46 protein-coding genes, 1 tRNA gene and 1 pseudogene (1 of these 48 running past the window's edge) are annotated in these 57,671 nt (G+C 35.5%); 29 read left to right on the plus strand and 19 right to left on the minus strand.

The features are described from left to right. Window positions 1-12 precede the first annotated feature (12 nt). Together D7004_RS09720 and D7004_RS09725 are read left to right on the plus strand one after the other, a co-directional pair. Window positions 13-156, plus strand: a complete 144-nt coding sequence (locus tag D7004_RS09720) for an ATP-binding protein (protein ID WP_244214286.1) — start codon at window positions 13-15, stop codon at window positions 154-156. 250 nt (window positions 157-406) lie between these two features. Next, window positions 407-1,405, plus strand: coding sequence for a DUF4238 domain-containing protein (locus D7004_RS09725; RefSeq protein WP_123205675.1), 999 nt, complete (start codon window positions 407-409; stop codon window positions 1,403-1,405). Window positions 1,406-1,539: 134 nt separating this feature from the next. On the opposite strand, the gene D7004_RS09730 is transcribed toward D7004_RS09725, so the two are convergent. Continuing rightward, the gene (locus D7004_RS09730; RefSeq protein ID WP_123205676.1) at window positions 1,540-2,259 is read right to left on the minus strand and encodes a hypothetical protein; all 720 of its coding nucleotides are present in this window, start codon (window positions 2,257-2,259) and stop codon (window positions 1,540-1,542) included. Next, on the minus strand, window positions 2,252-3,439 hold the full coding sequence (locus D7004_RS09735) for a DUF262 domain-containing protein (RefSeq protein ID WP_123205677.1): 1,188 nt from the start codon (window positions 3,437-3,439) through the stop codon (window positions 2,252-2,254). The genes D7004_RS09730 and D7004_RS09735 overlap by 8 nt, the downstream gene beginning before the upstream one ends. Window positions 3,440-3,778: 339 nt before the next feature. Between D7004_RS09735 and D7004_RS20665 the strand changes: the two genes are divergently transcribed. Both D7004_RS20665 and D7004_RS20995 read left to right on the plus strand, forming a co-directional pair. Continuing rightward, window positions 3,779-3,940: a hypothetical protein gene (locus D7004_RS20665; protein WP_167459465.1), complete on the plus strand. Its 162-nt coding sequence runs from the start codon at window positions 3,779-3,781 to the stop codon at window positions 3,938-3,940. After that, window positions 3,937-4,716, plus strand: a pseudogene (locus D7004_RS20995) (recombinase family protein); the annotation flags it as partial. The gene D7004_RS20665 and the pseudogene D7004_RS20995, both read left to right, overlap by 4 nt. 742 nt (window positions 4,717-5,458) lie before the next feature. Here D7004_RS20995 and D7004_RS09745 read toward each other — a convergent pair. Then, window positions 5,459-5,532, minus strand: a tRNA-His gene (locus D7004_RS09745). 176 nt (window positions 5,533-5,708) lie between these two features. On the opposite strand from D7004_RS09745, the gene rnhA reads away from it, so the two are divergent. Beyond that, window positions 5,709-6,182 (plus strand): ribonuclease HI, encoded by a 474-nt coding sequence (rnhA, locus tag D7004_RS09750; RefSeq protein WP_123205678.1) that lies wholly within the window; start codon window positions 5,709-5,711, stop codon window positions 6,180-6,182. Between the two features lies 1 nt (window position 6,183). Here the strand turns inward: rnhA and fbp are convergent, their stop codons facing one another. The 4 genes from fbp to gloA2 form a co-directional block, all read right to left on the minus strand. Then, window positions 6,184-7,263, minus strand: a complete 1,080-nt coding sequence (fbp, locus tag D7004_RS09755) for a class 1 fructose-bisphosphatase (RefSeq protein WP_123205679.1) — start codon at window positions 7,261-7,263, stop codon at window positions 6,184-6,186. Between the two features lie 19 nt (window positions 7,264-7,282). Next, window positions 7,283-7,774 carry a metallophosphoesterase family protein gene (locus D7004_RS09760; protein ID WP_123205680.1) on the minus strand — a complete coding sequence of 164 codons (492 nt, stop codon included), beginning with the start codon at window positions 7,772-7,774 and terminating at the stop codon, window positions 7,283-7,285. Window positions 7,775-7,846: 72 nt separating this feature from the next. Then, window positions 7,847-8,497, minus strand: a complete 651-nt coding sequence (locus D7004_RS09765) for a tRNA1(Val) (adenine(37)-N6)-methyltransferase (RefSeq protein ID WP_123205681.1) — start codon at window positions 8,495-8,497, stop codon at window positions 7,847-7,849. A gap of 347 nt (window positions 8,498-8,844) precedes the next feature. Then, window positions 8,845-9,228: an SMU1112c/YaeR family gloxylase I-like metalloprotein gene (gene gloA2, locus D7004_RS09770; RefSeq protein ID WP_123205682.1), complete on the minus strand. Its 384-nt coding sequence runs from the start codon at window positions 9,226-9,228 to the stop codon at window positions 8,845-8,847. 243 nt (window positions 9,229-9,471) lie between these two features. On the opposite strand from gloA2, the gene purL reads away from it, so the two are divergent. Beyond that, window positions 9,472-13,149, plus strand: a complete 3,678-nt coding sequence (gene purL, locus D7004_RS09775) for a phosphoribosylformylglycinamidine synthase (protein ID WP_244214283.1) — start codon at window positions 9,472-9,474, stop codon at window positions 13,147-13,149. Window positions 13,150-13,275: 126 nt separating this feature from the next. Here purL and D7004_RS09780 read toward each other — a convergent pair whose 3' ends face one another. After that, window positions 13,276-14,115, minus strand: a complete 840-nt coding sequence (locus D7004_RS09780) for an energy transducer TonB (protein ID WP_123205684.1) — start codon at window positions 14,113-14,115, stop codon at window positions 13,276-13,278. 203 nt (window positions 14,116-14,318) lie between these two features. Here D7004_RS09780 and D7004_RS09785 point away from each other — a divergent pair, with 203 nt between their 5' ends. Further along, window positions 14,319-16,493, plus strand: a complete 2,175-nt coding sequence (locus tag D7004_RS09785; protein WP_123205685.1) for a glutamine synthetase III family protein — start codon at window positions 14,319-14,321, stop codon at window positions 16,491-16,493. 342 nt (window positions 16,494-16,835) lie between these two features. Continuing rightward, window positions 16,836-18,017 carry an AIR synthase related protein gene (locus D7004_RS09790; RefSeq protein WP_123205686.1) on the plus strand — a complete coding sequence of 394 codons (1,182 nt, stop codon included), beginning with the start codon at window positions 16,836-16,838 and terminating at the stop codon, window positions 18,015-18,017. Between the two features lie 162 nt (window positions 18,018-18,179). Here D7004_RS09790 and D7004_RS09795 read toward each other — a convergent pair whose 3' ends face one another. Next, on the minus strand, window positions 18,180-21,536 hold the full coding sequence (locus D7004_RS09795) for a TonB-dependent receptor (RefSeq protein WP_123205687.1): 3,357 nt from the start codon (window positions 21,534-21,536) through the stop codon (window positions 18,180-18,182). 588 nt (window positions 21,537-22,124) lie between these two features. On the opposite strand from D7004_RS09795, the gene lpdA reads away from it, so the two are divergent. The 9 genes from lpdA to asnS all read left to right on the plus strand — a co-directional run bounded on the left by lpdA (window position 22,125) and on the right by asnS (window position 31,939). Beyond that, window positions 22,125-23,513, plus strand: coding sequence for a dihydrolipoyl dehydrogenase (lpdA, locus tag D7004_RS09800; protein WP_123205688.1), 1,389 nt, complete (start codon window positions 22,125-22,127; stop codon window positions 23,511-23,513). A gap of 207 nt (window positions 23,514-23,720) precedes the next feature. Next, complete coding sequence (locus tag D7004_RS09805) at window positions 23,721-24,560, plus strand: MBL fold metallo-hydrolase (RefSeq protein ID WP_123205689.1); 840 nt, start codon at window positions 23,721-23,723, stop codon at window positions 24,558-24,560. A 2-nt stretch (window positions 24,561-24,562) separates the two neighbouring features. Further along, on the plus strand, window positions 24,563-25,129 hold the full coding sequence (locus D7004_RS09810) for a GNAT family N-acetyltransferase (RefSeq protein ID WP_123205690.1): 567 nt from the start codon (window positions 24,563-24,565) through the stop codon (window positions 25,127-25,129). Between the two features lie 78 nt (window positions 25,130-25,207). Next, on the plus strand, window positions 25,208-25,567 hold the full coding sequence (locus D7004_RS09815) for a hypothetical protein (RefSeq protein ID WP_123205691.1): 360 nt from the start codon (window positions 25,208-25,210) through the stop codon (window positions 25,565-25,567). A 216-nt stretch (window positions 25,568-25,783) separates the two neighbouring features. After that, window positions 25,784-26,311 carry a ferritin gene (locus D7004_RS09820; RefSeq protein WP_123205692.1) on the plus strand — a complete coding sequence of 176 codons (528 nt, stop codon included), beginning with the start codon at window positions 25,784-25,786 and terminating at the stop codon, window positions 26,309-26,311. Between the two features lie 541 nt (window positions 26,312-26,852). Then, window positions 26,853-28,301, plus strand: coding sequence for a circularly permuted type 2 ATP-grasp protein (locus tag D7004_RS09825; RefSeq protein WP_123205693.1), 1,449 nt, complete (start codon window positions 26,853-26,855; stop codon window positions 28,299-28,301). A 9-nt stretch (window positions 28,302-28,310) separates the two neighbouring features. Further along, complete coding sequence (locus D7004_RS09830; protein ID WP_123205694.1) at window positions 28,311-29,246, plus strand: alpha-E domain-containing protein; 936 nt, start codon at window positions 28,311-28,313, stop codon at window positions 29,244-29,246. Between the two features lie 45 nt (window positions 29,247-29,291). Beyond that, window positions 29,292-30,281: a transglutaminase family protein gene (locus D7004_RS09835; RefSeq protein WP_123205695.1), complete on the plus strand. Its 990-nt coding sequence runs from the start codon at window positions 29,292-29,294 to the stop codon at window positions 30,279-30,281. A gap of 209 nt (window positions 30,282-30,490) precedes the next feature. Then, complete coding sequence (gene asnS, locus D7004_RS09840; RefSeq protein WP_123205696.1) at window positions 30,491-31,939, plus strand: asparagine--tRNA ligase; 1,449 nt, start codon at window positions 30,491-30,493, stop codon at window positions 31,937-31,939. A gap of 91 nt (window positions 31,940-32,030) precedes the next feature. On the opposite strand, the gene D7004_RS09845 is transcribed toward asnS, so the two are convergent. The 5 genes from D7004_RS09845 to rhaT form a co-directional block, all read right to left on the minus strand. Further along, window positions 32,031-33,185 (minus strand): alpha-hydroxy acid oxidase, encoded by a 1,155-nt coding sequence (locus D7004_RS09845; protein WP_123205697.1) that lies wholly within the window; start codon window positions 33,183-33,185, stop codon window positions 32,031-32,033. Between the two features lie 12 nt (window positions 33,186-33,197). Beyond that, entirely contained in the window at window positions 33,198-34,583 is a 1,386-nt protein-coding gene (locus tag D7004_RS09850) for an FGGY-family carbohydrate kinase (RefSeq protein ID WP_123205698.1), read from the minus strand. A gap of 14 nt (window positions 34,584-34,597) precedes the next feature. After that, complete coding sequence (locus D7004_RS09855; RefSeq protein ID WP_123205699.1) at window positions 34,598-35,881, minus strand: sugar isomerase; 1,284 nt, start codon at window positions 35,879-35,881, stop codon at window positions 34,598-34,600. Between the two features lie 102 nt (window positions 35,882-35,983). After that, window positions 35,984-38,104, minus strand: a complete 2,121-nt coding sequence (locus tag D7004_RS09860; RefSeq protein ID WP_123205700.1) for a bifunctional aldolase/short-chain dehydrogenase — start codon at window positions 38,102-38,104, stop codon at window positions 35,984-35,986. Between the two features lie 28 nt (window positions 38,105-38,132). After that, window positions 38,133-39,224, minus strand: coding sequence for an L-rhamnose/proton symporter RhaT (gene rhaT / locus D7004_RS09865; protein WP_123205701.1), 1,092 nt, complete (start codon window positions 39,222-39,224; stop codon window positions 38,133-38,135). A 118-nt stretch (window positions 39,225-39,342) separates the two neighbouring features. On the opposite strand from rhaT, the gene D7004_RS09870 reads away from it, so the two are divergent. The 5 genes from D7004_RS09870 to D7004_RS09890 all read left to right on the plus strand — a co-directional run bounded on the left by D7004_RS09870 (window position 39,343) and on the right by D7004_RS09890 (window position 46,554). After that, window positions 39,343-40,374, plus strand: a complete 1,032-nt coding sequence (locus tag D7004_RS09870) for a GntR family transcriptional regulator (RefSeq protein WP_123205702.1) — start codon at window positions 39,343-39,345, stop codon at window positions 40,372-40,374. 249 nt (window positions 40,375-40,623) lie between these two features. Continuing rightward, window positions 40,624-42,324 (plus strand): ribulokinase, encoded by a 1,701-nt coding sequence (locus D7004_RS09875; protein WP_123205703.1) that lies wholly within the window; start codon window positions 40,624-40,626, stop codon window positions 42,322-42,324. After that, window positions 42,321-43,019 (plus strand): L-ribulose-5-phosphate 4-epimerase, encoded by a 699-nt coding sequence (locus tag D7004_RS09880; RefSeq protein WP_123205704.1) that lies wholly within the window; start codon window positions 42,321-42,323, stop codon window positions 43,017-43,019. The genes D7004_RS09875 and D7004_RS09880 overlap by 4 nt, the downstream gene beginning before the upstream one ends. Window positions 43,020-43,341: 322 nt before the next feature. Further along, window positions 43,342-44,832 carry an L-arabinose isomerase gene (gene araA, locus D7004_RS09885; RefSeq protein ID WP_123205705.1) on the plus strand — a complete coding sequence of 497 codons (1,491 nt, stop codon included), beginning with the start codon at window positions 43,342-43,344 and terminating at the stop codon, window positions 44,830-44,832. A 21-nt stretch (window positions 44,833-44,853) separates the two neighbouring features. Further along, on the plus strand, window positions 44,854-46,554 hold the full coding sequence (locus D7004_RS09890) for a sodium:solute symporter family transporter (RefSeq protein ID WP_123205706.1): 1,701 nt from the start codon (window positions 44,854-44,856) through the stop codon (window positions 46,552-46,554). A gap of 376 nt (window positions 46,555-46,930) precedes the next feature. On the opposite strand, the gene D7004_RS09895 is transcribed toward D7004_RS09890, so the two are convergent. The 3 genes from D7004_RS09895 to fucP form a co-directional block, all read right to left on the minus strand. Next, on the minus strand, window positions 46,931-47,950 hold the full coding sequence (locus D7004_RS09895) for a zinc-binding alcohol dehydrogenase family protein (RefSeq protein WP_123205707.1): 1,020 nt from the start codon (window positions 47,948-47,950) through the stop codon (window positions 46,931-46,933). Between the two features lie 432 nt (window positions 47,951-48,382). Further along, entirely contained in the window at window positions 48,383-49,171 is a 789-nt protein-coding gene (locus D7004_RS09900; protein WP_123205708.1) for an L-fucose dehydrogenase, read from the minus strand. 32 nt (window positions 49,172-49,203) lie between these two features. Beyond that, on the minus strand, window positions 49,204-50,532 hold the full coding sequence (gene fucP / locus D7004_RS09905; RefSeq protein ID WP_123205709.1) for an L-fucose:H+ symporter permease: 1,329 nt from the start codon (window positions 50,530-50,532) through the stop codon (window positions 49,204-49,206). A 495-nt stretch (window positions 50,533-51,027) separates the two neighbouring features. Between fucP and D7004_RS09910 the strand changes: the two genes are divergently transcribed. Genes D7004_RS09910 through D7004_RS09925 form a run of 4 tightly spaced genes read left to right on the plus strand, consistent with a single transcriptional unit; the run spans window position 51,028 to window position 53,836 of the window. Next, on the plus strand, window positions 51,028-51,792 hold the full coding sequence (locus tag D7004_RS09910; protein WP_123205710.1) for an SDR family NAD(P)-dependent oxidoreductase: 765 nt from the start codon (window positions 51,028-51,030) through the stop codon (window positions 51,790-51,792). Window positions 51,793-51,817: 25 nt separating this feature from the next. After that, window positions 51,818-52,675 carry a fumarylacetoacetate hydrolase family protein gene (locus D7004_RS09915; RefSeq protein ID WP_123205711.1) on the plus strand — a complete coding sequence of 286 codons (858 nt, stop codon included), beginning with the start codon at window positions 51,818-51,820 and terminating at the stop codon, window positions 52,673-52,675. Next, window positions 52,675-53,004, plus strand: a complete 330-nt coding sequence (locus tag D7004_RS09920; protein WP_123205712.1) for an L-rhamnose mutarotase — start codon at window positions 52,675-52,677, stop codon at window positions 53,002-53,004. The genes D7004_RS09915 and D7004_RS09920 overlap by 1 nt, the downstream gene beginning before the upstream one ends. 10 nt (window positions 53,005-53,014) lie before the next feature. Beyond that, window positions 53,015-53,836: an amidohydrolase family protein gene (locus D7004_RS09925; RefSeq protein ID WP_123205713.1), complete on the plus strand. Its 822-nt coding sequence runs from the start codon at window positions 53,015-53,017 to the stop codon at window positions 53,834-53,836. An 8-nt stretch (window positions 53,837-53,844) separates the two neighbouring features. On the opposite strand, the gene D7004_RS09930 is transcribed toward D7004_RS09925, so the two are convergent. After that, window positions 53,845-54,996, minus strand: coding sequence for an aldose epimerase family protein (locus D7004_RS09930; RefSeq protein ID WP_123205714.1), 1,152 nt, complete (start codon window positions 54,994-54,996; stop codon window positions 53,845-53,847). Window positions 54,997-55,128: 132 nt separating this feature from the next. Here D7004_RS09930 and D7004_RS09935 point away from each other — a divergent pair, with 132 nt between their 5' ends. Next, complete coding sequence (locus D7004_RS09935) at window positions 55,129-55,800, plus strand: HAD family hydrolase (RefSeq protein WP_123205715.1); 672 nt, start codon at window positions 55,129-55,131, stop codon at window positions 55,798-55,800. 2 nt (window positions 55,801-55,802) lie between these two features. Next, window positions 55,803-56,501: an NUDIX hydrolase gene (locus D7004_RS09940; RefSeq protein WP_123205716.1), complete on the plus strand. Its 699-nt coding sequence runs from the start codon at window positions 55,803-55,805 to the stop codon at window positions 56,499-56,501. Here D7004_RS09940 and D7004_RS09945 read toward each other — a convergent pair. Next, a complete protein-coding gene (locus tag D7004_RS09945) occupies window positions 56,498-57,274 on the minus strand; it encodes a helix-turn-helix domain-containing protein (protein ID WP_123205717.1) in 777 nt (258 codons plus the stop codon). The genes D7004_RS09940 and D7004_RS09945 overlap by 4 nt on opposite strands. 324 nt (window positions 57,275-57,598) lie before the next feature. Here D7004_RS09945 and D7004_RS09950 point away from each other — a divergent pair, with 324 nt between their 5' ends. Further along, window positions 57,599-57,671: the start of a hypothetical protein gene (locus D7004_RS09950; protein ID WP_123205718.1), read on the plus strand. Its footprint extends 293 nt past the window's final position; the window shows 73 of its 366 coding nt (coding positions 1-73); the start codon lies at window positions 57,599-57,601; its stop codon lies beyond the right edge, outside the window.

Genomic DNA, 57,671 nt, shown 5'->3' on the forward strand with positions numbered 1-57,671 from the left:
TCACAACTACCAGTGAAAAAATGGTGTGATATATTTGGTGAGAAAACAAGAGCAGATTCTGTTTTTGATCGTATCGTTCATCACTCAATAAGAGTTGAATTATTTGGTGAATCTATGAGAAGGAGAAACTCTAAGATTGAAAACGTATTTTTGTAAAATAACAGTTGTTAAACAGGACTTAAAAGATCGATTCTAAAAAGCCTTTTTCCACAACAACTTCTGCTTTTTTCAAGCAACAACTCTGGGGGTCAATTTAAAATTGGCGAAAGGGGGTCAAATTTATTGGTATATGCAATATACCTATGAAACATCTTTTTTCAAATGGCAGAAAAAATTTTAACTTTATTGAAGCAAAAAGCACGAAGCTTAAGTTGTCCAAATCACGCCGCTACTGTAAATAATTACAATGACTCAACCGCTAGCAGAATATGAACGACTACAGGAAAAATTAAGGAAAGCAAGTGAAGGCATTTACAATAGCAAATTATCATCGGAAGACTATTCCGTAGAAAAGGCTATACAGCAATCGTCCACTAAACATCATTACCTGCCCCAATACTTCATCGATGGCTTTTTAGCCACTGACGGCCTACTGAGCATTTATGACAAGCAGAGAGATACTATTAAAAGAGAAAGAAAAGGCAGCGGAGGCGTTTTCTTCGAACCTAATCGCAATAGCACGGACTTTGGTTTTGATAAGCCAATTTCTTTGTTTGAGGAAGCTTATGGAACCATAGACAATCTGTTGCCCGCGGCTATAAGATTGCTCAGAGCTGAATCTGTTACTATTAGCAATGAAATCTTTATTGAGCTCATGGCAAACATAGATATTTTCATAATCGACCTGTTCTGGAGAAATATTAACACCGATCGATTATTTGATCAGGTGTATGAAAATGGCAAAATGACTGTTACTGTATCAGGATCAAAAGTACTCTCCAATGAAGAAACAGATTCTGTAAAACAGATCCCTGGATTTAAGCAATTAGCAAGATTACAAATTTTTAAAACGGCGATGCAAGAGGCGCTAAGCCAAGACCCAAATCGGATTACCAACGGCAATTTGATCAGTTTTCCCTTAGACCAGATTTGCATTGGTGACATGCCTTTTTTATTTCCGTTTCCGGCCAAAACCCACACTGCATTGATCCAACTTCCAGTAATTGTTCCCATATCCAAATCGAAAATCTATCTGAGGAATGTTGAGCGTACAAAACCCTATGACTTTACAGATACCTGTATGTTCAATGCTCTAATTATTGAACAATCTTCCAAATTCATCTGCAGTTCAAATCCAACCATTCTTCAAGCAGCGATAGACTACCATCGTTTTGCTAAAGAAAATGACAGCTTCCAATATTACCGGGATAGCTTATTTCATGATACTACTCCAACCCCGAATTAGATATATTTCAAGCATATTAGAACCTTTCTCTTCAAATTATAGTGATGTATTATAATACACGAAGAAACAACATGCGTCTATTAGGGAATATAAAATTGAACATTTGCTATTAAGTAGATTGCAAATAAGTTTATTTATACGAAGTTTTCTTTCAACCCATCCAAATAGATGTTATATAGTTCAATAAAGATTGTGTCAATTAAGATTAATATTGCAAACCTTACGAAATAGTTGTCATACTTATATTTCTTATCAAACAATGTTGTCAAAGTTGGCAGGTTTTCTTGATAGGACTGGGTGTTGTGAGCTGACCGGTTTCTATGCGTGTACAACTGCTTATATTTCTCTTGAAGTTCAGTTTGTAGTAATGCAGTAGGTTCAAGAAATTGGGTATCATTTAAGATTGTATTATCAGTGAGGAACTCAAGTAAGCTGCGCTGATCTATACTTGATAAATTTGAGTTTGTAAATATCTCTCTAATAAAATCAATTGTGCTTGTTTGAATTGCAACTTTATTAATTTCTGTAGCAAGAACAAAACTAGGATTATATTTTTTTATTTGTTTCAATAAATCTATGTAAATCATATTTTTCTCAGCAAATTTCGAACATTCACCGAGAGTTTTATTGCTATATCTATCATACCTATATTCATAATCGTTAGTAGCAATATCCCAACAAATACATTTCATCTTTTGCTCTTGGAATCCAGTCATTTTTAAAAAAACGGCCTGCAAAATATAATCGCTTAAAGGATAGGTTTCAATTCCATTGCCTATACACGAGTTTGCGTAAACAACCTCTTGCAAAATGCTTGTAATTGGTGATAGGATAAAATCTGTATGCCTACTCATGAATATACTTTTTATAAATCTCCACTGATGCTGTTATACGTTGCTTTAAATACTTCAGTGCCCCTGGATTTCGTTTATGAAGCTCACTAGCTTTAAACACCGTAATCTGAGCATCTAGTTCAGCCTTTAAATTATCCTTTTTGTCAACGTCAATGGTCTTGTTCTCAAAAATAATCTCATAAATTAGACCGAACAAATACATATCCATATCAATGATTGATGGGAACTGTTTTGGTATCACTAGTTCCTGGATTGCTTCAGCAAGAAGATCAAGTTTAGGCTGAAATATATTATCTGGGAAAATCTCTATGAATTCTTTAAACAGACCAGATGTATTCTCTCCAACTATAGAATATATATACTCTTCGTAATAGGCCTCCATTACTGACTTAAAACCTCTTACCAAAGACCCTGTGCCTGCGTTTCTTTCGTATTGTGAAAGTAAAGACATAAATCGCACGAAATCTGCTTTTGTGTCAACATTTGAATTTTTTACAGAAAGCTCCCTAAAAAATTGTGGGTTAAAGAACTTGTCAAAATCCTCTTTCAAGAAATAAAGCGAAGCCCTGCTTTCCTGTGCCAATAGGGCTTTGCCTTGGATATTGATATTCCTAAAAACCGAAGAAAAATATTTTTGCTGAACCTCGGTTGTGGCAGCATCCGGTACCAGAAATGAAAAACCAAGGAAATTTTTCTCCAAAAAGCCCTCAGGAAGATTGAAGTTTACTGGCTTATAGTTTCCTTCTATAATTTTTTCTAGTATTTCTACCTTATTAGTCCCCTTTTCTGTAAGTTTTTTTAAATTCCAATCTAACACTTCATCAAGTTCCTCAGGATCTGGTTCTTCTTCAACACCATCGTCATTATCGCTTGCCAAGCGATCGTATGTAATTTTAAAAAATGCTTTATCTGGGTAAATACCTAAATATGCAAGCAAAATACTTGTTAGACGTTGTTGTCCGTCAAGAATGAGATTTTTACTTTTCCCATCAACGGTAAATGCCCCAATGGTTATAGGGGGAACAAATTGCTTGTTCTTAATCGTGTTTATTAGTGTACTTACGTCTTTTTCTTCCCAAACAAAAAACCGTTGGTACTTGGGTAGTAAAAGATTTTGCTTCAGGATTAAATCAATCCAGTGTTTTAGTGAATACTGACCATAATATACTCGATTGTCCATTTGTCAACTTAGATTAAGAGTTCTTTTAAACCTACTACCTTTATTTAAAATGTCATAATTGATGAAAGCAGGATTACCAAATGTAATAATTATTGTAGTGATTAGTTAGCTATTTTTTATCTGTAGCTATTCTCCTTTTCTACGGATTTCCAATTTGTTCCTAAATTATTAATTAGATATTTTATTAAACATTAAAGCTTACCAACAAGCGTATGTATCTATAGCAAGAAATTTTTTTCATCAGTAATAAAAGATAATTTAATTTTAAAAGGGTTATACCAACCTAACCCATCAACAAATTAACCAAACCCTCATTATTGTTCCTTTAATGAGGAACTCATGAGAAATACATTGATTCGTAAACAGAACATTACGCCAGAAAAGGCTATAAAAATCTTATCAGAGAGTGGCGTAAATATAGATAAAAAAGATGCCCAAGAAGTATTGGATATCATGTATTTTTTGGCTAAATTGATAGTTCGCCAAAACTTTAAAAAATGAAAATAGCTGATTTATACATAAGGGTAAGTACTGATGAACAAGCAGATAAAGGTTATTCACAACGTGACCAAGCGGAACGTTTACAACGCCATTGCGATACCAATAACATCACTGTAAGAAAGATAATCTTCGAAGACCATTCTGCTAAATCATTCATCCGTCCAGCATGGAGCAAGTTCATAGTTTTATTAAAGAAACAGCGGAATAAATCTGATTTGGTTCTATTCACCAAGTGGGACAGATTTAGCCGAAATGCTCCAGATGCCTATAATATGATTAGTACCTTGAAATCATTGGGTGTTGAACCGCAGGCCATTGAACAGCCATTGGATATGGATGTGCCTGAAAATAAAATGATGCTAGCCATTTATTTGACCGCACCAGAGATCGAAAACGACAGACGGGGACTGAATACCTTTTATGGGATGAGAAGAGCAAGAAAGGAAGGCAGGTGGCCAGGGCTTGCACCAGTTGGGTACATAAACAAATGCAATGACCAGGGAAGAAAATACATTGCCCAGAATGGCAAGCAGGCTGAAATCATGCAATGGGCATTTAATGAAATCTCCAAGGCAAAATATTCAACGCAGCAAATCTTCGACCGTTCGGTAGAAATGGGGCTTTTATGTAGCAAGAACAACTTTTTAAGATTGGTTAGAAACCCAATTTACTGCGGGAATATCCTCATTCCCAAGTATAAGGATGAGGAGGCCTATTTTGTCAAGGGTCAACATGAGCCGATAATTTCAGAAAATTTATTTTATGAAGTTCAGGATGTGCTTAGCGGCAAGAAGAAAAGTTTCCGCACAAAGATTATGGCGGACGACAAAGTCCCTTTAAAAGGATTTATATATTGCTCAAATTGTACACGGACTTTATGTGGAAGTGCGTCCAGAGGAAGGAACGCATATTATTATTATTACCACTGTTCATCTCAATGCGGGTGTAGGCTAAAGGCTCACGAAGTAAATAAAGAGTTTGTCACTTATCTGGATAAACTTAGTTTGAATATTAAAGCTGCTACACTTTTTAAGCGGGTCATTTTGGATGAATATGCAATGGACAGTCAGGAGAACAGAGAGTATAAGGCACATCTGGTAAAAACACTGACCGAAGCCAATAATAAGGTAACTAGGGCAAGGGAACTGTTGCTATTGGGAGACATTAGTGGAATTGAATACCGAGATGTAAAGGCCGAGGGGGATGAAATAGCCTGCAGGATTGAGGCGAAACTGGAGGATATCAAGCACAACAAATATACAGTTACACAGCTGGAACCGATCATTGACAAGGCAATTGTAACTTTCACAAATCTAAATGCAATCTTCTCTAAATCAGACATTAGCGAAAAAAGAAGGCTGATTGGTTCGATGTTCTCTGAAAAATTCGATTTTTTTAATCTAAAACATCGAACCGCTAAACTCACACAGAACTTCAACCGTATCTATTTGATTAACAAAGAATTAGAAGGCAAAAAAAAGGGGCAAAAGACTGTTAAAAATCTTTTGCCCCGTACGGGGTGGCTGATGGGGCTCGAACCCACGACCCTCGGCACCACAAACCAATACTCTAACCAACTGAGCTACAACCACCGTGTTTTTTCAGAGCAACAAAAGTACGACTTTTAATATTTCCTGCAAATATTTTTTCATAAAGTATTTACAACTAATTTTAAATGGCTATTATTCAATTATTTGAATTTGAAATATTTTTTATTAAATATCCATAAGCAGCAATTTTAAACCTAAAAACATAACTTTACAACCTTATGATCGAGATTTATACAGACGGTGCAGCAAGCGGAAATCCTGGTCCGGGAGGATATGGAGCGATTTTACGATCGGGCAAACATGAAAAGGAACTTAGTGGTGGATTTAGAATGACCACCAATAACCGTATGGAATTACTTGCCGTAATTAAAGGCTTGGAAGCGCTAAAAAGCCCGAACCAGCAAGTCACAATTTACTCAGATTCTAAATATGTGGTTGATGCAGTTGAAAAAAAATGGGTCTTCGGTTGGGTAACAAAAAACTTTAAAGACAAGAAAAATAAAGACTTATGGATGAGGTTTCTTCAACTATACAAACTGCATCAGGTAAAATTTACTTGGATTAAAGGTCACAACGATCATCCAGAAAACGAACGTTGTGACAGATTAGCTGTTGCGGCATCGCAAAACAAACAGAATTTAGCTATTGATACCTTTTTTGAAGCTGAACGTAATAAGCCAACTTTGCTATAGCTTAATCAATTCCGCCAACTATTCCTAAATTTTCTAACTGCGCTTCAACTTTGCCATTTAAAATTTTTGGTGCACCGGTATAAATCATCATCATTTCTTCAGCTTTTTCTACCATTGTTTTCGAACCAATAAAAATAGGAACACGTTGATGTAGTTCAGTTGGTTCAATATCTAGAATGCGTTCGAAACCTGTAGAAGCCTTCCCTCCTGCTTGCTCTATAATAAAAGCCATCGGATTGCATTCGTATAATAACCTTAATTTGCCACTTGGCGATTTTGATGTTGTTGGATAGATATAAATCCCGCCTTTTATTAAATTTCGGTGAATATCGCCAACCATTGAGCCAATGTAACGAGAGGTGTAAGGGCGATTTGTAGCATCATCTTCTACCTGGCAATATTTTAAATATTTTTTCACACCATCAGGAAAATGCACATAATTTCCTTCGTTTATCGAATATAAATAACCCACTTCAGGCATTTTCATTTCCGCATGCGACAGGCAAAATTCGCCAATTGATGGATCTAATGTAAATCCGTTTACGCCTTTACCAGTTGTGTAAACCAACATAGTAGATGAACCGTAAATAATATAGCCTGCTGCAACTTGCTGAGTACCTTTTTGCAGAACATCGGTTAAACTGGCTTTTCCATCAATAGATTTGCGGCGATAGATAGAAAAAATTGTACCTACAGCAACATTTACATCTGTATTCGATGAACCATCTAATGGATCAATACATACAATATATTTGGCATTTTGAGATACTGGAGATTCAATATGAATAATTTCATTTTCCTCTTCTGTAGCTACAATACAACATTCACCACCACTGGTTAAAGCCGCAATAAATTGCTCATTTGCGTAAACATCCAATTTTTTCTGCTCCTCACCTTGGATATTTGTTGTGCCGATATCACCAAGTATGTCAACCAAACCAGCTTTGTTAACCTCTCTGTTTACAATTTTAGCAGCTATGGCAATGTCTCGTAAAAGCCTGGATAATTCACCTTTAGCATAAGGGAAATCTGCTTGTTTTTCAATGATAAATTGTCCTAGTGTTTTAACTCCACATACCATACTTAGTGTACTTTTTACATTATCTACCTGATAACTCTATAACTTCTAAGGTATGAATATTTTCGTCAGTTACGCAAAAACGAATCAAAGTTCTTACTTTGTGCCAACCCTGTTTTCCTGCCGCACCAGGGTTAATGTGCAAAAAATTAAGCTTTTTATCCATCATAACCTTTAAAATATGTGAATGTCCGCTTATAAAAAGATTTGGTGGGTTAGTGTATATTTCTGATTTTATGGAAGCTGAATATTTACCCGGATATCCGCCTATATGCTTCATTAAGACGTTTATCCCTTCACAGCTAAACCGATTTTGTTCAGGAAACTCAGAGCGAATGGCTATATCATCGATGTTTCCATAAACACCTCTAAGTGGCTTAAAGGCAGCAAGCGGTGCTGCAACATCATCTCCAAAATCACCCGCATGCCAAATTTCATCGCAACTATCAAAGTGCTTAAAAACAGCATCATCTAAAAAACTATGCGTATCAGATATCAATCCTATTCGCTTCATATCATTTTTTAATTTATTTCGTACGAGACAAGCTTTCCAACTTAAGGATTTTACATACTAAACAAAATATCGTTAAAAGGCTAAAAAGAAGTCTGCTAATAATCTTTTGTATTGTGCCGTATGGACCCTTAGTGATTCATAAATATAGAAATCGTACTCATTCAATCTATCGTTTTGTTTCGACAAACAAATAATTTGCCGTATTTCTGGTTTGGTTTTGTCAGAATAGATATGAACTTTTTCTATCACATGTAATCCTACAGATGCAGCTAGACCAATAACATCATTAGCTTGCTTCAGCGGTAGAATTAACCAAATGCTACCAACATCACTTAATAAACCGTACGATTTATGAATCAGCGCAGCAAAAAAATCTTCATCTGCATGTCTAGCAATACCTTTTCGCTCTTCTTCATTTTTTAAATCGTTGACAAAAAAAGGTGGATTAGATACAATTAAATCGTACTTTTTATCAGTATTAAAGTCTTCATAAGAGCAATTATAAACCTTCACAAAACTTGAGAAAGGCGACTTAGCTGCATTTTGCTTTGCAGTTTCAGCAGCTAAATGATCAATTTCTACAGCATCAATAGTTGCATTTTTATATCGTTGCGCCAACATTAAAGCAATAACTCCTGTTCCTGTGCCAATATCTAAAATATTTTTTGGTTGATTTTGACAACAAGCCGAACCAATCAGTACACCATCGGTATTGATTTTCATCGCACAATCAGTTTGATTTATTTCAAATTGTTTAAACTTAAAAATTGAGTTATTTTTCGCCACCCGCAGTCCTTATAATTAAATTAGAATAAAATGTTATCAACAATATAAAATCTATTCAAAACATTGATTTTAAGAATATTAAGTAATTTAAGCTTATTTATATAAGTTGAAATTTGTTACTGTTAATAATTCTGACAAACGTTTGTTTTGCATCTTGCCTGCAGTAACCTATGTTTGTTTAGCAATTTGAATGTACCGTGTATATACCGGTCTTTGAGTTGTGAAAATAATTAAATACTCGATCGGTATCTAAGTAGCCAACAACTCAATTGTTGGCTATTTTTTTATTGTTCATACAATTCTAGTGGCAAACCATCAGGGTCTGTAAAAAAGGTAAAACGTTTGCCTGTTATTTCATCTATCCTTATCGGTTCTGTTTCAATTTCTAAGTCATTTAATCGCTTTATTTCTTTTTCAATATCATCAACCTCAAATGCCAAATGCCGCAAACCCTGTGCTTCTGGTCTTGAGGGCCTTTCTGGAGGATTTTCAAAGGAAAACAATTCTATTTGATATATCCCGTTTACAGCTAAATCTAGCTTATATGATTTTCTTTCTGCTCTATAAAATTCATTTACAACGGTCAATCCTAGCTTATCTACATAAAAATTTTTCGATTTTTGATAATCAGAACAAATAATTGCGATATGATGAATACGGTTAAACATTTATTAATGGAATTTTGAATGTATGAATTATTGAATGAGAGCAAAGTTGCATAAAAAATGAATTAATGAAAGGAAAATTATGAATGGTGAAGTACGAAATAATTAGCAATTCATTTAACATTCAACAATCGAGCAATCCAACAAATAAACTATTTCCAATTATTCAAAATTATCTCATTCAATCACTCATTCCTTCACTCATTAAATTTAAAAAACCTAAATTTGCAACTTCAAAAAAAAAGCATGATTCATTTCTTCTTAAATCAATCCGACACAGTTTTTGTATTGCAAACAAACCAATCCATATCAGCAACTGATGTTACAAAATTAGAGTGGTTATTCGGCGGTGCCAAATTACAAAATGAAACTGCGCTAAGCGGTTTTTTTATTGGTCCGAGGGCAGCAATGATAACACCCTGGAGCACAAACGCGGTAGAGATAACGCAAAATATGGATATTCATGGCATCATCAGAATTGAAGAATTTAAGAAAGTAGTTGAAGATTATTCGGATTACGACCCAATGCTTTCGCAGAAATACGACACGCTTACGCAAAACATTTTTACTATTGATATTAAGCCTGAGCCAATTTTAGAGATTGATGATATAGCAACATACAACAAACAAGAAGGACTTTCATTAAGTGATGAAGAAGTAGAATATTTAGTTTCTTTAGCCAAAAAATTAGAAAGACCATTAACGGATTCAGAAGTTTTCGGTTTTTCTCAAGTAAATTCAGAACACTGCCGTCATAAAATTTTTAATGGAAAATTTGTAATTGATGGTGTTGAACAACCTTCATCGTTATTTAAGTTAATCCGCAAAACATCCGAAGAAAACCCAAATGATATTGTTTCGGCTTACAAAGATAACGTAGCATTTATTAAAGGCCCGGTGGTACAACAATTTGCGCCAAAACGAGCTGATGAACCTGATTACTATGCAACAAGTAACTTCGAATCGGTAATTTCATTAAAAGCTGAAACACATAATTTTCCAACCACAGTTGAACCTTTTAATGGTGCTGCAACAGGTTCGGGAGGTGAAATTAGAGATAGATTAGCCGGCGGACAAGGTTCTTTGCCTTTAGCAGGAACAGCTGTTTACATGACAGCATTATCCCGTCTGGAAGACAATCGCCCATGGGAAAAAGGTGTTGAAGAGCGTAAGTGGTTGTATCAAACCCCAATGGATATTTTAATCAAAGCATCAAACGGTGCTACTGATTTTGGAAATAAATTTGGCCAGCCATTAATTACAGGTTCTGTTTTAACTTTCGAACACGAGCACATCGACGAGCTTAGCAATACATCCCGTAAGTTAGGTTTCGATAAAGTAATTATGCTAGCGGGTGGTGTTGGATATGGCAAAGCGAGTCAGGCGCAAAAACACAAGCCAAAAGAAGGCGATAACATTGTAATTCTTGGTGGCGAAAATTATAGAATCGGAATGGGCGGTGCAGCAGTTTCATCTGCAGATACCGGTCAGCATGGTTCGGGGATTGAACTAAATGCCATTCAACGTTCTAATCCTGAAATGCAAAAAAGAGCGGCAAATGCTGTTCGTGGAATGGTAGAAAGTGAAGAAAATTTTATTGTTTCAATACATGATCATGGTGCTGGTGGGCATCTAAACTGCCTTTCAGAACTCGTGGAAGAAACCGGTGGTTTAATCAATTTAGATAAATTACCTGTTGGCGACCCTACCCTTTCTGCAAAGGAAATTATTGGAAACGAATCGCAAGAACGTATGGGATTGGTTATTGGCAACGAACATATCGAAACCTTACAAAAAATAGCAGATCGCGAGCGTTCTCCAATGTACACCGTTGGAAAAGTAACTGATAATCATCGTTTTACTTTCAAATCGGAAACTACAGGATTAAAGCCAATGGATTTCGAATTGAAAGACATGTTTGGTAGTTCGCCAAAAGTTATAATGGAAGATAAAAAGCTGGATAGAACATACGAAGCTTTAACTTATCAAACAGAAAAACTTAACGAATATTTAGAGCAAGTGCTTCAGCTAGAAGCTGTAGCATCAAAAGATTGGCTTACAAATAAAGTAGATCGCTGTGTTGGTGGTCGCGTTGCCAAGCAACAAACTGCCGGACCACTACAGTTACCATTAAATAACTGTGGCGTAATGGCTTTAGATTTTCTAGGCAAAGAAGGGATTGCAACATCAGTTGGTCATGCACCGATTTCGGCTTTAATTGATCCAGCTGCAGGAAGTAGAATTGCAATTGCAGAATCGCTTTCAAATATTGTTTGGGCACCACTTAAAGATGGATTAAAAAGTGTTTCACTTTCTGCAAACTGGATGTGGGCTTGTAAAAACGAAGGTGAAGATGCAAGATTATACGAAGCCGTTAAAGCTTGTTCGGACTTCGCCATTGAGTTAGGAATCAATATTCCAACAGGAAAAGATTCACTTTCAATGAAACAGAAATATCCGGATGGCGATGTAATTGCCCCAGGAACAGTTATTATTTCTGCAGGTGGAAATTGCAATGACATTACTAAAGTGGTTGAGCCCGTGCTTCAAAAAGATAGCGGCTCGATTTACTACATCAATCTTTCTAATGACACTTATAAACTAGGTGGCTCTTCTTTCGCACAAATATTAAATAAGGTAGGAACAGAAACCCCTGATGTTAAAGATGCTGCAAAATTAAAAAATGCTTTCAACACTATTCAACAGTTAATTAAAGACGAGAAAATACAAGCCGGACATGACATCGGTAGTGGCGGTTTAATTACCACGCTATTGGAAATGTGTTTTGCAGATAATGATTTAGGCGCTAATGTAGATTTATCTGCCTTGCAGGAATCAGACCTAATCAAATTACTTTTCGCTGAAAACATTGCTTTGGTTTTCCAGGCAGATTCCAGTGTCGAATCGATATTATCTTCAAACAATGTAGAGTTTTTCAAAATTGGTGAAGTAACTTCAAAATCAACGTTAGAAATTAAAAACTCTACAGATAGTTTAAGTTTTAAGATTGATCATTTACGTGATGTTTGGTTTAAAACTTCGTACCTATTAGATAAAAAACAAAGCGGTCCTGTTAAAGCTAAAGAACGTTTTGATAATTATAAAAATCAGCCGCTCAAATATACTTTTCCTAAGCAATTTGATGGGAAAAAACCAATCTTCGATAATAGTAACCCAAAACCTAAAGCTGCGATAATTCGCGAAAAAGGAAGCAACTCTGAACGAGAATTGGCAAATGCAATGTTTCTTGCAGGTTTCGATGTTAAAGATGTACACATGACAGATTTAATTTCGGGCAGAGAAACACTCGAAGACATCCAATTTATTGGTGCTGTTGGTGGTTTCTCCAATTCTGATGTGTTGGGTTCGGCAAAAGGATGGGCTGGTGCATTTATGTACAATGAAAAGGCCAGAGTTGCCTTAGAAAAATTCTTTGCCCGTCCAGATACACTTTCAGTTGGCGTTTGTAATGGTTGCCAGTTATTTGTTGAGCTTGGTTTAATTAACAAAGACCATGAAGAAAAACCAAAAATGCTTCATAACGAAAGCCATAAACATGAGAGTGTTTTTACTTCTTTAACGGTAGCAGAAAATAATTCGGTAATGCTTTCAACTTTAGCAGGCAGTACATTGGGTGTTTGGGTATCACACGGTGAAGGTCGATTTAGTTTACCTTATTCTGAAGATAAATATAGCATCGTGGCTAAATATGCTTATGACAATTATCCGGCAAGCCCGAATGGTTCTGATTACAATACAGCGATGATGTGTGATACGACTGGTCGCCATTTGGTAATGATGCCGCACATTGAACGCTCGTTATTTCAATGGCACTGGGCAAATTATCCAAAAGGACGTAAAGATGAGGTTTCGCCATGGATGGAAGCTTTTGTGAATGCCAGAAAATGGATTGAAAAAATTTAAGGATGTAAGATGGGAAATGGATGTAAAATGGATGATGGGAAATGGAAAAAATTCATCTTCCATTTTACCTTCTTCCATCTCACATTCCCCATCATCTTCCATCTAACATACCTCCCTCTTACATTACTAATTTCCTAGCGTAAAATTTATCGGCAAATTGTATCTTACTCTTACTGGCGTTCCTTTATTTTTACCAGGTTTCCAAGCAGGCGATTTTTTTATTACTTTCATTGCCTCTTCATCACATCCAGAGCCAATTCCTCTTACTAAAGTTACGTTACTTATCGAGCCATCTTTTTCAACTACAAAGCTTAAAAATACTTTACCGGTTGTTCCTTTTTCCTGCGCTTCAAAAGGATATCTCAAATTCCGCTGAATGTATTTTGCCCATGCTTTCATTCCACCTTCAAACTCTGGATATTCATCTACACCTGGCAAATCGATAACTTCATTTCCTGATGCAGTACCGCTATCATTGCCATTAACATCTCCATCACCTTTTCCAGTATTTGTAGAGATAACTAAATTAGGCTTGATTTCGCCATCCTGAGTTTTATCACTAATAACTGCGTTTTGAATATCACTTATAGTTGGAGGTTCAGGAATATCAATTTCATCAACAACAACAATTTTAGATGGCATTGCAACTGTTTTTACTTTTATGGGTTCTGTTTTTTCAGGCTCTACCTTTTTCTCTGGTTCAGGTTTCTTCATCGAATGAATTACATCCGTTAATTCGACTGTTTTCGTAATCGTTGTTGCTTCGATTTTCTCTGGAAAGAGTTTACCATAGATAAATGGTGTTATGAAAAAGAGCACAAAAACGCAACTCGCTATAAAGAGCGATTTTGTTAAAATTGATGATGATTGTGCTCTAAGTACATAAGCACCATAATTTTTGTTTCTGCCTGCGAATACAATATCGAGCCACTCGGTTTTGTAAACATTGAATGAAGAGTTGAACATAGCTTTAGTTTTTTATTATGATGATGTAGGAAAACTCATAATTCCATAAAGCGCTGAAACATCAATTTTATTTATGAAAAATGAAATAATCAACATCAAAAACATTTTTTAATTTCATTTTCAATAATTTTTAGAATTTTAATTGAATTGTTTCATAAAAATTAAGAAAATATACTATTTTTGACAAAAAACATAACAAATTAATGAAAAGCTTAAGAACCATCGCATTAAAAGAGGCTCAAAACAGAATTTCACCAGAAGTTAAATCACCATCAGCAAAAATTTCTGACTTTTTTGGCGCTAATGTATTTGATAAGAGAAAAATGAGAGATTTCTTATCTAAAGACGTGTATGAGAAGTTAATATCATCCATCAACCAGGGTGAATTAATTAACACTGATGACGCAAATCAAATTGCTACAGCTATGAAAGCTTGGGCAATGAGTGCTGGCGCAACACATTATACACACTGGTTCCAACCATTAACAGGAACAACTGCAGAAAAGCATGATTCATTTTTTGAGCCAAGTGGCGATGGTGCTATCGAGAAATTTGCAGGAAGCGCCCTAGTTCAACAAGAACCAGATGCATCAAGTTTCCCGAATGGTGGTATTCGTAATACCTTCGAAGCTCGTGGTTACACTGCATGGGATCCTTCATCGCCTGCATTCATCATGGAAAGTAAAGCTGGTAAAACACTTTGTATCCCTACAGTTTTTGTATCATATACCGGTGAAGCCTTGGATTATAAAGCACCTTTGTTAAAAGCATTAGCTGCGCTTGATAAAGCTGCTGTTGATGTTTGCCAATATTTCGATAAAAGCATTACTAAAGTAAATGCTTCTTTAGGTATCGAACAAGAATATTTCTTAGTTGATGAGTCATTGTTTAATGCTCGTCCGGATTTATTATTAACTGGTCGTGCTTTATTCGGACACATGTCTGCTAAAGGACAACAGTTAGAAGATCATTACTTCGGTTCAATTCCTGAGCGTGTATTTAGTTACATGGTTGATTTTGAAAATGAGGCTTTAAAATTAGGTATTCCTTTAAAAACCCGTCATAACGAAGTTGCGCCTTCTCAATTCGAGTGTGCACCTATTTACGAAGAAATCAATTTAGCTATCGATCATAATCAATTGTTGATGGATTTGATGGAAAAAGTTGCTCGTCGTCACCATTTCCGTGTTTTATTGCACGAAAAACCTTATGCGGGTATCAATGGTTCGGGTAAACACAACAACTGGTCGTTAATTACAGATACAGGTAAAAATTTATTAGCACCTGGTAAAACGCCAAAAAACAACTTAATGTTTCTTGCTTTCTTTGTAAATACAATTAAAGCTGTTAGCGAACATGCAGATTTATTACGTGCAAGTATTGCATCGGTAAGTAATGACCACCGTTTAGGTGCAAATGAAGCGCCACCAGCAATTATCTCTATCTTCCTTGGTTCTCAATTGAACGATGTTTTAGATGAGATTGAGCACTCACGCATCAGCAAAAAAATTAAAGAAGATAATGCGCTTTGGTTGGGCATTCCTAAAATTCCACAAATTTTGTTGGATAATACAGATCGTAACCGTACATCTCCTTTTGCTTTTACTGGTAATAAATTTGAGTTAAGAGCTGTTGGTTCATCGGCTAACTCTTCTGCACCAATGACTATCTTAAATGCCATCATGGCAGAGCAGTTGGTTAAATTTAAAACTGAAGTTGATAAATTAATCAAGAAAGGTGATAAAAAAGACATCGCATTATTAACTGTAATCAAAAAATACATTAAAGAATCGAAATCTATTCGTTTTGAAGGTAATGGTTACAGTCAGGAGTGGGAAGATGAAGCTGCAACACGCGGTTTATCAAACATCAAAACTACACCTAAAGCTTTAGATGCTTATTTAACTGAAAAATCTGCTGATTTATTTAACTCAACAGGAATTTACAGCAAACGTGAAATTCATGCTCGTCATGAAATCATGTTGGAAAACTTCTATAAAAAATTACAAATTGAAGCTCGTGTAATGGGCGAAGTTGCAAACACTGCAATTATCCCAGCTGCAATTGCCTATCAAAACTCGTTAATTGCTAACGTTAAAGGTTTAAAAGAAATTGGTGTTGATAGCAAAGTTTCATTAGACATCGTTAAAAAATTAACGGAACATTTAGAAATTGTTAAAACCAATATCGATGCGATGTTAGAAGAACGTAAATTAACCAACAAAATCGAAGATACTCGTGAAAAAGCAATTGCTTACGATGAGAAAGTTAAAACATACTTCGAAGTTATCCGCTACCATGCAGATAAATTAGAACAAATTGTTGATGATAGCGTTTGGCCTTTACCAAAATTCAGAGAATTATTATTCATGAAATAAATTTTGAACCGTAAGGTTTAAGGTATAGGGCGTAAGGTTAAACTTTACGCCCTTTTTTTATTAAGATTTTTAGGATGATAGGATTTTAAGATTCAGGTGTTCAAAATCTAAATGTTTTAGAGAATAGGTATTATTGGATAATAGGATTTTAAGATTATAGCATTCAAACTTGAATGCCCTTACATTTCATAATTTTGGATTCCAATTCCCATCACCCATCTTACATCACCCATCTCCCATCTTATATCCCTCATTTTCCATTTCTATTATTTTACAGGTGAAATTAAAACATCTGACTTCAGTCTTCGGACTCCGGACTTTTTCATTTATCTTTGCGGCAACATGAGTGATAACAGGTACAATCAACGTGGCGTTTCGGCCTCAAAAGAAGATGTGCACAATGCCATCAAAAATATCGACAAAGGAATTTTCCCGAAAGCATTTTGTAAAATCATCCCAGATATTTTAGGTGGAGAAGATGATTATTGCAACATTATGCATGCCGATGGTGCAGGTACCAAATCATCCTTGGCTTATGTATATTGGAAAGAAACCAACGATATCTCTGTTTGGAAAGGCATTGCGCAAGATGCTATTATCATGAACCTCGACGATTTAATCTGCGTTGGTGCAACTGATAATATATTGCTTTCTTCAACAATAGGTAGAAATAAAAATTTAATCCCAGGCGAAGTTATTGCTGCCGTGATTAATGGAACAGAAGAAATTCTTGCTGATTTACGCGAACAGGGCATCTCTATATACTCAACAGGAGGCGAAACTGCAGATGTTGGCGATTTAGTTAGAACCATTATTGTAGATTCTACGGTAACTTGCCGCATGAAACGTGATGACGTAATTAGCAACGACAATATCAAACCTGGGAATGTGGTTGTAGGACTGGCTTCATACGGTCAAGCTACTTACGAAACGGAATATAATGGTGGAATGGGTTCTAACGGATTAACCTCTGCCCGTCATGATGTATTTAATAAAACAATAGCTAACACTTATCCAGAAAGTTTCGATGCTGCTGTGCCTTATGATTTGGTTTTTTCTGGAAATAAAAAATTAACCGATGAAGTCGAAATCGATGGTTTTGGAAAAATAACCGTTGGCAAACTTGTGCTATCTCCTACCCGAACTTATGCTCCAATAATAAAAAAAATCTTAAAACATTACCGAAATCAAATTGATGGTATTGTGCATTGTAGTGGCGGCGCTCAAACTAAAGTATTGCATTTTGTAAATGATGATATCCACGTAATTAAAGATAATCTATTTACAGTTCCACCCCTATTTAAATTGATTCAGGAAGAATCTGGCACTGATTGGAAAGAAATGTACAAAGTGTTTAATATGGGCCACCGCATGGAACTTTACGTACCTGAAGAAATAGCCGCTAATATTATTGAAATTGCTAAAAGCTTTAATGTGGATGCTCAAATAATTGGCCGTGTAGAAAAAGGCGACAAAAAGCAAGTGACAATAAATAGCGAAAAAGGAAGGTTTGTTTATAATTAGTTAGACCGAAAATACTAAAGCCGTGCAGATTTCGAAGTCTGCACGGCTTTTTTGTATCTATTAATGTAATCTTTTACAGATTTAAGTAACACGCAATAATTTTATTTATAAAAAAAAGTCCCGATTTTCATCGGGACTTTCAACTATATTAAATTTTAAATCTTAGTTAAAATTATAACGAACACCAAACTGCATGTAGTAGGTTGAAGCTATTGTTTGAGAAGTTCCAAAAGTACTTCTAGTTAAATCATTACTTGTCGCACCCATTCTAAATGTTGGTCTGGTTGTATTGTTAATTGCTGCAACGTTCTGAGGAACTAAAATTGCACTTTGATTAACAAAATTTACATTTCCCCACTTACGGTTTAACAAATTACCTACGTTAAATATATCAACAGTAAACTGGAAAGAATTTTTAGTTTTACCAAAATCTTTGAAGACTTCCTGGGTTAATCTGAAGTCAAATTGATTCCTCCAAGGAGACGTACCTGCATTACGTTCAGCATACTCACCTCTGTGTTTACTTAAATATTTGTCTTGTGATATATAAGCTTCAAATGCATCGCTTTGTTCCTGCGCTGTATAAGCTCTTCCGTAACCATTAGTTCCTGCAGGGATCGCAACGAATGTTATTTCAGAAGCATCTCTTGGTATGTAAATTAAGTCATTCCCAGATTGACCATCTCTATTAAAGTCAGAACTATAAGTATAAGAGAAACGACCTTGTTGGCTACCTTCATAGAATAAAGAGAATGAAGTAGCTAAATTTCCAAAATATGATTTTCTGTAAGAAATATTAGCAATGAAACGATCTGGATTTAAGTTACTAGAATAACTTAAAGTCGGCGTATTTGGATTACTCGAAGTTTGAGGAATAGACCATAAGTTTAATAATTGGTCACCACCACCATCACCATAGTTACGTTGATCTGATCTGGTGTAAGCTACCATGGCAGAAAGTCCACCTTGAAATTGCTTTGTTAATTGAGCAGTAGCTTGCCAATTATAACCACCTTTGGCATTCGTCATTCTAATAACATTGAAGCCAGATGAACTTGTTGCAGCTGCAGTAGTCGCAACTTGGCCCGCTGCAGTTAAAGAAACATTTTGTCTAGCAAATGCACCTCCTGAAGTTGTCGGAGCTAAACCTGCTGAAGGAAACATTGGTCTTGTATCTCCATAACCACTTATCGCTAAGTTAGTTGGATTAACTAAATTAATATTTTGAGCAACTGCAACATTCAAATCTCTTCCATAAATACCTTCTAATGTACCAACTACACCCCAAGGTAACTTAATATCAAATGCTAAGCTAGATTTCCAAGTTTGGGGAAATTTAAGATTTGGAGACATTACACTAATGCTACTTGGAATCGACGTTCCTGCGGCTGGCGCTGCTGAAAGTAAATTGGGTGCAATACTAGGATTAAAAAATGGTGTATTTGCTTGACCAGAATAGGTTTGTGTATATTGAAGTAAGCCTGCATCACCCGATTGAGAAACAATCCAAACGAATGGAATACGACCTGTAAAAATACCAGTACCACCTCTTACTTGGAAAGAGCGGTCGCCAAATACATTCCAGTTAAAACCAAAACGTGGAGAATATGATATTCTATTTTCAGGCAATAAACCAGTATCAACTTTTTGACCTGCAAAATTTAAACCAGCTACTAATGGATGTGTTCTAACTTCAGTAACATCAGGGTAACTTGCTTGCTCAACACGCAAACCAGCAGTTAATTTTAAACGATCTGTAACAGTAAATTCATCTTGTAAATAAGCAGAGTATTGATTGAACTTAAAGCTTGGATAAGCTTGAGAACCATCAGCTGTCAAAGGATAAGTAACCGCATAATTTGAAGGCTTTGCATTATTTACAAAATCATTCCATGAGTTAAAAACGTAGTAACCAGTTCCGAAACGTTGAAAGCCATTTTTAGTTGTACTAAATTCTGCTTGTAAACCTAATGTTATATTATGTTTACCAAGCGCCAAACTTAAATCGTCACTGTATGTATAGCCTTTAACATCTCTTAAATTTCCATAAGTAAATGGCTCATAACCAAATGTTGTAGCAACATTCGCTCCATCTAATATATCTACTAAAGGAAAAGGAGAACTATCAGAAGTTCTAGGGTCATTTTGGTGAGAATATGTTGCACGTGCAACATTCGTAACTTTGCTTCCAAATGATGAAGTTAATTCCGCAACACCTGAATATAAGTTAGCTGCTTGATAATAATTTGAATTAAAGAAAGATAAAGCATTTACCGATCCTCTGTTATTTGTAGCCCCAAAAGTAACACCTGAACCTGTAGTAGATGTACTTAAAGATGAAGGAGACTGACTTTCTACCTGGTTATAACGAACACTGAAGCGATGATTTTTAGAAATGTTCCAATCTAACCTGGCAAACATTTTTTCGTTATCACTAATATTTGAATAGCCCTGATATGGACCTGTTTTATAACCATATTTAGCATCTAAATATGAAGATACAGTATTTAAAAAGTCTGCAGTTGGTTTTGCTACAAATGATGGAGTACCTGGTGCACCAAATGCTAAGCCAGGTGTAGAAGCAATTTTCGTTGTTCCTGGAGCTATAGTATGCTTCTTTTCGTAATTTACAAAAAAGAATAATTTATCTTTAATAATTGGACCTCCTAAACTGAAACCATAGTTTTTCTCATCTAATTTCTGAAGAGTTGGAATTCTATATGATTCACCAATTCTTTTACCTTGTTGGTCATCGCCACGCATTGTGTAAAATGCATTTCCTTGAAAACTATTTGTACCTGAACGAGTTACTGCAGTAACAGAACCACCTGTAAAACCAGTTTGGCGAACATCGAATGGAGTTACATTAATTGAGATCTGCTCTAATGCATCTATAGATATTGGAGAACCACCCGCTGGGATATTCTGACCAATACCAAATTGATTGTTAAAGTTAGCTCCATCTACAGTAAAGTTATTCGAACGATAATTACCACCTCCAATTGAAGTGCCGTTTGCTTGAGGAGTTAAACGCGTTAAATCATTTACGCTACGAGTAATAGTAGGCAAGCTCTGAATTTGAGCTTTACTTATAACAGTTGATGTACCATTTCTGCTAGAATTCAGGATTGTATTGTTACCCTGACCAACAACTTTCACCTCAGATAAAGTTGAACTATTATCTGATAAAGTTAAATTTAATAAATACGGCTCACCTAATTTTAAGTAAATTTCAGTTTGCTTATCAGCCTTGTAACCTACAAAACTAACTTCAACTGTGTATGGTCCGCCAACACGCATACCACCAATTGTAAAACGACCATCGTTATTAGTTGATACCGTATAAACAGTACCTGTGGGCGTGTGCGTAGCTTTAATGCTTGCGCCAGGCAAAGTGCCTTTGTCATCCTTAATGGTTCCTGTCATAGATGATGTAGTTACCTGTGCATTAACACTAAAGGTAATCGCTACAAAAGCCACAATAACAAGCATTAATCTTAAAAGTAAAGATTTCTTCATACTTTGATTTTTAAATTTGTTTTTTTTGAATAATAAATCGGGGAAGATTTTATGCCGCAAATGTACTTATTAATTTTTAACACATTTTAACATCCAATGTTAAATAATTATTAATTCTATCAATACTTTTCAACAATTAACATCAATTATTTAGGCGTTCACTATGAGCATATTAACAATTAACCTAATCAGTTGTAAATTATTAGCAAACACGCATCTCAAAAACTTATAAATGATATAAATAAATGGTTTACGATAAAATATTTAAGCTTTATATGCTTTAATTGTAAATTCTGGATAATTTATTTCTGTATCTAAATAATCACCCAATCAATTAACATTTTTTTTTTAGTTTTGACGATTGGTGTGCAAGATTAAATCACCAATAACGTAATGCAGATATTTATATAGATGCGGGATTAATTTGCATTCAGCGAAGACCTCTTTAACCAAAGATTACTTGAAATACAAAACATTTACAATACAAATCTCTTTAGTGTAGAGAAAACCTTCTATAATTAACTACTTAAATTGTTAATAAGTTGCAGAAGTTTATATCTACAAGTAAAAAATAAACTATAAAAACAGATGAATTACGACGTTATTGTTTTAGGCAGCGGCCCAGGTGGTTATGTAGCTGCAATCAGAGCTTCTCAATTAGGACTAAAAGTTGCTATTGTTGAGCGTGAATCATTAGGTGGAATTTGTTTAAACTGGGGATGTATCCCAACTAAAGCACTTTTAAAAAGTGCACAGGTTTTTGAATATATTAATCACGCTGCTGATTATGGAATTACAACATCTGGTGCCACAGCAGATTTTGCAGCAGTAGTAAAACGAAGCCGCGGTGTAGCCGATGGTATGAGTAAAGGCGTTCAATTTTTAATGAAAAAAAATAAAATTGACGTAATTATGGGTACTGGTAAGGTTAAGCCAGGAAACAAATTAGAGGTTAATGGTGCTGATGGTTCTCAACAAGAATTAACAGCTAAAAATATTATTATAGCAACCGGAGCACGTTCGAGAGAATTGCCAAACCTGAAGCAAGACGGTAAGAAAATTATTGGTTATCGCCAGGCAATGGTTTTACCTGAGCAACCTAAAAGCATGGTTGTTGTTGGTTCTGGTGCGATTGGTGTTGAGTTTGCCTATTTTTATGCTACAATGGGTACGAAAGTAACTATCGTAGAATTTATGGAAAACATAGTACCTGTTGAAGATGAAGATGTTTCTAAACAATTATTACGTAGCCTTAAAAAAGTTGGTATCGATGTAATGACTTCTGCTTCTGTTGAAGCTGTTGACACGAGCGGTTCCGGCTGTAAAGTATCGGTAAAAACGGCTTCTGGTATGCAAACTATCGAAGCGGATATCGTTCTATCTGCAGCTGGTATTGTTGCCAACATCGAAAACATTGGTTTAGAAGAAACTGGTATTAAAACAGAAAAAGGAAAAATTGTTACGGATGAATTCTATAATACATCGGTAAAAGGTTATTATGCTATTGGTGATGCAGTTGGCGGACAAGCTTTAGCTCACGTTGCATCAGCTGAAGGAATTATTTGTGTAGAGAAAATTGCTGGTCAGCATGTTGAGCCATTAGATTATAACAATATCCCTGGATGCACGTATTGCACACCAGAAATAGCATCAGTTGGTTATACAGAAAAAGCAGCAAAAGCAGCTGGTTACGAGTTGAAAATTGGTAAGTTTCCATTTTCTGCATCGGGTAAAGCAAGTGCTGCAGGCGCAAAAGATGGTTTCGTAAAACTTATTTTTGATGCTAAATATGGAGAATTATTAGGCGCCCACATGATTGGTACTAATGTTACTGAAATGATTGCCGAAATTGTTGTTGCTCGTAAATTAGAAACAACAGGTCATGAGATGATAAAATCTGTTCACCCGCACCCAACCATGAGCGAAGCCATTATGGAAGCTGCCGCTGATGCTTACGGAGAAGTGATACATTTGTAAGGAAGGTTTATGGTTGAAGGCTGAAGGTTTAAGGCTGAAGAATGCAGAAATACTGCAAGTCTATAATTTTAATCAATTTAATCGTTAAGTTTATTTTCCATAAATAAAATCATAATAAATCAAAACCCTTTAGTTTGTTCTAAAGGGTTTTGTATTTTTATAGGCTATTTTTCTAATAAACCCTAAACCCTAAACCCTAAACCCTAAATGAAACTCCACACCATTAATACTGGCTTATTTAAACTTGATGGCGGCGCAATGTTTGGCGTTGTGCCAAAAGCAATATGGCAAAAAACAAACCCCGCTGATGCTAATAACCTTTGTACTTGGGCTATGCGATGCCTTTTAATCGAAGATAGTAATAGCCTTACCTTAATAGATACAGGAATTGGAAATAAGCAAGATGAAAAGTTTTTTAGCCACTATTATTTGCATGGCGATGATTCGATTGATAAATCCTTAGCAAATTTAGGTTTTAGTACAGCAGATATTACCGATGTATTTCTAACCCATCTGCATTTCGACCATGTTGGCGGCGCAGTAATTCGTGATGGAGAAAAGCTTATTCCAGCATTTAAAAACGCAACTTATTGGAGCAATGAAAAACATTGGCAATGGGCTGTTGAACCGAATGCCAGAGAAAAGGCGTCTTTTTTAAAAGAAAACATTTTGCCGATTCAGCAAAGCGGACAATTAAAATTCATTTCAGAGCAAGAAAATATTGAATGGAGAAAAGGAATTAACATTGGCTTTGCTTATGGACATACCGATGCCATGATGCTTCCTAAAATAAATTACAAAGGTAAAACCATTGTTTACATGGCTGATTTACTTCCATCGGTTGGTCACCTGCCCCTTCCCTATGTAATGGCTTATGACATGTTTCCGTTGCAAACACTAACCGAAAAACAAGCTTTTTTGGAAGAAGCAGTAGACCATAATTACATTCTGTATCTGGAGCACGATCCAATTCATGAATGTTGTACCCTGCAAAGAACTGAGAAAGGAATCCGTGTAGCAGAAACTTTTAATTTAAGCGATATTTAATAATGATTCGCAAAGCAAAAATTAGCGATGCAAAAGCTGTTGCCCCGCTAATTATTCGGGCAATGGGCGAGCTAGCTTACAAATTCAGCAATACGAATAATCATGGTGCTACAATAAAATTATTTGAACATTTCTTTAAAGAAGCCAATAACCAGTATAGTTTTGAAAATACATTAGTTTATACTAATGAAAACGATGAAGTACTAGGTTCCATAAACGCTTATAACGGTGCAAAGTTGATAGAACTCAGGACTAATTTTTTAACTTACCTTTCCCTTCATTGTGGTTTAGAAAATTTTATTCCAGAACCCGAAACGCAAGCTGGCGAATTTTATCTAGACACAATTAGTGTTAACCCAACCTCACAAGGTAAAGGCATCGGCAAACAATTAATTGATGCCGGCATTAATTGGGCAGCAGAATTAGGACATACAAAAGTAGGTTTACTGGTTGAAACCAATAATGACAAAGCATTGAAGCTTTATCAAAACAAAGGTTTCGAGATTAGTGATGAAAAACAATTTATTGGTGGAAGTTATCATCACATGATTTATCATATCGCGGCTTAAATCTTTACGATGTAATATCAAGAATTTATTTCCATTTTTATTTGTATTTAATCTAAATAATAGCAATTTTTGCATCAGATGGAAAAAGCTTGTATCAATATTAACGAACTGATTAACGTATTCTCAACTAAACAAGGTTCTATTTATCAATCTGATAAGTTAAACTGCTTTTTTGTTGATTTCGGTGGTAAGTTTGCTCGTTACAATTGTCTATCACTTCGCAAATTAAAAAAAGTAGTTGAAGATATTGATATTGATGCACTTCTATTAAATACCCATAAAGCTGATTTTGAACTCGTAACTTTTAATGGCTGCGAACATATTTATTTGTTGAACGCTTGCGAAATTGTTGCCTTAAAGGAATTATTACAAGGTACTTTTACTATGTTCAAGCTCAATCATTTAATTAGCGATTGCTTACATAGATTGGTTGTTTAGCGATATTGGTTAATGGAATAGGAAAAAATTAGCAATCAACTGAGTACTTACTTCTTCTATTTTCCATCTACCCTACGCCATCATCCATTTCCCATCATCCATCTTATATCTTACATCTTCTTTACAACAATTTAGACTAATTTCATATAGCAAATATTGCACACAATATGCTTATTAAGATGTTACATTTGTACTATTAGTTAAGCAAGTAAAATTATGAAAGACTTAATGCGTATTAAATGTTTAATATCACAGGATATTGAAACACTTTTAAATCAGCAAATAAAAAAAGAGGCACACTCTTCATCACTATATTTATCAATGTCGTCTTGGTGCGACCAGAATGGATTTGATTTTTCGGCAGATTACTTCGCAAAACAATCTGAAGAAGAAAGAATGCACCAGTTAAAATTGTTCAAATACGTTTTAGATATGGGTGGAAATGCCATCTCACCAGAGGTGAATGGAATTAAAACAGATTTTGCAGGCTTTAGAGAAGTTTTTGAAGATGCCTTGGAAGCTGAAATTGCCATTACCCAAAGCTTTAAAAACATTTATGCAAAATGCCAAAACGAACAAGATTTTGTTACGATGGAATTTTTGAACTGGTTCTTGAAAGAACAACGTGAAGAAGAATATAAAGCTCGCCGTGCTTTAGAGTTATTTGAAGTTATTGGTGAAGAAGGTACAGGAAGATGGGAAATTGACAAACATGTTAATAAAATTACCTATTCGGAACAATAAGCAACGAAATAAAAATTTTAGAAAAGCTATCTTAATTAAATTTAAGGTAGCTTTTTCTGTTGCAAAACTATTTTAAGGTGAAATATAATCAGGTAGATTATAAATTGGATAAAAAACGTCAGACAAATTATTAAACCTTAAGTTGAATTATTAATCTTTATACCCAATCGTATCTCAAACTTAAAAAACAAAAAAAGCTTCTTTTTACAAAGAAGCTTAATTTAGTTTAGGTTGTTTGGTTTATGTTGATTATGAATATCCTGTTTTGAACGTTTTTATAAAAAAAGCGCCGTTACCAGCGCTTTTTTTAAACCAAATATATAATAATAATTAACGAGCATTACAAATATACGAAGATCTCTAACATTTCAAATAATTTTATTCAAATTTTTAATTTATTTTTTAATTAATATGTAATTACCTATAAATCAGTAAAAATAAATTAAAAAAATAGCCAATTAATTTATTAAAATTAATTTTTTTATAAAAAACTTGGTAATTATACTTTCAAAATCATACTTTAAGCAAATATTTAAGTTATATGATAGAATATTTTATAAAAAATTACTTAAATCACCCCAACACTTACGATGAAATGTTCCTGAATAGTGATAACTATCGAAATCACTATTCAAATTTCATTAATAATTTCTCTAAAGAATCTCTTGACAATCTGAACAAAAAGGAAGAACTGGCTAAAAAATTATTCATGAGCCAGGGAATTACCTTTACGGTTTATGATAGCGGCGAAGGAATAGAGAAAATTTTTCCTTTTGACATCATCCCACGTATCATTACTTCTAGTGAATGGTCGTTTATTGAAAAAGGAATTAAACAACGCTTAAAAGCTTTAAACCTTTTTTTAAAAGATGTTTACAGCAATCAATTTATTTTGAAGGACAAGATTGTTCCAACGAACGTAATTTATTCTTGTCCGCATTTTTTGCGTGAGATGCATAATGTAAATGTATTGCATGATATTTACATACACATTGCTGGCATCGATTTAATCCGCGACCATGACGGAACTTTTTACGTGCTAGAAGATAACCTCCGTACGCCATCAGGAGTAAGTTACATGCTCGAGAATAGAGAAATTACCAAAAGGCTTTTTCCTGATCTTATTCCACAATGTGGTGTTAGAAGCGTTACAGAATACCCGGCAATTTTATACAAAAACCTAATGGCACTTTCGCCAAGGGCAGTTTCTAACCCTACGATTGTGATGCTTAGTCCGGGAATGTACAATTCTGCATATTATGAACATACCACACTTGCCAGGTTGATGGGTGTAGAATTGGTAGAAGGGCGTGACTTGGTTGTAAAAAACCAGAAGGTATTTATGAAAACAACCATCGGTTTACAGCAAATCGATGTGATTTATCGCCGCGTTGATGATGATTATTTGGATCCTTTGGTATTTAATCCGAATAGTGTTCTAGGCGTAGCTGGCTTAATGGGCGCTTATCGAAAAGGTAACGTTGCAATCGTAAATGCCGTTGGGAATGGTGTTGCTGATGATAAAGCCGTTTATACCTACGTTCCAGATATGATTAAATATTACCTGAATGAAGAACCCATTTTAAAAAATGTACCCACCTACCAATTAAGCAATCGCGATGAACTGGAATATGTTTTCGAGAACATCAATAAAATGGTTATTAAAAAAACCAATGGAAGCGGCGGTTACGGGATGTTGATGGGACATGCAGCTAGCGAACAAGAAACAGAAGAATATAAACTCGAAATTTTAAAAGATCCAAGAAACTTTATAGCACAGCCAACAATTAGCTTGTCTTCTGCGCCTTGTTTTATCAATGGAAAACTATCTCCAAGACGGATAGATTTAAGGCCTTTTGCACTCAACGGACCAGATGGTATTTCGATTGTACCAGGTGGGTTGACAAGAGTTGCTTTGAAAGAAGGCTCGCTGGTGGTAAATAGTTCGCAAGGCGGCGGCAGTAAAGATACATGGGTTTTAACTTCTTAGAATACAAATATGTTAAGTAGAGTAGCTTCAAGCTTATATTGGTTAAGCAGATACGTGGAGCGCAGCGACGGTATGTTGCGCATGTTAAAAATAAATTACGCTTCATCTCAAGATACCATACAGGAATTCACATGGAAACCTGTAATTAGAATTTTTTCGTCTGATGATGAAAATGAATTGTTAAACATTCAGCATGATAGTCGTGCTGTTATAGAATACCTTTTATTAAATAGAGAAAATCCAAATTCGATTTTAAATATTATTACACTTGCCAGAGAGAATGCAAGAAGTGTGCAAGAGCATATTCCAAAAGATTTATGGCAATGCTTAAATGAATATTACCACACCGTAAAAGATGAAAAGTTGTTGTGGTATGTACAAAAAGACGACCCTATAACCGCTTTGGATATCCTGATTAAACAAGTAATGTTATATCACGGCACAGCCGATAGTGCTATGGAGCGTGGAGAAAGCAGAAGTTTTATGAAAATCGGAAAGCATCTCGAAAGAAGTATTCAATCAATTGATATTTTGGATATCAAATTTAGTTCGATAACCACCAATCCAGATTTGTTAACCGATATTGCTTATTGGAAACACCTGCTCCTATCTTTAGGCGGCTATGAACTGTACTTAAAAACCTATCGACAAGGATTTGATGCGAAAAATATTATCGAATTGGTAATGTTAAATAATGATTTCCCACGTTCGGCACTGTATTCTATGAACAATATCGAACGGTATTTCGGCCGTTTAAAAAGCGAAAATAATATCGAACATTATAATAATCTATCCTTTAAAATAGGGAGATTAAAAAGCATGATTACCTATAGTTCGGTAAATACTATGGGCGAAGAGCAGTTACATGATTATTTAACGCAAATCAGATCTGAAGTTTTTGGTATCGGAAATTCTTTAAATGAATATTATTTTGCAAATTCATAATTCATCCCGGTAGGTTCAAATAAAAATAATTTAACGAAAGCATTTATGCCATTATTTAAAATTAAACACATTACCAATTACAAGTACGAATTGCCTGTTCGGGATAGCGCAAATCAGATTATTTTATTCCCGATTAAAGATGATTTTCAGAAAGTTGTTCAGCATGATTTGAATATTTCTGGGAGTCCTGAAATTGAAATATTTATTGATTATTATGGAAATGAAGTTGGAACTTTTACACAAAATGAACCGCACAATCAATTAAAAATATTTTCGAAGGTTTGTGTAGAAACTTTTCCAAAACCATTACCGCAAGATGATATGTTTAGTAGCGAGCAATGGACCAGTTTGGATTTACTGAAATTCGAAGTGCCTTATATTGATTATTTAAGACAAGATTATTTCGATGGGATTGTAGCTTTAAAGGATACTGCATTATCTATTAAAAATGATGATGATACGCCTTACCAAACTGCCATAAAATATTGCGAGCATGTATTTCATAATTTCGAATACATTAAGGGGATTACTGCAGTAGATACTACTATTGAAGAAATTATGAAGTTAAAAGCAGGTGTTTGTCAGGATTTTGCGCATGTTTTAACTGCAATGCTCCGATTGACTGGTATCCCTGCCCGTTATGTAAGTGGTTACATTTGCCCAAATAGAGATGGTATGAGAGGCGAAGGTGCAACACACGCCTGGGCTGAAGCGTACCTACCAGAATATGGTTGGCTAGGGCTCGATCCAACTAACAATTGCATCGCAAATGAAAACCATGTTCGCTTGGCCGTAGGTAGAAATTTTACAGATTGCTCACCAGTTAAAGGTGTTTACAAAGGTGGCTTTGAACACATTATGGAAGTTAATGTTTCTGTAGGTTATAATGACGAAGATTTTAATGAAAATGAGAACTACTTTCAACCAAAAGAAGTTAATTACTCAAAACCATCAGCAACGGTAACTTCTGCAAGAAAGCAAAACAGCTATCAGCAGTATATGGAGGCAATGCAGCAGCAACAACAACAACAATAGACTAGGATTTATTAGGATTTTGGGATTATAAGATAAAGGAGGATAAGATCATAAATTTATTTAGATTTTAGGATTAAAGGATAATCAGGATTCAAGCTAAGAGGCAGGAGTTTTTTAATGGATGTTGATTAGAAATTACAAATTGAAATCTAGGAACTGCCAACAGGTAAAGTTTTTTTTCTAAATTTGCGCCTTTTACAAATAAGAATATGATTAAGAGACAGCAAATTAAAGATTTATTAAAATCGACTGCATTTGGCACAGAAGTAACGGTTATGGGATGGGTTAGAACTTTCCGAAATAATCAGTTTATTGCTTTAAATGATGGAAGTTGCATGAGCAATATCCAGGTAGTTATTGATTTTAATAATTTACCCGATGAGCTGTTGAAAAGGATAACCACAGGCGCTTCAATTGCTGCAACAGGAATGTTAATTGAATCATTAGGAAAAGGACAAAGTGTAGAAATTAAAGCAAGTAAAGTGGAGATTTTAGGTGACAGCGACCCTGAAAAATTTCCTTTACAGCCTAAAAAACACAGTTTGGAGTTTTTACGTGAAATTGCTCACCTGCGTTTCCGTACCAATACTTTTAATGCCGTTTTTAAAGTTCGCCATGCTTTAGCATTTGCAATACATCAGTTTTACAACGAGCGTGGTTTTGTGTATATGCATACTCCGGTAATAACAGCTAGCGATGCAGAAGGTGCCGGAGAAATGTTTAAGGTTACTACTTTAGATTTTGACAACACGCCCCGAACTGAAAATGGAAAGGTAGATTTTTCTCAGGATTTCTTTGCTCGTGCAACTAATTTAACGGTTTCTGGTCAGCTGGAAGGGGAATTAGCTGCCATGGCTTTCGGACAGATTTACACTTTCGGACCTACATTCAGGGCAGAAAATTCTAACACCACACGCCACTTAGCTGAGTTTTGGATGATTGAACCCGAAGTTGCTTTTGCTGATTTGGAGGATAACATGCAACTTGCCGAGGACATGATGAAGTATGTTATTAAATATGCTTTAGATAATTGCAAAGATGAATTGGAGTTTCTAAATACACGTTTAGCGGAAGAGGATAAGCAAAAACCACAAAACGAGCGCAGTGAATTTAGTCTTTTAGAAAAACTAGATTTCTGCCTGGCAAATGATTTTGAACGTTTAACTTATACAGAAGCCATCAGAATTTTAAAATCATCGAAACCAAATCAAAAAAAGCAATTTAAATACCTAATTGATGAATGGGGAGCTGATTTACAAAGCGAACACGAACGCTATTTAGTAGAAAAACACTTTAAAAAACCAGTAATTTTAACCGATTATCCTGCTGATATAAAATCTTTCTACATGCGTCAGAACGAACCGGATGCTGAAGGAAGACAAACTGTTGCTGCAATGGATATTTTATTTCCAGGAATTGGTGAAATGATTGGCGGCTCTCAACGTGAAGAACGCCTGGATAGACTTACCAAACGTATGGAAGATATGAATATACCACAGGATGAACTTTGGTGGTATTTAGATACTCGCCGTTTTGGCTCAGCGCCACATGCTGGTTTCGGTTTAGGATTTGAGCGTTTGGTATTGTTTGTTACCGGAATGACCAATATTCGTGATGTAATTGCGTTTCCTCGTTTTCCTAAAAACGCAGAATTTTAGTTGCTTTTTAGATTTACGATTATGCACCAAGACTTACGAAGTTTCCTAGGCTCATTGCCCTTCGAAACTTCGTAAATCTATAGCCATAAGTCTAAAGCGATTTAGATAAATGCTTTGGCAAATCCTCTACTCTTTCGCAACCGAGCTGATCCATAACTTGTTTAAGTTGGGTTTTCAGCATTCCAATAGTATGGTTGCCACCTTCGTTTCCTAGCGCACCAACACCGTACATAAAAGTTCTGCCTAAAAAAGTGAAATCGGCACCAGCAGCAATCGTTCTTGCTACATCTGGTCCTGAGCGAATACCACTATCCATCATCACCGTAATCTTATCTTTGTATTTTTCAGCGATGGGAACTAATGGTTTGATGGAAGATTGTCCTGCATCCAATTGTCTGCCTCCATGGTTAGAAACAATAATACCGTCTAAACCTAAACTTATTGCCATTTGCGCATCTTCTTCGGTTGCAACACCCTTTAACACTAGTTTACCTTTCCACTTACTGCGAATAGAAGAAATTCTTTCAGCATTTAATCTACCAGAAAACGTCTTATTCATGTATAGGCCAAGCTGTTTCATGTTTAATCCTTTGGGCATATAAGGCTTCATGGTTTCAAACGCTGGCTGACCATGAAACAAAGTTTTTAAAGCCCATTCTGGTCTGCCCACAATTTGCAGCATGTTTCTTAGCGACATTTTAGGCGGCATCGCCAATCCGTTACGAATATCTCTTGGTCGGAAACCGAAACTTGGCACATCGCAAAGAATTACCAAAACCTTACAACCAGCTGCTTCAGCACGATTTATAATGTCATCAGTAATTTTACTTTCTGCAGGATGATACAACTGATACCAAGCACTGCCTTCTGTAATTTCCATTATTCTTTCGATAGAAGACGTACTTACTGTACTCAATACGAATGGAATATTATGTTCAAAAGCCGCTTTGGCTAGTATTTCTGGAGCATTTGGCCAGATTAATCCTTGTAAACCAACTGGTGCAATACCAAAGGGAGCATCGTAAGTATGCCCGAAAAGGGTTGTTTTTAGGGATGCCTCTGTAAAGTTTTTTAAATAATAAGGTAGCAATTCTAGATTTCTAATGTCTTCCGTATTTCGAAATAGGTTTACATCTTCATTACACCCACCATCTAAATATTCAAAAGCAAAACGTGGCATTTTAGATTTTGCCTTATTTCTTAAATCATCGATAGAAGGATAATCTGCGTTATATTTCCAGCTCATTTTGTGTTATATTTATAATTGTATGCTGCGTTGAATAGCAGAATAATATTTTAGTTGAATCATATCGGTAGGTGCGGGATTTGAGTTCCACGCATCATTGATAGAAAGTGCAGTTCCAATCGCAGTTGCCTGAGAAACTGATGATGCATAAACCTCAATGTCAGGAATTGCCGTAGCCAATAAGTGCATGTAAATTGCATTTTTACCAAAACCACCATCTACAAAAATTCTTTTAACACCTTGATTTAAAATAAGTTTTAAAGAATAAACCTGTTGCTTTACCAAATCAAAAATTAATTGGTGATAAGCTTCTTCGGCAGTTTTAAACTGATTTAGATCTCTCTCGGGAAATGCAGAATGAGCAGAAAATTCTGTTTGAAGTATTGCGTTTTCGGGAATTTTATTTGCCAAGTTTAATATCATTGCAGGATTAAACTTCAGGTGCTTAAAAATGTAAGCGGCTCTATCGAAATGGTCGGCAATTCTTTTTAATTGCAATTCATGTTCATAACCGGCAAAAATTCTCGATGCTTTTACAGCCTTTCCTTTGTAATGCATATAGCAAAGACAATCTTGCTTTAATTCATCGGCCGTTAAAGTTTGCTGATTAAAGGGATTTAAGCTGATGCACCAGGTTCCTGTTGATAGTAATATAAAAGGTGTAGAAAAATTAGCCAAATATGGTATTAGCGCTGCTGAACTATCATGCAAACCCACTCCTACTTTCACATCCAAACCTTCGAAACGCATTTTTAAGCTAGAGTCTGCAGGAGTAAATTCTCCAAATTTTCTATCTAGCCCCTCTGCCAAAACCCAATCGTGATATGTATTTTTATTAAAATCCCAAAGTTGTGTGTGGCAACCAATGCTAGTTATATCGGCAACTGCTTTACCTGTAATTAAATAGCTTAAATATTGTGGCAGATGCAAAGCAAATTTAATCTTTGCAAATACATCAGGCTTTTCCCTTTTAAGGCGATATAATTGCATACCCGAATTTAAACTACCCAAAATAGGTGAAGCCGTTTCTAGTGAAATTTTCTCTTCACCTCCATACGTTTCATAAAATTGATTTTTTAAATCTTCCGGATATTCTTTTAAGTAATTATATAATGGTGTTAGTGGCTCACCGTTTTCATCAAGGTAAACGAAACTTGCGCCATAGGTTGAAAAATTGATTGCTTTTATATTAAATTCTTTGAGCTGCATTACCTGGTTTAGTGAATCGTAAACCGATGAACGTAAACTATCCAAATTTTCACAGGGCTCTCCATCATCGTCTTTCGTTTCCACAAAACGGGCAGAACGTTCGTAAACGATATTATAATTCTCGTCGATTAAAAACAACTTTTTATTTGTTTTTCCTACATCAAATATGGCTGCAACGGCTTTTGGCATGTTTTCTTATGTAATTATAAACCTGTTGCAACTGTTCCTAAACCTCTGGTTTCAACCAATTGCTTGCGAACACTTAAATCGCGGTATAAACCAATTGGCGATAATGCTGCATTTGCTCGTAACCTTGCTTCGGCTACCAATGCTCTTAAATCACTTCGAAAAGTATGTTGCAGAATTTCTTGCGCTTTAGCAACATCATTATTTTCTTGTGCGGCGATTAATGATTTTCTATCAACCAATAAAGCTTGTGCATAAGCAATCATAATTGCCTCAACCGATTGTAATAAATCTTCCAATGGATCTTTCACATTGTGAGAAGCATCAATCATCCAACCTAAATCCTTTGCATGGTTCATTCCTTTGGCATCCATACCTTCAACCAATTCGTTAAAAATTAGAAATAGTTGATAAGGTTTAATGCTACCCGCTGTCAAATCATCATCGCCATATTTAGAATCATTGAAGTGAAAACCACCTAACTTACCTTCCATCAACAGTAATGAAACGATTTGTTCGATGTTTGCGTTGGGTAAATGGTGACCTAAATCTACCAAAGTATATGCTTTTTTACCAAGTTTAGAAGCGTAAAGGAGCGATTGTCCCCAATCACCCACAGTGGTTGAATAAAAATTCGGCTCGAAGGCTTTGTATTCAACAAACATTTTCCAGTCATCCGGCAAAGCCGAATAAATTTCTTGTAAACTTTCTAAAGTATTTTCAAAAGCTTTGCGAAAGTTTAACTGACCAGGAAAACAAGAACCATCTGCAAGCCAAACGGTCAAAGCATCAGAACCCAGTGCAATTCCATGTTTTATAACTTCGATATTATGTTCTATTGCTTGTTTGCGAATATCTTTATTTACGTTTTGTAAAGAACCAAATTTATAACTGTGTGCACTTCCAGCCTGATCTTGAAATGTGTTCGAATTCATGGCATCGAACTTTAATCCATATCCTGAGGCTAAACTTTTTAAAGCCTCTGCATTTTGTGGAATATCCCATGGAATGTGTAGCGAAATTGCGCCACTTGCTCCGTTTAATGCATGAAGCAAACCAACGTCTTCAATTTTCTCTTCAATAGTTCGGGGTTCACCACCTGTTATGGCAAATCTTCCGAAACGTGTTCCGCCAGTTCCTAGTGCCCAACTTGGTATTGCGATTTGAAAATCAACAAGTTTTCGAATCACACTTTCTAAATCAATTTGCGACCATTCCTCTTTCAAAAAATTAAGCTTACGCTGATGAGCGGTTAAAAGGGAATCGTTATGTTTTTCTATTTGATTATGCTCAATATTCATTGGTATTCGATTAAAGCAGCTTGTAAACAACAAACTGAGGTTAGGTAATATTTAATTCTTTGTTTCGGTCTGTGGGGACACAGACCGAGGAGAATATTTCAACTATCTTACAAATGCCATGGCAACTCCGCCATCTACATTTAAAACATTTCCTGTTGATTTTTGTAATAATCCGCCCACAAAAGCGAAACATGCATTTGCGATATCATCAGGTAAAATAATTTGATTTAATAAAGTACGTTTTGCATAATAAGCAGGCAATTCGGCAACGGTAACGCCATAAGCTTTTGCTCTGCCTTCGGCCCAACCACCAGCCCAAATATTGCTGTCGCTGATAACTGCATCGGGATTTACCACGTTTACGCGAATATTATCTACTCCCAATTCGGCGGCATTTAATCTGCTTAAATGTAGCTGAGCTGCTTTTGCACTTCCATAACCTGCGTTATTTGGACCGCTTACTAATGCATTCTTACTTACAATATTAATGATATCACCACCAATACTTTGCTTTTGCATCGTATTTGTTGCAGCCTGGGTAATAAAAAATTGCCCTTTAACTAAAACATCATAAAGCAAATCCCAATCCTGTTCGGTATGGTCGCCAATGGTTTTAGAGATTGATAAACCTGCGTTATTTACAACAATATCAATTCCACCAAATGCAAGTGCAGCCGAATCAAAAGCAGCATTAATATCTGCCTGGCTGGTTACATTTAAAATAGCAGTTGCGTAAGAATCTTTTCCAAACTGAGATTTAAATTCCTCACCAGCAGCTTCTAACCGTTCAGCATTCATGTCATTTAAAATCACCACACCACCTTCAGCAACAAATTTCTTTGCAATTGCCTTTCCAATTCCACCGGCACTACCTGTAATTAAAGCAATTTTTCCGGTTAGCGGTTTTGGTTTTGGCATACGTTGTAATTTTGCTTCCTCTAACAACCAATATTCAATGTTAAAAGCTTCTTGATGTGGCAGAGAAGTATATTCAGAGATTGCCTCCGCTCCTTTCATTACATTAATTGCATTGATATAAAATTCTGCTGCAACTCTTGCGGTTTGCTTATCCTTAGAGAAAGTAAACATTCCGATACCAGGGTACAAAATTACAACCGGATTTGTATCACGAATTGCAGGACTATTTGGATGTTTACAGGTTTCATAATAATCTGTGTACATCGCCCGATAATCTTCGAAAGCAGGTTCTAAAGTTTCTTTTAAAGCTTTCGTATCCGATAAATCAGCATCTGCCGCAAGCGTTAAAACTAACGGACTTATTTTAGTTCTCAAAAAATGATCGGGACAACTTGTTCCCATAGGTGCCAATCGTTCTAAATCATTTGAATTGATGAACTCTAAAACACGGGCATCATCGGTAAAATGACCAATCATATGTTGTTTTGAAGAACATAAACCACGTAATACTGGTGCTAAAGTAGCAGCCTGATTTTTACGTTTATCCGCCTCGGCACTTTCTATTTTTTGTCCGCCGAACACTAAACCTTTTTTACCATAATTCTGCGCTAAATAATCAGAGCAAATTTCGATAACTTCTAAAGTGTTGATATAACTTTCGTAAGCTGTATTGCCCCATGTAAATAAACCATGAGAACCCAGCATAATACCACGAATACCCGGATTTTCATCTAAGCATTTTTTTAAGGTTAAACCCAATTCAAAACCAGGTTTTTTCCATTCTACCCAACCGATTGTACCACCAAATAATTCTTCAGTAATTTTTTTCCCATCTTTTGCTGCTGCAATGGCGATAGCGGCATCAGGATGTAAATGGTCTATATGCGCAAAAGGTAAAAATCCGTGTAATGGTGTGTCAATTGATGGTGCCTTTGAACTCAAATCGAAAATACAATGATTAAATAATTCAACCATCTCATCTTCATGTTCTACGCCGCGATAAATGTTTTTCAAACTTCTTAATCTATCGACATAAAGCGCAGCCAGACCACTTTTTTTCAATGTACCTAAATCGCCGCCAGAACCTTTAACCCACATTACTTCAGTTTCTGAGCCGGTAAGCGGGTCTTTTTCTAATAATTTACATGAAGTATTGCCACCACCGTAATTGGTTAAACGCAAATCGGCACCTAATAAATTTGAACGGTAAATTAATAATGCTACTTCATCTCCAGCTAATTTAGCAGCTTCTTCTTCATCCCATAAGTAGCTTACGTACTTATAATTTGTTTCTTTAACAGACATCTATATTGATATTTTATTTTTCTAAAATTTATTTAATTGAATTTCCATAACCTACGATAAGTACAGAAATGATGATGGTTAAAATCCCCACGATAACAGTAGTGAATGTTTTTTTGGAAACACCTTTCCATTCTTTTAATATTAAGCCCCAAACGTTAGCGATTAAAATGATAAACGCCATGTGTAAAATCCAGGAACTTGCACCATTGCCCATTTTACTTTCGCCCATGCCATAAAAGAAAAACTGCAAGAACCAGGTTGTACCAGCGAGCGCTGAGAAAATATAATTTTTTAACAATGGAGTACTTGCCTTTGTGTAATCGCCAAAAGTTTTATTCCTTGCATTTAAAGCCATACACCAGATAAAATTTGTAGTCAAGCCACCCCAAAGTACAATAATGTATGTTACATTATTTTGAAAAAGAAAGTTTCCGGTTTCAGCAGGATTTATAGCTTTCCAAACTGCATTTGCCGCATCGGCCATTGGTTTACCCGCCTCAATACCAAAGTTAAAACAAGCGCTTAATACTCCCGAAACAATGCCAACAAATAAGCCCAAACCAAATTTAAACTCAGTTTTAACTTCCATTCCATGCGGGTCGGTAACATCTGTTTTAATTTCTTTTTCTTTCATCATCCCCGCTTTGCCGCAAATTATAATACCCAAAACGCAGACTAACAAGCCGAGGAGAACCATTCTTCCCCAATCTGTTGTGATAAACATTGTAAAAGTGTCTTTACCGGCCTGAGGGAAGAAATCAAAATAAATGGATGGCAAAATTGAACCAAGCACCATGCAAAGGCCCAAAATAATACTACTGCCTAATGAAACACCTAAATAACGGACGCCTAAACCATAAGTTAAACCGCCAATACCCCATAAAATACCGAAGAAGTAGGTTAACCACAAAATACTACCACTTGTACCAGATATAATTGCTGTAAAATTTGGTACGGTTAGAAATGCTGCAAGAGGCGGAACAATTAACCAGGAAAATATGCCACCAACAATCCAATAGCTTTCCCAGGCCCAGCCTTTTACTTTTTTATACGGAATGTAGAAACTCCCGGAAGCAAAACCTCCGATAAAATGAAAAATTACGCCTAAAATTGCTTGCATACTATTGGTTTTATATTTGGTTTTCGAATGTAGAAATTGAAATAAACTTAACTGTTATGTACTGTCATGCTGTTAAGCATTGCGTTTTGTTATATTTGATGAAAATAATTCCTTCGTTTTGAAATCAGAAGATTTAATTAGCCATATTATTATTGATGAATATTCTGCTACACCAAAGTATAAGCAACTGGTTAATACAATTTTATACGCAATAGAAACTGGAAAAATAACGCAAGGCAATATGCTGCCGTCCATAAACGAACTCAGTTTTGTTTTAGAAATATCGAGAGATACAGCAGAAAAGGGCTATCGTAGATTGAGAAAACTAGGTGTTATAGAATCTATCCCCGGAAAAGGGTATTTTGTTATAAATACCGATTTTTCCAGAAAGCTTAAAATTTGTTTGTTGTTTAACAAACTTAGTACGCATAAAAAAATTATTTACGATTCGTTCACCAAAGCCATTGGAGAGCAGGCAGCAATTGATCTATACATTTACAATAATGATTTTTCGCTTTTTAAAAGCTTGCTAAACAACAAAAAAGAAGGCTATACACATTACGTAATCATTCCTCATTTTAACGAAGGAGACGAAAAAGCACAGGATATTATCAATGCAATACCAAGAGAAAAACTTGTCATTTTAGATAAACTTTTGCCTGGAATTACGGATGATTACGCAGCAGTTTATGAAAATTTTGCCCAAGATATTTACAGTGCTTTAGAACAGGCACTTGTACCACTTTCGAAGTATAATACTTTAAAAATCCTCTTCCCAAAAAACACATATTTCCCAAAAGAAATTTTAGATGGTTTTTATAAATTTTGTCAGCAATATGCTTTCAATCATAAGGTTGTAGATAATATTTTAGTTGAAGAAATTAACAAAGGCGAAGTTTATATTAGTTTAATGGAGGATGATTTGGTAACGCTTATTGAACGCCTACTTGCACTCGAGATGGAAGTTGGTAAGGATGTTGGCGTAATTTCATACAATGAAATACCTTTGAAAAGAATTATTTTGAACGGCATTACAACCATTTCTACAGACTTTGCAATGCTTGGAACGGAAGCCGCAAATTGTATTTTAAATAATATCAGGGAAAAGATTCATGTTCCATTTTACTTGAATTTGAGAAAATCGTTGTAAAATTTTAGCCACAGATAAAAAGTGATTCTTGGTAGTTATTTTATTTGCACCACATCTGCGAAAATCTGTGAGCCCTGCGGGAATAAAATAACCTAAAACCTCTCGCTGATCTATGCAGATTACAATTTAAAATATTCCACTCGAAAAATCGAGAAATAAATAACTCATTCAAACATAATATAGATATAATCTCCACAAAAATTTTTTAATTCAAATAAATAAACGTTAATTAGACATTTATTTATTGTTATGAGCACAGCAAATTATGTAATCGGAGTAGATTACGGGACAGATTCTGTCCGTTCCGTTCTGGTTGATACCGCAGATGGAAAGGAAATTTCCTCTTCAGTTTTTCTTTATCCGCGATGGCAAAAGGGTTTATATTGTAAGCCATCCCAAAATCAATTCAGGCAACATCCTTTAGATTACGTTGAAGGCTTAACACATACCATTAAAGAATGTATTGCAAAAGCTGGAGGTGAAAATATCGCAGCCTTTGTAAAGGGAATTTCAGTGGATACAACTGGATCAAGTCCCGTGGCTGTTGACGAAACAGGAACACCACTAGCTTTAAAACCCGAATTTGCTGAAAATCCAAATGCAATGTTTGTGCTTTGGAAAGATCATACCGCTGTAAAAGAAGCAGCAGAAATTAACAATCACGCTACAAAATTTCCAATTAACTACCTAAAATATGTTGGCGGCATTTATTCTTCAGAATGGTTTTGGTCTAAATTATTGCGCACTTTAAGGGTCGATGCACAGGTAAGAAAAAACACCGTTTCCTGGGTTGAACATTGCGATTGGATTCCATTTTTATTAAGCGGACAATCTGATATCAAGGATATGAAACGCAGTCGCTGTGCAGCAGGACATAAAGCGCTTTGGGCTGAAGAATTTGATGGTTTACCCCCTGAAGAGTTTTTTGCAACGTTAGACCCACTATTGAAAGGTTTCAGAGCCTCGTTATTTAATGATACCTACACATCAGATGTATCAGCAGGAAATTTAAGTTCAGAATGGGCAGAAAAATTAGGCTTAAGTACCGATGTAGTTATAGGTGTTGGAGCTTTCGACGCACACATGGGTGCAGTTGGCGGACAAATTGAACCATATTATTTAAGTAAAGTAATGGGAACCAGCACTTGTGATATTCTGGTTGCGCCAAATAAAGATATTGAAGGCAAACTGGTTAACGGAATTTGCGGTCAGGTAAACGGTTCGGTTATTCCGGGTATGGCAGGTTTAGAAGCTGGTCAATCGGCCTTTGGCGATGTTTATGCCTGGTTTAAAAATTTAATAAGCTGGCCTATAAATAATTTACTGTCCGAATCTACATTAATTGATGAGCATACTGCCCTAGCTTTAAAAGAAGAACTAGAAAAGAAGATAATTGCGAATTTAAGTAAACAAGCCTCAGAATTACCTATTGATGATTACCCGGAATTAGCATTAGATTGGTTAAACGGACGACGAACTCCAGATGCCAATCAAGAGTTAAAAGGTGCAATAACAGGTTTGAGTTTAGGAACCGATGCACCAAGATTTTTCCGAGCTTTGGCTGCTGCCACCTGTTTCGGTGCAAAAAGCATTGTTGATAGATTTGAAGACCAGGGTGTACCTGTAAAAGGAATTATTGGAATTGGTGGTGTAGCTAAGAAATCGGCTTATATTATGCAAATGATGGCCGATGTTCTAGAAATGCCAATTCGCATTCACCGTTTTGAGCATACCTGCGCTTTAGGTGCTGCAATGTTTGCAGCAGTTGCAGCAGGCATTTACCCAGATATAGAAACTGCCATGGCAGCCATGGGAACTGGTTTTGAAAAAGAATACCATCCTCAGATTCAAAATACGAAAATTTATCGCCAGCATTACCAACAGTATTTAGGCTTAGGGCGATATATTGAAAAATACAATAAAAAAGATGTAAAACCGTACCTATCATGAGCAACTATCAAGATATAAAAGAGCAGGCTTATGCAGCAAATATGCAATTGCCAAAACTAGGTTTGGTGCTTTTTACATTTGGTAATGTTAGTGCTGCCGATAGAAACAAAGGCGTTTTTGCAATAAAACCTAGCGGTGTGCCTTATGAGGATTTATCTGTAGAAAAAATGGTAATTGTTGATTTTGACGGAAATACTGTTGAAGGAAATTTACGTCCATCATCTGATACCAAAACCCACGCTGTTCTTTACAAACATTGGGAAAATATTGGAGGCATTGTACATACACATTCTACTTATGGCACAGCCTGGGCACAAGCACAAAGGGCAATTCCTATTTTCGGCACCACCCATGCCGACCATTTAACGGTTGATATTCCTTGCGCTCCGCCAATGGATGATGAAATGATTAAAGGGAATTACGAGTATGAAACGGGCTTCCAAATCATGAATCATTTTGAAGGTTTGGGACTGAGCTATGAAGAAGTCGAAATGATTTTAGTTGGTAATCATGCTCCTTTTACCTGGGGTAAAACAGCTGAAAAAGCTGTTTACAATAGCGCTGTACTAGAAGCTGTTGCAAAAATGGCCATACTTACCGAGCAAATAAATGCAACTGCACCGAGATTAAAAGACTCACTAATTAAAAAACATTACGAGCGTAAACATGGTGATGGAGCTTATTACGGGCAATAGGTTTAGCATAATGATGAAGGAGCAAGGATAAAAGAGCATCTTAAAAAGATTATAAAAAATATTTGTAAAGCAATTGCAGTATTGCTTCAGTTACCATAGCCCCGCCATTCGCTATAGCTCCGATAGAAAAAATCGGAGGCTGTCGCTGCTGTCGGGTTTAAGTTTGAAAGGCTTACCTAAGTAAAATAAACCTGATTGGAGTGAACATCCCGATTTTTCATCGGGATAAAACGGAAAGCAGGACTATCGGAACCGATAAAAGCCGAAGCCTGCTTTTCAAATAAAGAAAAAGAAAAAATAATTAATTTCTAACCATAATAAAATGATTGATTTAAAAAAATTACAGGTTTGGTTTATTACAGGTACCCAAGATTTGTACGGAGAAGAAACCTTAAAACAAGTTGCAATACACGCAGAAGAAGTTGCAAAATCGTTAAATAACAATGAGAAAATTTCTGTTTCTGTTGTATTTAAGCCTATTGTAAAAAATACAGATGAAATTTTTGAAACCTTACAAAGCGCAAATACAGATAAGAATTGTATTGGCGTTGTAACCTGGATGCACACTTTCTCTCCTGCTAAAATGTGGATAAGAGGTTTAAATGTGTTACAAAAACCTCTGCTTCATTTACATACACAATTTAATCGTGATATACCGTGGAATACCATTGATATGGATTTTATGAATCTGAACCAAAGTGCACACGGCGATAGAGAATTTGGCTTTATGGTTACACGCATGAGAAAGGATAGAAAAGTTGTTGTTGGCCATTGGGAGGATGAAGAGGTTGCATCTCAAATTGATACATGGTGCCGTGCTGCAGCTGGCTGGCATGATTGGCAAGGCGCTAAGTTTGTGCGTTTTGGGGATAACATGCGCTATGTTGCCGTTACTGATGGCGATAAAGTAGAAGCTGAAATGAAGTTTGGTTTTTCTGTAAACACTTATGGCATTGGCGATTTGGTAGCGATAATTAATCAAATAGATGAAGAAGCGATTCAGAATTTATTAAAAGAATATGAAGAAACTTATGAAATCGCCGACGATTTAAAAGCTGGTGGCGCTAGACATTCTTCTGTTTACGAAGCCGCTAAAATTGAATTGGGTTTAAGAAAGTTTTTAGAAGATGGTAATTTCAAAGGCTTCTCAGATACGTTTGAGGACTTACATGGAATGATTCAATTACCTGGAATCGCAGCACAACGTTTAATGGCCGATGGCTACGGTTTCGCTGGTGAAGGTGATTGGAAAACAGCTGCTTTGGTGCGTGCTTGCAAAGTTATGGGTGCAGGTTTAGCTGGCGGAAATGCATTTATGGAAGATTATACCTACCATTTCGACCCGGCAAATTCGATGGTTTTAGGCTCACACATGCTCGAGGTTGATGCTTCATTAGCAAAAGGAAAAGCAAGTCTAGAAGTTCATCCATTAGGAATTGGCGGCAAAGCAGACCCAGCCCGTTTGGTTTTTAATGTTGCGGGTGGCGATGCATTAAATGCATCTTTGATTGATATGGGCAATCGTTTCCGTCTGTTAGTCAACGAAGTAAAAGCAGTAGAAGCTGAATACGATTTACCTAACTTACCAGTTGCGAGAGTGCTTTGGAAACCACTTCCTGATATGAAAACGGGTTGTGCTGCATGGATTTATGCCGGTGGTGCACATCACACTGCTTACAGCCAAAATTTAACTACAGAACATCTATCTGATTTTGCAAATATTGCAGGCATTGAGTATATTAATATTGGCGAAGACACAAAAATTAATCAATTTAGAAACGAACTTCAGTGGAACGATAACTTCTATAAATAACTAACCAAATAAACCCGAATTATGAATACTTTTTCTACGGTAGATTATACCGTTTTCATCTTCTACTTTATTCTAATTTCCGCCTACGGATTTTGGATTTATAGTAGAAAGAAAAATAAAGCCACGTCAGGAAGTCACGACTTCTTCTTAGCCGAAGGCTCTTTAACCTGGTGGGCAATTGGTGCATCACTTATTGCTTCTAACATTTCTGCCGAGCAATTTATAGGTATGAGTGGACAAGGCTTTCAGGTAGGTATGGCCGTTGCCGCTTATGAATGGGTTGCTGCTATTGCTTTAATCATTGTAGCTGTGTGGTTTATTCCGGTTTACCTAAAAAATAAAATCTTTACCATGCCGCAGTTTTTGCAAACACGGTATAATGAAACGGTGAGTTTAATCATGGCAATATTTTGGTTATTCCTGTACATTTTTGTAAACCTTACGTCAATTTTATACCTAGGTTCTATTGCCATTAGCAGCATGGTAGACCCAGCATATTTTAAATATATTGTTGTTGGTTTGGCTGCATTCTCTTTAATTATCACCCTTGGTGGGATGAAAGTGATTGGCTTTACAGATGTAATTCAGGTTATCGTTTTAATCGCCGGTGGATTGGTTACTACCTATATTGCATTAACAATGGTTAGTGATCATTTCGGCTTAGGTAAAGATGCTATTGCAGGTTTTAAAATGCTGATGAAGGATTCTCCAGATCACTTTAAAATGATTTTGGCTAAGCCTGATGCAAATTCATCGCAAGAATATGTGAATAAATACTTGGCTTTACCTGGTATTGCAATGTATTTCGCGGGTCAGTGGATTGTGAATTTAAACTATTGGGGTTGCAATCAATACATTACTCAAAGAGCCTTAGGTGCCGATTTAAAAACAGCTAGAACCGGTATTTTATTTGCCGGATTTTTGAAATTGGGTATGCCGATTATTGTAATGTTACCTGGTATTGCAGCTTATGTTTTGCATAGAAATGGAGCATTACAGCATGAAATGGCACCCGATGGAAAGGTAATTGCAGATAACGCATACTCTGCGGTATTAACTTTCTTACCTAACGGATTAAAAGGGTTATCGTTAGCGGCGTTAACAGCAGCTATTGTGGCTTCTTTAGCAGGTAAGGCAAATAGTATTTCAACAATCTGGACACTAGATATTTACAAAAAATACATCAATAAAAATGCTGATGATAGAAAATTAGTTATCGTTGGGCGAGTGAGTATTTTTGTAGCAATTGTAATGTCGGTTATTTTAACCTGGGATGATTTATTAGGAATTGGTGGCGAGGGTGGCTTTACCTTCATTCAAAAATATACGGGCTTTATTAGTCCGGGTGTGTTTGCCATGTTCCTTTTGGGGATGTTCTGGAAGCGTACAACAGGTACGGCCGCAATTGCTGGTTTAGTAACCGGATTTTTGCTTTCAGTGGTGTTTAATAATTATGCGCCAATATGGTTTGGGCATGAAAACTTTTTATACACCGCCTACTTAAACAAAGATGGTATTTATGAAATCCCTTTCTTAATTTGCATGGGCCTATCATTCTTATTTACCATGATTGTGATGGTTGGATTGAGTTTATTAGGTCCGAAAGTGAATCCAAAAGCATTCGAATTAGATAAATCGATGTTTAAAGTTGCGCCATCAACATTAGTTTTAATTGTAGTTACATTACTTTTAATTACACTGATTTACGTTAAATTCTGGTAGTTCAAACCTTAATAAAAAAGGGCAATTTTCTTTAAAAGAAAATTGTCCTTTTTTTTAAGAAAACATTGTAATAACTATTTTGGCGTTTTAACACGCTGTCCGCTGTATCTTTTTGGAGAAAAACCAAAAAGGATGCCGCTTCCATCGTTAACGCACCCATAGTTTAAACACTTGATGGTAAAAACAAATTTTAAAATCCAATGTTAAATGATGGCTATTTTTAGCCTAAAGGAAGCTGATAGTACTAATAAAATAAAGTGATGTCTATTAGTGGGCGTTATCAATAAAACCTTGGAACACCATGGCAGATTGATTTGAATGAAAAAGCTTCAGTAATCACGATTTGATTATCAAAGCCACTATGAAACATGGATTGTTAATCTTCCATACTTACCATTGCTTTTATCACCCCATTTTTCGGGTCTAACCAGCTTGCAAAATCTTCCTTTACGTTGTCAAATTTCACCTGATGGGTAATGTAATTGGTAGGATTTACCAAACCAGCTTTCATTGATTTAATAACATTTTCAAAATCTTCTATAGTTGCATTCCTGCTGCTCATTAAGGTAGATTCTCTTTTATGAAATTCTGGATGGTTAAAAACCAAATCGCCTTTCTGTAAACCGATTAATACAAATCTTGCGCCATGTGCCATATAATTTATAGCATTATTTATCGCTTTTTGATTTCCGGTTGCATCAATTACAACAGTAGGCATATCGCCATTTGTTATTGCACTTAATTGCTCAATAACATCAGCAGATAAAGCATTGATTACATATGGAACAGCTAATTTTTCTTTACAGAATGCCAATCTAGAATCGTTAATATCTAAAGCAATTACATTTGCACCGGCAATTCTGGCAAATTCCATTGTGCCCAAACCAATTGGTCCGGCGCCAATAACCAGTACAAATTCGCCAGGTTTTACATCGGCCCTACGAACACCATGAGCACCAATAGCTAAAGGTTCTACTAATGCCAATTCATCATAACTTAAACCTTCGCCATGCAAAAGTGTACGCGAAGGAACCTGCAGATACTCTCGCATTCCGCCATCAACATGAACACCGCAAACCTCCATTTTCACACAGCAATTTGGTTTATTCATCCGGCAGGCAATACATTCGCCACAATTGTAATACGGAATAAAAGTTACCGCCTCACCTATCTTAAAACCATCAGCACCATCAGCCTCAACCAATTCTCCGGAAAGTTCGTGACCTAAAATTCGAGGATAATTAAAAAATGGTTGTGTTCCTTCGAAGGCATGCAGGTCGGTTCCACAGATGCCAATCCGTTTTATTTTGATAATAGCGTGATCTTTTTTAAGCTTTAGTTTTTCCGTTTGCGAATATTCAAAAGTTCCGGGAGTGATGCAGGTAAGGGTTTTCATTTAGTTTATTTAATGAGAAAATTTTGAATGAGTGAATTTTGAATGAGAGAAATTTTGAATGAAAGAAATTTTAAATGAGTGAATTTTGAATGAGAGAATGAGTGAATGTTTAATGCGAAATTTGAATGAGAGAATTTTAAATGAGTGAATTTTAAATGAGTGAATGTTTAATGCGAAATTTGAATGAGAGAATTTTGAATGAGAGAATGAGTGAATGTTTAATGCGATTTTATATCACTCGATTATTCACTCAATCTATCATTCATTCATTGATTAAACATTTGCAATTATTCTATCATTCACTCAATCTATCAGTCAATCATTTATAAAAATTTTGCAATTATTCTATCATTCACTCAATCTATCATTCAATCATTTATAAAAGGCTGCAATTTATTCTATCATTCACTCAATCTATCATTCAATAATTTATTACGCGTTAGCTAAAGCCCTATCCAAATGCACATATCCACCATCAACATGGATAATTTGTCCGGTGGTATGGCTTGATTTATTTGAAATTAAAAAGGCTGTCATGTTAGCGATTTCTTCTGCAGTTGTCATCCTATTTTCAAGAGGAATTTTTGATGTAATTTCGTCCAATTTGGCTTGTGCATCGGGCAAAGTTTCAACCCAGGTTTCGTAGGCAGGAGTCCAACATTCGGCTACAACAACCGCATTAACCCGGATACCATATTTTAGTAATTCTACAGCCCATTCGCGGGTTAGTGCATTTCTTCCGCCATTTGCGGCTGCATAAGCCGATGTATTTCCTTGGCCGGTTTCTGCAGTTTTCGAAGTAATATTAACAATTGAACCTTTACTTTTAATTAACTCTGGCAAAGCGTGGTGTGCCATCAAATAATAGTGCACCACGTTTTTATGTAATGATGCCATGAAATCTTCGTAATTACCATTTTCCAATCCTACGCCATCGTTAACGCCTGCATTGTTTACCAAGCCATCAATTCTTCCGAATTTAGCTACGATTTCTGCTACAACTTTTTCGCAATCTTTCGGATTAGAAAGTTCTGCAACAAATTGAGCTGCTTGTCCACCATTCGCAGCAATTGCTTCAACAACCTTCTGGTTATCTTCAGCTTTTCTGCCAACGATAACAGCTATTGCACTTTCCTTAGCAAAAACTTCTGCAATACTACGTCCAATGCCTTTCGCAGCACCCGTAACAATGATAACTTTATCCTTTAACTGTAAATCCATATAAATTAGTACTTGATAAAAATTTTTAATAATTAATCCTTTAAGCTAATTTCTCCTTCAATCTGTATTGGCTTCCAAACTTTCCAACCATAAAAGAGAACAACTATAAAGCATAATAACGGAACTAAGTATCCGTATTGAATGTTTTTTGTTATATCAGAAATATAACCTAAACCCAATGGTAGCAGGGCACCACCAACTATCGACATTACGATAAGCGATGAGCCGATTTTTGTATCTGAGCCTAAGCCAGCTATACCCATACTAAATATAGTTGGAAACATAATAGACATAAAAAATGCTACACCAATTAAAGCATAAATGGTAATTGCTCCATTACCAAATATTGCTACACAGGTAAGCAAAGCACTTGTTAATGCATAAAACATTAATAAACGATTCGGAGCAAAATATTTCATTAAAAAGGTTCCTGCAAACCGACCTACCATAAAAGCTAGTCCAGCCGCACCAGAATACCAACTTGCTTCAGATGCATCAATATTAGCAGATACGGTAACAAATCTGATAAAAAAACTCAACACACAAACCTGCGCACCAACATAAAAAAATTGAGCTATGATAGCCAAGCGCAAATGACTGTGGCGTAAAGCGTGTATTATTTTTGCCAAGGCACTTCTATCCTTACCTTCCGTTAGTTCTTTATCCTCTTTAATATCGGGTAATTTTGTGAAAATAAATAATATGGTTACCAGTATAATAATCAAACCCAAAATTAAATATGGTCCTTTAACACTACTTGCTTCATGTGTTAAATAAGCTTCCTTAACTTCTGGAAGCATTTTTGCTAGTTCACTATCGGTATAATTAACGCCTGAAAGTATAAATTTTCCACCCACAATTGGCGCCATAAATGCGGCAAAACCATTAAACGATTGAGAAAAATTTAACCGTTGGGTTGCTGTTTCTGGCGGACCTAAAACGGTTACGTAAGGATTGGCTGCAGTTTCTAAAAACGTTAACCCACAAGCAATTACAAATAATGCCCCTAAAAAAAATACATATTGGCGAGTATCTGCCGCAGGTAAAAATAATAGACAACCAACAGCAAAGAGCGATAGACCTAAAATTATTCCGCTTTTATAGCCCCACCTGCGCATAACGTAACCAGCAGGTAAAGCCATTAAGAAATAGGCTATAAAAACCGAAAAATCAACTAACGATGTTTCTAAATCAGTAAGGCGAAATGCTTTCTTAAGGTGAGGAATTAAAACAGGATCCAGGTTATGAACAAATCCCCAGAAAAAAAACAAGCTTGTAATTAAAATGAGTGGCAATAAGTATTTTTTGCCTGATGATGGCTCTCCTTCTGTTACAATTTGCTGCTGTGTGTGTTGGTTCATTATATTTGGCTTTATTAATTGATTTAATGTGTGCTAATTACGTTTACATGGATTTACTTAAAAAATTTAATTTTTGAGGACGTGAAGGCAGTTTTTATAGAATTTAAGCGTATTTCTAATCGAATTTTTCTGCAAAGCCAATGTCTAAAATTAGTTTATAAATGGTTGTTAATAGCTTCAGTTAACTTAAATCGATATTAGATAAAAGGCCTAAAAAGCGAAGGTACCAATACCAAATATATATGTTTTTTTAATTACGAAACCATATATTAATTATCCAAATTATACAAGAACATCGCTTCAATTTGCAAAATGTCGCTTCCAAATTTAAATAGTATGGTAATATCAGCCAATATTTAGATAAAAAGTTAAAATTTAATTCAAAATAATCTGTTTAATTTGTAAGGTGGAAGTTTAATAGATATAAGGTAGATACCATTACTTTAAAACTAAAATTGCTATTTTAACTGCATAATCAAATATAACCCTAGATAGATGTTTTCATTACAAAATAAACGAGCAGTAGTAACAGGTGGAGGAAGCGGAATTGGAAAAGCAATTGCAACTATTCTCGCCAAACAAGGCGCAGAAGTACACATCATTGAACTTGGTTTAGAACAAGCCGAAACAGCTCTAAACGAAATTTCTGCAGCTGGCGCAAAAGCTTTTAGTTACGCCTGCGATGTTTCCGACCATAATGCCGTTAAAGAAGTTTTTGCGAAAATTGGCAAAATAAATATTCTGGTTAATAATGCGGGCATTGCACATATTGGCAAGGCAGATACAACCGAAGAATCAGATTTCGATCGCGTTATGAAAGTGAACGTAAAAGGAGTTTACAATTGTTTGTACGCTGCAATTCCGCAATTAAGGTTGGCAGGTGGCGGTGTAATTATCAATATGGCCTCAATCGCATCATTAATTGGTTTGCCTGATCGCTTTGTGTACAGCGCTGCAAAAGGTGCAGTTAAAGCAATGACTATGAGTGTCGCGAAAGATTACATTAACGAAAATATTAGGTGCAATTCAATTTCTCCGGCTCGTGTACATACACCCTTTGTTGATGGCTTTCTACAAAAAAACTATCCCGATAATATCCCGGAAATGTTCGAAAAACTTTCTAAAACCCAACCCATTGGCAGAATGGCGAAGCCAGAGGAAGTTGGTGCTTTAGCTTTATATTTATGCAGTGATGAAGCCTCATTTATAACCGGTTGCGATTACCCTATTGATGGTGGTTTTACTACTTTAAACAACTAAAAAATACAATAATAAATATTATACAATGAAATTAATACGATTTGGCGAAGCAGGATTTGAAAAACCCGGAGTAATTATAAATGATAAATACTATGATGTTTCTTCGCTGGTAGATGACTATAATGAAGAGTTTTTTGCAGGTGATGCGATTAAAAAATTAGCGGCTGATATTCAAACAATTAACCTACCAGAAGTTGATAAAAGTGTACGTTTGGGTGCTGCCCTTGCTCGTCCATCAAAAATAATATGTGTTGGCTTAAATTATAAAGACCATGCAGCAGAAACAAATGCACAAATTCCATCAGAGCCCATTTTGTTTTTTAAAGCCACCTCTGCAATTGTTGGTCCGAATGATAATTTAGTAATTCCTAAAAACAGCAAAAAAACCGATTGGGAAGTTGAACTTGCTATCGTGATTGGTAAAAAAGCAAGTTATGTTTCGGAAGAAAATGCTTTGGAACATATTGCAGGTTACGTTTTACACAACGATTATAGCGAACGTGAATTTCAATTGGAAAGAAACGGACAATGGGTTAAAGGAAAAAGCTGTGATACTTTTGCTCCTATCGGACCATTTATTGCCACACCAGATGAAATTAAGGACGTGCATAATTTACGTTTATGGTTAACCGTTAATGGCAAAACATTGCAAGATGGAAATACATCAAACCTGATTTTTAATGTGCCGTTCATGGTATCGTACATTAGCCAATTTATGACGCTTTTACCCGGCGATGTTATTACCACAGGAACACCAGCTGGAGTTGGTTTGGGCCAAAAACCAGAGCCTTGGTATTTAAAACCTGGTGATGTTGTAGAATTGGGAATTGATGGTTTGGGTAGCAGCAAACAAACTGCCGTAGCTTACAAAGAAAACTTATAATGAAAAGACACTGTTTTGCACTCGATTTAATCGATGATGATAAGCTTATTGCTGAGTATAAGAAATATCACGCTGCCGTGTGGCCAGAAATTTTAGACAGCATAAAATCGGCAGGTGTAGAAGATTTGGAAATCTACCTATTTGCCAACCGGTTATTTATGATAATGGAGGTAAATGAGACCTTCTCATTCGAAGCCAAAACCAAATCCGATTTAGAAAATCCAAAGGTTCAGGAGTGGGAAAAACTGATGTGGAATTATCAAAAAGCGATGCCTGGTGCTAAACCTGGCGAAAAATGGATATTGATGGAAAATATTTTCAAACTGTAATCTTTCAAAAATGATTGATGCTCATGTACATTTTTGGAATTTTGATCCTATAAGAGATTCATGGATTAATGAAGAGATGAATGCCATTCGCAAAGATTTCTCGCCAAAAAATTTAATCAGAACTTTTAACGATTTACAAATTACAGGTTGTATTGCGGTTCAGGCCAATCAAACTGAAAGCGAAAATGATTTTTTGATTACTCTTGCCGAGCAAAACGACATCATTAAAGGTATTGTTGGCTGGGTTGATTTAAAAAGCGAAAACTTAGAAGAAAGATTGAAATATTGGTCGGCATTTAAAAAAATTAAAGGTTGGCGACACGTATTGCAGGCAGAAAACGCTGATTTTATTCTGGCTGATGATTTTGCCAATGGAATAAAACTGCTACAGAAATTCGGTTATACTTATGATCTGTTATGCTACCATAATCAGCTGCACAATATAATTAAGCTGGTAGATAAAATACCAAACCAATCTTTTGTTTTAGATCATTGCGGAAAACCTGATGTTAAAAGTCAAAACTTAAAAACATGGAGCGCAAACATTAAAACGCTTGCTCAAAACCCAAATGTATGTTGCAAAATATCTGCCCTACTTGTTGAGGCCGATTGGAAAAACTGGAAAGAAATAGAAATTTTCAATTGCTTCGATGTAATATTTGAACATTTTGGAACAGAAAGAATTATGTATGGCAGCGATTGGCCCGTTGTTTTGTTAAGCCGACCATACAACGATTGGTTTAAACTGGTAACAAAATATACCTCAAATTTCAGTATTCAGGAAAAACAAAACCTCTTCCTGAATACTGCTTCTTCATTTTATAAATTATAAAAACCGATTTATTTTAAGAATTTGTAAGTGGTTGTGGTTTTGTAAACATCACCTGCTTCTAATACGGTTGAAGCAAAATTAGGATGATTTGGTGCATCAGGAAAATGCTGTGTTTCTAAACAAAAAGCCGAACGATATGGGTAAGATTTACCACCTTTTCCATCGGTATCTTTACCTGTTAAAAAGTTTCCACTGTAAAATTGCAGACCTGGCTCACTGGTGTAAACTTCCATTGCAATACCAGTAACGGTACTTTTTACTACTGCAATCGCTTTTTTATCATCATGTTTATTCAAAGCAAAATTATGATCATAGCCTTTACCAAATGTTAGTTGCTGGTCTTTATCTCCAATGTTTTTACCAATCGTTTTAGCCTTATTAAAATCAAAAGCTGTACCCGCAACAGGCTGTAATTTGCCAGTTGGAATTAAGGTAGAATCAACCGGAGTGTAAGCATTGGCATCGATCAATAATTCATGATCCAAAATTGTGGCATTTCCTTCACCATTTAAATTAAAGTAAGCGTGGTTGGTTAAGTTAACAATCGTATTCTTGTCTGATTTAGCTGTATAATCAATTTTTAATGCATTATCATCTGTTAATGAATAAGTTACAGTAACATCCAATTTACCAGGGTATCCGGCTTCACCATCTTTTGATGAATAGGTAAGTTCTAATTTTTGTGAATCAACTAATTTCGCATCCCAAACTTTAGAGAAAAATCCATCTGTACCACCGTGTAAAGTATTTACACCATCGTTTAGTTGCAATTGATATGCTTTGCCATCCAAACTAAATTTTCCCTTAGCGATTCTATTTCCGTAACGACCAATTAATGCACCGAAAAACGGTTCGCCTTTTTTACGATACGCACCAATACTATCGTAACCTAAAACAACATCAGTAAGTTTATTATTTTTATCTGGCACCAAAAGTGAAACCACTCGCCCACCATAATTTGTAATAGAAACTGATGCGCCTTGTTTGTTTTTTAAAGTATAAATTGAAACTGTTTTTCCATCAATTGTAGCATTGTAAGTAGCTGAGTCGGTTTTGGTATTTTCTGTTGTTGTTTTTTCGGTTGAAGAATTACAAGAAAATATTGTGGTAGATAAACATAATGTTGCAATTGATATTGCTGAAAGAATATTTCTTTTCATAAGGATTTAATTTGGTTAAGGCTAAAGTAATAAATAAATTAACGTTATTTCAACGATTATAAGTATAATTTGCTTTATAATTGAAGGTAACATTTATCACGTCAAAAAAATCATATAATTTAGCCTCACAATATGCAAGTTTTAGATTTCAAGCCCAAAGCAATTATTTTCGATTTAAATGGAACCATGATAAATGATATGGAATATCATACAAAAGCATGGCATTCTATCATTACGGAAGATTTGGGTGAAAATAACTCTTATGAGTCGGTTAAAAAAGAAATGTATGGCAAAAACCCTGAGGTTTTAGAACGCATTTTCGGAAAAGATAGATTCACGCCTGAAGAAATCATAAGCCTTTCTAATGAAAAAGAAAGACGCTATCAAGAAGGTTATTTCCCTTATCTTAAGTTAATTGACGGACTTGATGAATTTTTAGAACAAGCAAAAAATGAAGGGATTAGCATGGCAATAGGTTCTGCAGCAATATTATTTAATATAGATTTTGTGCTTGATGGTTTAAAAATAAGAAGCTATTTTGATGGCATTGTTAGTGCTGATGATGTTGAAATCAGCAAACCACACCCCGAAACTTTTTTAAAAGCAGCAAATTTACTTGGTGTAAATCCTGCAGAATGCCTTGTGTTTGAAGATGCTCCAAAAGGAGTAGAATCTGCACAAAATGCGGGAATGAAATGTATTGTACTAACAACAACGCATGATTCGGAAGAATTTGCCGGATATTCAAATATTATAGGATTTATTGATAACTTCAAAAATCCAATTTTAACAACGCTTTTATAAAAATGGCCAAATATATAAACCAAAACCCTGTTCTTGTTGCTGTAGATTGTATAATTTTTGGATACGATGGCGAACAGCTTAAACTTCTAGTGATAAAAAGAGCCATAGAACCTGTTAAGGATCAATGGAGTTTAATGGGCGGTTTTATTGGTCCGGAAGAAGATTTAGATGGAGCTGCAAAGCGCATCTTATTAGAACTTACTGGTTTGCACGATGTTTATCTGGAACAATTGCAAGCTTATGGTCAACCCGACCGTGACCCAATTGAGCGAACAATTTCTGTAGTTTATTTTGCACTAATTGATATAAACAAATACAGTAAACAAATTAACGACCAATACCATGCAGAATGGTTTAAAATAAAAGAAGTGCCAGAACTTATTTTTGACCATAATATAATGGTTAAAGCAGCAATGGATAAAATTCGTTATCAAGCTGCGTTGCACCCGATATTATTTGAATTGCTACCTAAAAAATTTACCATACCACAGTTGCAAAATTTGTATGAGCAGGTGTATGATTCACCTATTGATAATAGAAATTTTATTCGAAAAATAACAGCAAGTGGTTTATTAATTAAACAAACTGAAAAAGATAAATCAAGTTCGAGAAGAGGAGCTTTTTATTTTAAATTGGATAAACTGAAACATAAAGCTCAGTTTCAATCATTTCTTAGTTTTATTGCTAGACCAAAAGGTTAATTTAATCGCCGAAATTCTAATGCCGAAATGCCTTTAGAACGTTTAAAATTGCTTACAAAAGAATTGGTCTGTTCGAAACCTAGTATTTCAGCAATCATTGATATAGAATAGTCTGTATGTATTAAAAGCTCTTCTGCCTCACGAATTAATCTTGCAAAAAGCAATTCAGGCAAATTTTTAGCAAAAGCTTTCTTTAAAAAGGCGTTAAGCTTTCTTGATGACATACCCATTCCTGATGCATAAAACTCTGTGGTCCGTTCGCTTTTAAAATATTGCTCTAATATTGCTCTGAACCTTAAAACCTGTTGCAGTTCATCAATACTTAAGTCCATTAATTCGGCATTTAAAACCGCCGAAAATCCAAGCAATAAAGATAAATATTGCGCTAAATAAGAAACATCTCTTTCTGCTAAAATTTCTCTTTTCAATTGCTCTAACAGGCTATATGCCTTAAGAGCTTGAGGACTGCTCAAATCTTTAAAAGACAAAGCCATAAACAGATTACGCGATTGCGAATCTCTATGTTGAAGTAAAAACTCTGAATATAAAAGCGAGCTAAAACTTAACCAATATGCTGAAGTGAGCTCTCCTTCTAAACGGATTATGCCTTCTTCGGGTATGAAAAAAACTCGTCCGGGGCAAAGTACATAATCACCAGAGTTCATGCACAATAAACCTGTTGCCTCTTTTATAATGAGCACTCGAATAGGATAGTTGGCATTTAGCGCTTTATCCCTTTTATAACTACCCTTGATATTTTCAAGTTGTATCATTTTATATCAAAGTATCTTGTTTGTATTAAGACAGCATAATACACTTAATTACTACTACTAAGAAAACAGAATCTTAAATTTTTGGCATTAAAATATAAGTTTTATTGTCAAAAAGATGCTCCTTTTGTTTTCTGAATAAATTTTTAATAACAAACGATTAAAAAGGCAAATTGTTTATTAAGCCCCAAAGCTATAAAAAATTACATATCTGCCAATGAATTGACAACAAAACTACTTGATTATTAGTAATATTAATAATACAATAAATTAATGTTTTGGTAAAATATAAAACCATATAAGTTTCGATTTGTTGTTATCTGTACCATGAAAAACTATTTTTTAATTGCAATACTATGTGTTTTTTGTATCGCATGCAAAAAGGATATTCCCGAACCAG

This window comes from Pedobacter jejuensis (assembly GCF_003725795.1).
GTDB classification, from domain to species: domain Bacteria; phylum Bacteroidota; class Bacteroidia; order Sphingobacteriales; family Sphingobacteriaceae; genus Pedobacter; species Pedobacter jejuensis.

Excerpts from the sequence above, each read along its gene's own strand:
- D7004_RS09725 (WP_123205675.1), top strand. The coding sequence starts at position 407 with ATGACTCAACCGCTAGCAGAATATGAACGACTACAGGAAAAATTAAGG.
- D7004_RS09730 (WP_123205676.1), bottom strand. The coding sequence starts at position 2,259 with ATGAGTAGGCATACAGATTTTATCCTATCACCAATTACAAGCATTTTG.
- D7004_RS09735 (WP_123205677.1), bottom strand. The coding sequence starts at position 3,439 with ATGGACAATCGAGTATATTATGGTCAGTATTCACTAAAACACTGGATT.
- D7004_RS20665 (WP_167459465.1), top strand. The coding sequence starts at position 3,779 with ATGAGAAATACATTGATTCGTAAACAGAACATTACGCCAGAAAAGGCT.
- rnhA (WP_123205678.1), top strand. The coding sequence starts at position 5,709 with ATGATCGAGATTTATACAGACGGTGCAGCAAGCGGAAATCCTGGTCCG.
- fbp (WP_123205679.1), bottom strand. The coding sequence starts at position 7,263 with ATGGTATGTGGAGTTAAAACACTAGGACAATTTATCATTGAAAAACAA.
- D7004_RS09760 (WP_123205680.1), bottom strand. The coding sequence starts at position 7,774 with ATGAAGCGAATAGGATTGATATCTGATACGCATAGTTTTTTAGATGAT.
- D7004_RS09765 (WP_123205681.1), bottom strand. The coding sequence starts at position 8,497 with ATGAAAATCAATACCGATGGTGTACTGATTGGTTCGGCTTGTTGTCAA.
- gloA2 (WP_123205682.1), bottom strand. The coding sequence starts at position 9,228 with ATGTTTAACCGTATTCATCATATCGCAATTATTTGTTCTGATTATCAA.
- purL (WP_244214283.1), top strand. The coding sequence starts at position 9,472 with ATGATTCATTTCTTCTTAAATCAATCCGACACAGTTTTTGTATTGCAA.
- D7004_RS09780 (WP_123205684.1), bottom strand. The coding sequence starts at position 14,115 with ATGTTCAACTCTTCATTCAATGTTTACAAAACCGAGTGGCTCGATATT.
- D7004_RS09785 (WP_123205685.1), top strand. The coding sequence starts at position 14,319 with ATGAAAAGCTTAAGAACCATCGCATTAAAAGAGGCTCAAAACAGAATT.
- D7004_RS09790 (WP_123205686.1), top strand. The coding sequence starts at position 16,836 with ATGAGTGATAACAGGTACAATCAACGTGGCGTTTCGGCCTCAAAAGAA.
- D7004_RS09795 (WP_123205687.1), bottom strand. The coding sequence starts at position 21,536 with ATGAAGAAATCTTTACTTTTAAGATTAATGCTTGTTATTGTGGCTTTT.
- lpdA (WP_123205688.1), top strand. The coding sequence starts at position 22,125 with ATGAATTACGACGTTATTGTTTTAGGCAGCGGCCCAGGTGGTTATGTA.
- D7004_RS09805 (WP_123205689.1), top strand. The coding sequence starts at position 23,721 with ATGAAACTCCACACCATTAATACTGGCTTATTTAAACTTGATGGCGGC.
- D7004_RS09810 (WP_123205690.1), top strand. The coding sequence starts at position 24,563 with ATGATTCGCAAAGCAAAAATTAGCGATGCAAAAGCTGTTGCCCCGCTA.
- D7004_RS09815 (WP_123205691.1), top strand. The coding sequence starts at position 25,208 with ATGGAAAAAGCTTGTATCAATATTAACGAACTGATTAACGTATTCTCA.
- D7004_RS09820 (WP_123205692.1), top strand. The coding sequence starts at position 25,784 with ATGAAAGACTTAATGCGTATTAAATGTTTAATATCACAGGATATTGAA.
- D7004_RS09825 (WP_123205693.1), top strand. The coding sequence starts at position 26,853 with ATGATAGAATATTTTATAAAAAATTACTTAAATCACCCCAACACTTAC.
- D7004_RS09830 (WP_123205694.1), top strand. The coding sequence starts at position 28,311 with ATGTTAAGTAGAGTAGCTTCAAGCTTATATTGGTTAAGCAGATACGTG.
- D7004_RS09835 (WP_123205695.1), top strand. The coding sequence starts at position 29,292 with ATGCCATTATTTAAAATTAAACACATTACCAATTACAAGTACGAATTG.
- asnS (WP_123205696.1), top strand. The coding sequence starts at position 30,491 with ATGATTAAGAGACAGCAAATTAAAGATTTATTAAAATCGACTGCATTT.
- D7004_RS09845 (WP_123205697.1), bottom strand. The coding sequence starts at position 33,185 with ATGAGCTGGAAATATAACGCAGATTATCCTTCTATCGATGATTTAAGA.
- D7004_RS09850 (WP_123205698.1), bottom strand. The coding sequence starts at position 34,583 with ATGCCAAAAGCCGTTGCAGCCATATTTGATGTAGGAAAAACAAATAAA.
- D7004_RS09855 (WP_123205699.1), bottom strand. The coding sequence starts at position 35,881 with ATGAATATTGAGCATAATCAAATAGAAAAACATAACGATTCCCTTTTA.
- D7004_RS09860 (WP_123205700.1), bottom strand. The coding sequence starts at position 38,104 with ATGTCTGTTAAAGAAACAAATTATAAGTACGTAAGCTACTTATGGGAT.
- rhaT (WP_123205701.1), bottom strand. The coding sequence starts at position 39,224 with ATGCAAGCAATTTTAGGCGTAATTTTTCATTTTATCGGAGGTTTTGCT.
- D7004_RS09875 (WP_123205703.1), top strand. The coding sequence starts at position 40,624 with ATGAGCACAGCAAATTATGTAATCGGAGTAGATTACGGGACAGATTCT.
- D7004_RS09880 (WP_123205704.1), top strand. The coding sequence starts at position 42,321 with ATGAGCAACTATCAAGATATAAAAGAGCAGGCTTATGCAGCAAATATG.
- araA (WP_123205705.1), top strand. The coding sequence starts at position 43,342 with ATGATTGATTTAAAAAAATTACAGGTTTGGTTTATTACAGGTACCCAA.
- D7004_RS09890 (WP_123205706.1), top strand. The coding sequence starts at position 44,854 with ATGAATACTTTTTCTACGGTAGATTATACCGTTTTCATCTTCTACTTT.
- D7004_RS09895 (WP_123205707.1), bottom strand. The coding sequence starts at position 47,950 with ATGAAAACCCTTACCTGCATCACTCCCGGAACTTTTGAATATTCGCAA.
- D7004_RS09900 (WP_123205708.1), bottom strand. The coding sequence starts at position 49,171 with ATGGATTTACAGTTAAAGGATAAAGTTATCATTGTTACGGGTGCTGCG.
- fucP (WP_123205709.1), bottom strand. The coding sequence starts at position 50,532 with ATGAACCAACACACACAGCAGCAAATTGTAACAGAAGGAGAGCCATCA.
- D7004_RS09910 (WP_123205710.1), top strand. The coding sequence starts at position 51,028 with ATGTTTTCATTACAAAATAAACGAGCAGTAGTAACAGGTGGAGGAAGC.
- D7004_RS09915 (WP_123205711.1), top strand. The coding sequence starts at position 51,818 with ATGAAATTAATACGATTTGGCGAAGCAGGATTTGAAAAACCCGGAGTA.
- D7004_RS09920 (WP_123205712.1), top strand. The coding sequence starts at position 52,675 with ATGAAAAGACACTGTTTTGCACTCGATTTAATCGATGATGATAAGCTT.
- D7004_RS09925 (WP_123205713.1), top strand. The coding sequence starts at position 53,015 with ATGATTGATGCTCATGTACATTTTTGGAATTTTGATCCTATAAGAGAT.
- D7004_RS09930 (WP_123205714.1), bottom strand. The coding sequence starts at position 54,996 with ATGAAAAGAAATATTCTTTCAGCAATATCAATTGCAACATTATGTTTA.
- D7004_RS09935 (WP_123205715.1), top strand. The coding sequence starts at position 55,129 with ATGCAAGTTTTAGATTTCAAGCCCAAAGCAATTATTTTCGATTTAAAT.
- D7004_RS09940 (WP_123205716.1), top strand. The coding sequence starts at position 55,803 with ATGGCCAAATATATAAACCAAAACCCTGTTCTTGTTGCTGTAGATTGT.
- D7004_RS09945 (WP_123205717.1), bottom strand. The coding sequence starts at position 57,274 with ATGATACAACTTGAAAATATCAAGGGTAGTTATAAAAGGGATAAAGCG.